This window comes from Staphylococcus condimenti, from assembly GCF_001618885.1.
GTDB lineage: Bacteria > Bacillota > Bacilli > Staphylococcales > Staphylococcaceae > Staphylococcus > Staphylococcus condimenti.
In genome coordinates this window covers 2,593,926-2,651,596 of the sequence record NZ_CP015114.1, presented here as the reverse complement: position 1 = coordinate 2,651,596, position 57,671 = coordinate 2,593,926, and the positions used below count along the sequence as shown (strand labels likewise).

Sequence of the window (57,671 nt, the reverse complement as noted above, 5' to 3'; positions counted from 1 at the left end):
TATGGTAAAAATTTAATAGATAAAGGATAATCGATTGTGACATTTTCAAATGCACAATCGATTTTTATAGAAAGTCATATATTGACATATTTTGATATTCAGTTGTTTCCAAATTACCAACTGTTACACCAATAAGTCGAATAGGTACGTCTGGATCTTTCAATTCATTGTAAAGTGAATAAGCAGTATTATAAATATCAATATCACTTCTGATTGGATCTCTCAAACTGCGTTGTCTTGATAGTGTTTCAAATTGATAAGTTTTAATTTTGACCGTTACAGTTTTTCCTGATTTTTGAATCCGACTTAATCTTTCTGCAGTTTTCTCACTTAATTCTCTTACCTTCAAGAGAATTTCTTCATCATCATTAATATCAGTCGCAAATGTACGTTCGGTCCCTACTGACTTACGAATGCGAAAATTTTTAACTGGTTTATGATCAATACCTCGTGCTTTTTGATATAATCCATGGCCGCGTTTACCGAATATACGAATCAATTCTCTTTCATCTTTATTATATAAGTCTTGGCCATTATAAATGCTATTGGCATGCATTACTTCTTTAGTCGCTTTGCCTACACCAGGAAAATCACCAATATCTAAATTCATTAATATATCATTAACGTTATTATAATGAATAACAGTAATTCCGTTAGGTTTATTCATTCCACTAGCTAATTTTGCTAAAAACTTATTATATGAAATTCCTGCTGATGAAGTCAGTCCTGTTTTTTCACATATATCTCTACGAATAAATTGTGCAATTGCAGATGCTGATAAATCCGGACGTACCAAATGTGTAATATCTAAATATGCTTCATCAAGCGACATCGGTTCTACTATTTCTGTATAGCTTTTAAAGATGTCCATAATGATTTGAGAAGTTTCTTTATATACTTCAAAGCGAGGTTGAACATAATAACCGTCTGGGCATAACTTATGTGCTTGCGCCATCGGCATTGCTGAATGAACACCGAATTTACGCGCCTCATATGAAGCTGTGGATACGACGCCTCTCCCGCTAGCTTTCCCACCAACAATGACAGGTTTTCCTTTCAACTCTGGTTTGTCTCTCATTTCTACTTGTGCAAAAAAATAATCCATATCGATATGAATAATTCGCCGTTCACTCATTTTGTCCACCTCACTTTCTCTCTTATATTAATTATATTACATTTGGCAAGCACTTCAGAATATGTTGTTTATTCATCAATATAGTCGTTTATTTCCTCCCTACCAACACATTATTCAAAATTTAAAAAAGTTTATTTTTGATACTTTTTGTTTTTGTAAAGAATTACTGAATTATCGTTTATAGACATCAACTCGTGGTAAAACTTATTAGACTTAAGTCATTAGTTTGTTTTTAAGTCTATTACTCTAAAATTCTTAGGAGGTTTTGTAAATGTCTGAAAAAGATAACAAAATGAGTCATTCAGAAGCAGGTAAACTGGGCGGAGAAAAAACTTCAGAAGAATACAACAAAGATCATTATCAAGAAATTGGTCGTGAAGGCGGAGAAAAGACTGCAAGTGAAAAAGGCAAAGAATTTTATGAAGAAATAGGTAAAGAAGGCGGAGACAAAACGGCAAGCGAACATGACAAAGAGTATTATGAAAAAATCGGTAAAAAAGGCGGAGACGCAACATCCAAAGAAAAAGACAAAGAATTTTATGAAGATATTGGACGTAAAGGCGGAGAAGCCAACTCTAAATACGAGAAATAAGTAATAATTTGGAGGGTCGAACACTTAAAAAGTTCGCCCTCTTTATATTAGAAAAGCCGACAGTTTTATCTGTCAGCTTTTTCTTATTTTTGTTCAAATAAAGCTACGGTTTCAATATGTGTTGTTTGCGGGAACATATCAACCGGTGTAATTTCTTTTAACTGATACTGTTCTGTTAAAATACTAGCATCTCTTTGTTGAGTTGAAGGATTGCAAGAAATATAAACAATTCGTTTTGGGTTCAGTTCCAATAATGTTTTTAAAAATTGTTCATCACAACCTTTGCGCGGCGGATCGACCATCACTACATCAGGTTGAATACCTTCTGCTTTCCAACGCATAATGATATCTTCTGCTTTGCCGCAGACAAAAGTTGTATTATCATAACCATTTAACTTTGCGTTTTGTTTAGCATCTTCTATTGCCGCGGGTACAACTTCTACCCCATATACATGTTTTGCTTTTTCTGCCATATATAAACCAATTGTACCTATGCCGCAGTACGTATCTAACACTGTCTCATCACCATTAAGCTGTGCATATTCTAAAGCTTTATTATATAATTTGACAGTTTGTTGTGAATTGATTTGATAAAATGATTGATCACTAATTTTAAATTCAACAGAATCTAAATCATCTATAATTTTATCTTTGCCGTAAAGCGTTTTGGAATGACGTCCCATAATGACATTTGAATGTGATTCATTGATATTTTGAATTACGCTTTTAATATTAGGTACCGCTTCAACTAACTTTTCGATAATGGCAGGTGCTTGTTTGAATTTTTTACCATTTGTTACAAAAACAATCATCACTTCACGCGAAGTATAACCTACTCTGATAATGACGTGTCGTAACAAACCTTCTTTAGATCTTTCATTATAAACTGAAACTTTATATTTATTGAGGAGTTCTTTAATCATGACCATTAGTTGATTTTGAATGCTGTCTTGAATAATACATTCATCCATATCAATAATATCATGGCTGCGTTGTCTATAAAATCCCATAACTGTTTTGCCGTCTTTATTTTTACCGACTGGAATTTGAGACTTATTGCGGTATGACCACGGATTCATCATACCAATTGTTTCATTGATAACTGTATCAGTATACTTTCCTTTTCTATGAAATAGATTTATTACTTGATTACGTTTCATTTCAAGTTGGGCATCATAGGCAAGATGCTGCAGCTGGCATCCTCCGCATTTATAATAGTAGACACAGGGCGGTTCTACACGTTCTGGGCTTTCTTCAAAGATCTGCAGTAATTTTCCAATCGCAAAATTCTTATTTACTTTAATCAGCTTATATTCAATTTCTTCACCAGTGAGCGCTTGAGGTATAAACACAGGATATCTGTCAATTTTAACCACACCATGACCTTCATGTGTTAGATCAATGACACGCCCTGTTTTCACTTCATTCTTTTTTATTGCTTCCACTTTCTTACCTCCATAGAAAAAAGGTCAGGATTAAAATGATTATTCCTAACCTTTCGATTATCAATCTTGCTGAATTAATTCAGTGCTTTTTACAACTTTAGGTGTGTATACTTCAATATGCTGTTTCAAATTCAGGAAATTTGCAGGTAATTGACCGCCATATTCACCGTCAACATTGAGCGGCATTTGTTCAAACGAAGAAATATTCACAGATTTTGCTTTTTCATAAATTACTTTAGGATGTTTAATATGTTCTCCGCGAGATGCTAACGTCATGATATGTCCTAATTCTGCAAGATTAGCTTTTTTAACAATAATCAATGTGAAATAACCATCATCAAGACGCGCATCAGGAACTAATTTTTCAAAACCTGCCATTGAATTTGTTAAACCTAATAAGAATAATAAAATTTCGCCTTGGAATACTTTGCCGTCATATTCAATACGTACATCTACATTTGTCATTTGAGGCAGCATTTCCATCCCTTTAATATAATATGCAAAGGGTCCTACAAATGTTTTTAATTTACTTGAAGTCTCATAAGACACTTCGGTAATGCGACCGCCTGCTGCTAAATTGATAAAATAACGGCTGTTCATTTTACCAATATCTACTTTAACAGAATAGCCTTCTATAATAACATCTACAGCTTTTAAAATATCAGTAGGCAAATGCAATGCACGTCCGAAGTCGTTTACAGTTCCCATCGGTATAACACCAATCTTAGGACGTTTCGGATGCTCGGCGATACCGTTTACGACTTCATTTAATGTACCATCACCGCCTGCGACGATCAGCATTTCGTAATCTTCTTGCAAAGCACGTTTTGCTTCAATTGTAGCGTCCCCTGCTTTTTGTGTTGCATATGCACTTGTTTCGAATCCTGCTTTTTCCATTTTCACCAAAACTTCAGGAAGCATTCTTTTAAATAATTCTTTACCTGAAGTCGGATTATAAATAATTCTTGCACGTTTTCTCATAAATAATCCCTCATCATTTTTACTCATATTTAATTTTATATGATTTTCTCGAGAGTTAAAAGTATTAATGGTCAGATTTGAAAAATTAAACAATTGCAAACTATTTTGAGTATCCAAAATTTAAGCTATACCGTTTTCAAATCAATGTACTTTCGATTATTCGCCCATACACTAATTGATAAAAAAATCCTACCACCAAGCACTTTGATAGTACTCGATAGTAGGATAGTTTCAAAAGTCACAGTTTAAATTAGCGCTTGTCTAATTCTTGTTGCAACAATTTATTTACCATTTGTGGATTAGCTTGTCCTTTAGAAGCTTTCATGATTTGTCCAACTAAGAAGCCTTTTGCACGGCCTTTACCGTTTTTAAAGTCTTCAACAGATTGAGGGTTATTATCTAAAGCTTCGTTAACGAAGTTTAATAATACAGACTCATCTGAGATTTGAACTAAACCTTTATCTTCCATAATTTGTTTAGCATCGCCGCCATTTTCAGCTAATTCTGGGAAGACTTTTTTAGCAATTTTGCTACTCATTGTACCGTCTTCAATTAACTTAATCATACCAGCAAGATTTTCAGGTGTTAATTTAGTATCTTGAAGTTCAACTTGGTTTTTATTCAAGTACTCATTTACGCCGCCCATTAACCAGTTTGATGTCAATTTAACATCTGCACCTGCTTCTACAGCACCTTCAAAGAAATCAGACATTTCCTTAGTTAATGTTAAAACATGTGCATCATATGCAGGTAAGCCATATTCATTCACGTATTTTTCTTTACGTGCATCTGGTAATTCAGGGATTGTTTGACGTACGCGTTCTTTCCATGCTTCATCAACGTACAATGGTACGATATCTGGTTCTGGGAAGTAACGGTAATCATCTGATCCTTCTTTAACACGCATTAAAATAGTTTTACCAGTTGATTCATCAAAACGACGTGTTTCTTGCAATACTTCTCCGCCATTCAATAATTCTTCTTCTTGGCGTTTTTCTTCATATTCAAGACCTTTACGAACATAGTTGAATGAGTTCAAGTTTTTCAATTCAGCTTTCGTACCGAATTCTTCTTGACCATAAGGACGTAATGAAATGTTCGCATCACAACGTAATGAACCTTCTTCCATTTTACAGTCAGAAACACCTGTATATTGGATAATTGAACGTAATTTTTCTAAATAAGCATACGCTTCTTGAGGAGAACGGATATCTGGTTCTGAAACAATTTCAATTAATGGTGTACCTTGACGGTTTAAGTCAACTAATGAATAGCCATCTTTATGTGTTGATTTCCCTGCATCTTCTTCCATATGAAGACGTGTAATACCGATACGTTTTGTTTCACCGTCTACTTCGATATCGATATAGCCATGTTCTCCGATTGGTTGATCAAATTGAGAAATTTGGTAAGCTTTCGGATTATCTGGATAGAAATAGTTTTTGCGGTCGAATTTTGATTCTGTTGCAATTTCCATATTTAAAGCCATTGATGCACGCATTGCCCAGTCTACAGCACGTCTGTTTACAACTGGCAATACACCTGGGTATGCTAGGTCGATTACATTTGTATTTGAGTTTGGTTCTGCTCCGAAATGTGCAGGTGATGGAGAGAACATTTTAGAGTCTGTTTTCAACTCAACATGGACTTCAAGTCCAATCACTGTTTCAAAATGCATGATTATTTAACACTCCTTATAAATTTTGATATTGATCATGTAAGTTATATTGTTGTTCGAATTGATAAGCAACACGATAAAGTGTTTTTTCATCGAATGGTTTGCCGATAAACTGCAATCCGATTGGTCTGTCATTTGTTTGGCCGCAAGGTACTGAAATACCAGGTAAGCCAGCAAGATTGACTGGAGTAGTTAATAAATCGTTTGCATACATAGTTAACGGATCATTGATTTCCTCACCTAAATTAAAGGCAGGTGTTGGCGTTGTTGGTCCTACAACTACATCATAATCTTCGAATACACGTTCAAAGTCTTGACGAATCAATGTTCTTACTTTTTGAGATTTTTTGTAGTAAGCATCATAGTAACCTGAACTTAAAGCAAAAGTACCTAATAAGATACGACGTTTAACTTCTTTACCGAATCCTTCACTACGTGATAATTTATATAATTCATCCAAAGTGTTCGCTTCTTTAGAGTGGAAACCATAACGAATTCCATCAAAGCGTGACAAGTTAGACGATGCTTCTGATGATGCAATAACATAGTATGAAGGAATACCGTACCCTGTATTTGGAAGTGATACTTCTTCTACAATAGCACCTTCGCCTTCTAATATTTCAACAGCGTTGCGTACTGCTTCTTTTACTTCATCATTTACACCTTCACCTAAATATTCTTTAGGTAATGCAATTTTCATGCCTCTGATATCTTTGCCGATGTCTGAAGTGAAATCATTATCTTCAACAGGTGCACTTGTTGAATCGTGTTTATCTTCACCTACAATTGTTTCTAAAACAATTGCATTATCTTTAACATTACGTGTTAAGGGTCCGATTTGGTCTAATGAAGATGCGAAAGCAACTAAACCAAAACGAGAAACACGGCCATATGTCGGTTTCATTCCTACAATACCGCAATATGCTGCTGGTTGACGAATAGATCCACCAGTATCAGAACCTAAGCTGAATGGTACTAAACCAGCTGCTACTGCTGCTGCAGAACCGCCTGAAGAACCACCTGGTACTGCTGAATGGTCAAATGGATTCACTGTCTTTTTATAATAAGAAGTTTCTGTTGAACCGCCCATTGCGAATTCATCCATGTTAAGTTTACCGATTAACACAGCATTTTCATTATGCAACTTATTCATTACAGTAGACTCATAAATAGGAACGAATCCTTCCAACATTTTGCTGGCACAAGTAGTTTCAAGACCTTCTGTAATAATGTTATCTTTGATTCCCATAGGAATACCGAACAACTTACCTTCCATTTGATCTTTTGCTTGCAATTCATCTAATTCTTCTGCTTTTTTAATTGCATTTTCTTTATCTAAGGCTAAAAATGATTTAATTGTAGGATCAGTTTCTTCAATAGCATCATAGATATCTTTGACAACTTCTGAAGGTTTGATTTCTTTGTTTTTAATCATTTCGCTTAATTTTTCAACTGATTCATAACGAATAGACATTACGCATCCTCCCCGCTGATGATTGATGGTACTTTAAATTGTCCATCTTCTGTTTCTTTTGCATTTTTAAGTGCAAGTGATTGAGGAATGCCTGGAATTGCTTTGTCCTCTCTTAAAACGTTTTGTAAATCTAATACATGATAAGTCGGTTCAACCGAACTTGTATCTGCTGTATCGATTTGTTGGGCAAAGTTTAAAATTGTTTCTAATGTGTCTTGCATTTCAGTAGTTTCTTCTGGTGAAATATGAAGTTTAGATAAATTTGCAATATGTTCAACTTCTTCACGTGATACTCTAGCCATTAATGAATTGCCTCCTTAATAATACTTCATCACTAAATTGTATCAAAAAACTGGTTGAAAATCTAAAGATTTTCGCTTTCAAAACCAATCTACCAGTAACTTTGTCCCTTTTAACTTAATCATAATCATTCTCAAATGCAAGCTTTTCTATATCATGAAAGCAAAGAGATAATATGACTTTATAATTTTATACATTCACCATTATAAAAATACCTATAATAACGATTGGTTTTTACCACTTTCAGCATTTTATGTAAGCGCTTCATATACCGTCATAGTGCTATTAAAAATTTTCACAACATTTAAATTTTTTATACCCCATTTTTCAGAATTATTGTATAATAATGCGTATACATTGAAATTTCAATGGGAAAAGGGGGAAAACACGATGTTTATCTTAGGGACTTCAGTAAGTAGTCAAATTGATGCAGACTGGCAAACGTACATTATGATTGGCGTTTATTTTTTAATACTTGTAATCATCGGGATTTATGGTTATAAGCAGTCAACAGGCAATCTTAGCGAGTATATGTTGGGAGGACGTAACATCGGACCGTACATCACTGCCCTATCTGCAGGTGCATCTGATATGAGTGGTTGGATGATTATGGGATTGCCGGGGTCTGTATATTCTACTGGTTTATCAGCAATTTGGATTACTATCGGATTAAGTTTAGGAGCTTATTTAAACTATTTCATAGTGGCACCAAGATTACGTGTTTATACTGAACTTGCAGGAGATGCGATTACACTGCCAGATTTCTTCAAAAATAGATTGGATGACCATTCTAATATTATTAAAATTATATCTGGTTCTATTATCGTGATTTTCTTTACATTGTATACTCACTCAGGTTTTGTTTCAGGCGGAAAGCTATTTGAAACAGCATTTGGTCTAAATTATCGTTATGGATTAATCATGGTTGCTGTTATCGTTATTTTCTATACATTCTTAGGGGGATATCTTGCTGTATCTATTACAGATTTCTTCCAAGGTGTCATCATGTTAATCGCAATGGTAATAGTACCTATTGTTGCACTTTTAAAATTAAATGGTTTAGATACATTTCACCAAGTTGCAGATATGAAACCTACAAACTTAGATTTATTCAGAGGAACTACTGTGCTAGGCATTATTTCATTGTTCTCTTGGGGATTAGGTTACTTTGGACAGCCGCACATTATCGTTCGTTTCATGTCTATTAAATCTTTTAAACTATTACCAAAAGCACGACGCGTCGGTATTATTTGGATGGTCATCGGACTTGCAGGTGCATGTTTAGTCGGACTTACAGGAATTGCGTTCGTTCCTGAATATCATATTACACTTAAAGATCCTGAGACTTTATTCATCATTATGGGACAAGTACTCTTCCACCCTCTTGTTGGCGGATTCTTGCTTGCAGCAATTTTAGCTGCTATCATGAGTACAATTTCTTCTCAATTACTTGTAACTTCTAGTTCTTTAACAGAAGATTTTTATAAATTGATTCGCGGTAAAAAGGCAGATACTAAAAAACACGAAAAAGAATTCGTACTTGTCGGTCGTATATCTGTAATAGTTGTAGCAATTGTAGCTATTTGGATTGCTTGGACTCCAAATGATACAATTTTAAATCTTGTGGGTAATGCATGGGCAGGATTTGGAGCATCGTTCAGTCCACTCGTTCTTTTCTCATTGTATTGGAAGGGATTAACTCGAGCTGGTGCTATCAGCGGTATGATTGCTGGTGCAGTAACAGTTATTGTCTGGATTGTCTTCATTAAACCAATGGCTGATATCAATGAAATCTTTGGTATGTATGAAATTATTCCAGGCTTTATTATCAGTGTGATTGTAACTTATGTAGTAAGTAAATTAACTCAAAAACCAAGTGAACGTACAATTGGGGAATTAGATGAAGTAAAACAAATACTTCATACTAAATAAACAAAAACAAAGCATCATCGCTACAAAGTGTGACGATGATGCTTTTATTTATATCTTCAATAATTATTTTTTATCATTCTTTGCATATGATTTGCTTGTGATTTGTCCACCATTTACAATCACATCTTTTTCTGGGAATGGTTTCTCTTCAAAGAAATCAGTTAACAAGTTCTTAACGCCTTCTTCAATACGATATTGTGCTTCAATCACCATACCTGAATAATGAATCGTCATCGCATTACGCGGCATTTTTCTCCAAGGATGGTCAGCCGGTGCTGGTTGCGGATACCATACATCACCACCATATCCTTGTATATGATTTTCATTAACCATTTGTACAACTTCGTCTTTATTAACAATTTTACCTCTAGCGCAGTTAACAATATAACTGCCGTCTTTCATTCGGCTAATAGTATCATAATCAAATAAATTGTCTGTCTCAGGCGTTAATGGTGAAGTGATAATCACCACATCACTTGTTTCAACAAGTTGATCAAAATTAACGTATTTAGAGAAGTCTGTATCTTCTTGACTTGAACGTCTATAATGTTGAATGTTCACATCAAATGGTTTTAGGCGCTCTCCTACTAAACGGCCAATACGACCTAAACCAAAAATTCCGATAGTTTTATTTTGTAATTCATAGGCATGATTTGTCACTTTAGTTAGATTCCAAGTACCATCTTCAGATTGATGATGTCCCTCTTCATAATTACGAACTAAAATTAAAGTCGTCATTACAATATGTTCTGCTACACTGACAGTATTAGAATCTGTTACTTCTACAACAGATATACCATGTTTACTTGCCGCTTCCAAATCAACATGATCAGAACCTACCCCTGCTGTAATTGCAATTTTTAAATTTGGTGCTTTTTCGATACGTTCAGCAGTCATATATGCTGGATAGAAAGGTGCACTGATAACCACATCCATATCTTTAAGATGTTTATCTAAATCCTCTTCTCCATTTTTCAAAACTACAAGTTCATGTCCTTTTTCTTCTAAGAAAGGACGTAAATTCAATGCAGTTTGGTCATCTAATATATTATTTTCAGTTTCTCCTTCAGTTGCTTGAGGAAATAATGCCACAATTTTCATTTATAATCACCTTTTTCATATATTTTGCGATTTAAAAAGTTAGTCACATTAATTTTAAAATTCCCTTAACACTTTCGTTTAAACAAATGGAGTGAGTATTTTCAAATTTTTGTCATAAGAATTAAAAAAGATACCTGAAAAGGTATCTTTTAAGTTACAACCATACACATTAATTTTTATAAATATGTACTTGCGGTTTTTTATCATCTTTTGTTTTAGTAATTAATGCTCGAGCATTGTTACCATCTTTAATATGAATTTCATATTCATCTATATTACTGAAATATTTATCTGCTTGTTCTGTTACATATTGTGTAATACCTGTTAATTCCGCTTTACCATAGTAGTCAATCGGCAAGTCAATTGATACTTGTTTTGGCTTTTTATTAACAAATTTTGCTTTACCTACTGCTTGGGTAAAGTTTGTGAAATAAGACTGCAGATTATCATTAAACTGCTTGAAGTTATTATTTAAACCTTCGTCTAAATCTCCTGCTTCTTGAGAAGGCAATAATACTGTTTTCTCATCAATTGATTTCCAGTTATTAATGCGAGTTTGTCCGTCATCAGCTGTTGCTCCTGCTACAAATTCTCCAGGAATAATTTCATCTTCCCCTGATTGAATGTAAATTGCAAAATGAATCGGAATATCTTTTAAAGCTTTGTTTTCACGTAAGCGGGATAAAATTTCATCTGACATACGTTTACCTTCTTTTTCCACTTTAGCTCTATCTAATTTCTTGCTGAAAGTTTCGCCGTCTTTTTCTTTTTGGTAATAGTACACACTATTCATTGCAAGACCAATTGTCATACCTTTGATTTTCTTGCCTTCAGTATCTCTGTTACTATAAAAATCTTGCTCAAGAATATTAGATAAATAAGCAGGTGATTTCTCTGCAATTTTCTTTTCATCTTTTTCGCCGTTATGAGATGGATTCAAGCCTAAATTCTCATTTGCATTTTTCTCTTCTTTTTCATCACCTGACATTTTATCAATTTCAGACTTCGTATATTTAGGATCTAAGTAAGAATTAATCGTATCTTTATCTAAATATTGTCCGTCTTGGTAAAGATATTTATCTGTTGGGAAAACTTCTTTGCTTTGTTTGAGTAAGCCGTCTTCGAAATCTTCACCATTATAACCACTAGCCATATTTTGTTGCAAGAGACCTCTTGCTTGGCTTTCTTTAAACGGTAGAATCATACGATAATCATCGCCTTGAACATCTTTATCCGTTGCAATTTGTTTTACGTTATTCGAATCTGTTTTGTTACTGCTTTCATTTTTATCTGATTTATCTTGCTCATCCTTATTGCCACACGCTGTGAGAATCAATAAGAGAGAGATGAGTAATACAAATGTCCGCTTCATGCCCCAATCTCCTCTATTGTTTATTTATTTTCAACTTCTTTTTGTTTTTGAATAAATTCATCTTCAGACCAGACTTCTGTTCCAAGTTTTTCAGCTTTAGTCAACTTAGAACCGGCATCTTCACCTGCGATAACAAGGTCAGTATTTTTTGTCACACTGCTTGTTGTTTTAGCCCCTTGTGCTTCAAGCCATTTTGAAGCTTCTGTTCGTGTCATGTTATGCAACTTGCCAGTTAAGACGACTGTTTTACCATTAAATTCAGAATCAGTCTGAATTTCTGAAGTTTTTATACCTTCATATGTCATATTAACATTTTTTCTGCGAAGTTTTTCAATTAAAGCGATAATATCTTTATTATTTAAATAAGTAATAAGAGAAGTTGCTAATTTATCGCCGATATCATGAATTTCTAATAATTCTTCTTCAGTTACTTTAAACAATCTATCCATTGTTTCAAAGCGCTCAGCAATCACTTGGCTCGCTTTCACACCAAGGTGTCTGATACCTAATCCAAATAATAAATGCTCAAGTGAATTTTTCTTAGAAGCTTCAATTGCATTAAGCAGATTATCTGCTTTCTTTTCACCCATTCTTTCAAGCGGTAATAAATCATCTTTAGTTAAGTAATAAAGGTCGCCGACATCTTTAATAATTTCATTTTCATAAAGCTGCATAATAATTTTAGTACCTAACCCGTCAATATTCATCGCTTGTCTGGATACAAAATGAATCATGCCTTCTACTAACTGAGCTGGGCATTTCGGATTTATACAACGTAACGCGACTTCACCATCTAAGCGAACTAACTCATGTCCGCAGCTTGGACAGTGTGTCGGCATATGATATGGTTCTGTGCCTTCAGGACGTCGATCTGGAAGACTGCGAATTACTTCCGGAATGATGTCTCCCGCTTTTTTAATCACTACACTATCGCCGATACGGATGTCTTTTTCATGAATCAAATCTTCATTATGCAACGAAGCACGCGAAACGGTCGTACCCGCAACTCGAACCGGCTCTAATACAGCAGTTGGTGTAACAACACCCGTTCTGCCGATGCTTAATTCAATATCTAATAATTTCGTGACCACTTCTTCAGCTGGGAACTTATAAGCAATCGCCCATCTTGGAGATTTTTGAGTATAACCAAGTTCTTCTTGTTCTTCCAAGTCATTAACTTTTATCACAATACCATCTATATCATAGGGCAATTCTTCCCGATGTGCTGTCCAGTATTTGATGTACTCTAATACACCATCAATATCTGAAACGCGTTTACGATTTTGATTGGTTTTAAAACCAAGTTCATCCAATTCATCTAATGCTTCGCTTTGAGATTCAGCATGGAAATTTGTAAAGTCATTGACACTATATAAAAAGATACTGAGTCTGCGTTTAGCAGCAAGTTTGGAATCTAACTGACGCAGTGAACCTGCTGCAGCATTTCTTGGGTTAGCAAAAGCTTGTTCTCCTGCTTCTTCTTTTTGTTGATTCAAATGCTCAAAAGATTTCTTCGGCATATATGCTTCACCACGCACTTCAAACGTCAGCGGTTTATTGATGCGTAAAGGTATCGCACGAATGGTACGTAAATTGGCTGTAATATCCTCACCAATTGTACCGTCACCACGTGTAAGTCCTTGAACAAAACGGCCATTTTCATATTTTAATGAAACTGCTAATCCATCAATTTTCAACTCGCACATATACTCAACTTTGCCTGCTTTTTCACGTACACGTGCATCAAAGCGTCGTAATTCTTCTTCATTAAATGCATTACCTAAACTTAACATCGGCGTGTCATGACGTACTTTATTAAAAGTCGCTTGTGCTTCTCCACCTACTCTGACTGTCGGTGAATCTTCTGTTTTATATTCAGGATGGGCATTTTCAATATCAATTAATTCACGCAGTAATTTATCATACTCACTATCTGGTACTGACGGATTGTCTTGAACGTAATATTCATGACTATATTTATTCAAAAGATGATGTAATTCTTGAACGCGTGTTGCAAGTTCGGCCATTTATTAATCCTCCTTCTTCTCAATCGGAGCAAAATTCGCTAACAATCGTTTAGGTCCTTGGGATTTAAAAATAATATCTAATTCTACTGAACCATTTTTTTCATTCACATTGCTGACCATACCTTCGCCCCATGATTTATGCATGACTTTATCTCCTACTTTCCAATCGCTTGAAGATACTGCTGCATTTCTAGAAACACGACGGCTTGGTCCACGTTTAGCTGGTTTTTTACCACCGAATGAACTGCCGATTTTACTCTCTTTTTTCATACCCTTATTCAATAAATCTTCAGGTATTTCTTTTAAAAATCTTGATTCAGCATTTGATTGAATACGGCCGAATAAAGTTCTAGACGTTGCATGTGTCAGATAAAGTTCTTCTTCTGCACGCGTAATTGCTACATAACAGATACGACGTTCTTCTTCCATTTCGTGCTCATCATCACTTTTAATTGAACGGATGTGCGGGAAGATAGATTCTTCCATACCCATGATAAATACAATTGGGAACTCCAATCCTTTTGCTGAGTGCATCGTCATTAATGTTACACCGTTTTCAATATCTGCTTCATCAATATCAGCAACAAGTGATAAATCTGTTAAGAAGTTGATTAATGACTGCTCTTCTAATGGTATATTTTTTTCATAATCCATTGGTACAGACATGAACTCTTCGATATTTTCTAAACGACTGCGTGATTCTAGTGATTGATCACGTTCTAACATTTCTTTATAACCAGATTTTTCTAAGATTTCTTCAACAATTTCAGTGATTTCCAAGAATTCTTGTTCTTTAATCAAATTAGAAATTAAATTGTAAAATACTAATGCTTCTTTTACTACCTTTTTAGATAATCCGATAAAATCTGCTTCTGCTAATGCATCAAACATACTAATATCATTTTGTTGCGCATAATTTTGGATTTTTTCTACAGATGTAGGACCAATTCCGCGTTTTGGTACGTTAATAATACGTTGTAAACTGATATCATCATTACTGTTGGCAACTAAACGTAAATAACTTAATAAATCTTTGATTTCTTTACGGTCATAGAACTTATGTCCTCCAACCATTGTGTATGGAATATTGGCTTTCATAAATGTTTCTTCAAGTACACGAGATTGTGCATTCGTACGATATAAAATTGCCATATCATTAAAGCTTTTATTATTTTCGCGTTGTTGACGCATGATTTCCTTCACAACATATTGTGCTTCATCTTTTTCAGTGACCGCTTCATAATAATTGATTTTCTTACCTTCATTATTTGCTGTCCACAATCCTTTAGGTTTACGCTCTGTATTGTTTTTAATCACTTCATTAGCTGCATTTAAAATTACTTTTGTTGAACGATAATTTTGTTCTAAGAAGATAGTTTTTGCATTAGGATAATCTTCTTCAAAAGATAAAATGTTTTGAATATCAGCACCGCGCCAACCGTAAATTGATTGGTCAGAGTCCCCTACAACACACAAGTTTTTAAATTTCTTTGCGAGTAATTGAACTAATGTATATTGCGCGCGGTTTGTATCTTGGTATTCGTCCACATGAATATATTGGAATTTATTTTGATAATATTCTAATACGTCTGGTACACGTTCAAATAACGTAATTGTTGTCATAATCAAATCATCAAAGTCTAATGCTGCGTTTCGTGACAACTGGCGTTGATAGCCCTCATATACACGCGCTACCATATCAGACATGAAGTCGGTTGCTTCTGCTACCGCGTCTTCTGGTGTTTTCAATTCATTTTTCAAATTGCTGATTGCACCGATAAACATTCTTGGCTCATAACGTTTAGGATCAATATTTTCTCGTTTCAATACATCTTTAATGACTGATTTTTGGTCTGTCGGATCAATGATTGTAAAGTTGCGTTCAATTCCGATGCGATCTGCATCTCTACGCAAAATACGAACGCACATCGAGTGAAAAGTAGACATCCAAATTGCTTGCGCTTCTTCTCCTACAAGTTTTTCAACACGTTCTTTCATTTCACGTGCTGCTTTATTCGTGAATGTAATGGCCAATACATTATAAGGAGAAACTCCTTTTTCATCTAACAAGTAAGCAATTCGATGCGTTAATACTCTCGTTTTACCTGAACCTGCTCCGGCCATGATTAAAAGCGGGCCTTCTGTTGTACGCACCGCTTCACTCTGTTCCGTATTCATATTGTCTAATAACGCATTCATTTACAATTTCCCCTTTATTTTCACAGTTTTTAACGCTTGTTTGATATCGTTATATACTAAATTACCGACCACAATGGTATCTGCCACGTCAGCAGCTGCTTTTGCATCGCTTATTGATGAAATACCGCCGCCATAAAAAATATGCGCTTCTTCTAAGTTATCCTTTGCAGCACGCACTTTTTCCATATCTCCAAAAGTTCCGCTGTATTCTATGTACATTATCGGAAAGCGGTAAACTTTATCTGTCATTAAGGCATATGCTTCAATATCTTGTGTATCTATGTCAGTGTTCGCTTGTGTTTTTTCAGCCACTTTAGAATCAGGATTCAATACTACGTAACCTTGGAAAATCACTTCGTCAAAATCCATCATATGTCCATATTCTTTTAAAGCTTCTAATAAGATTCCATTATGATATGTAACATCTCGGCTGTTCAATACCATTGGGACAAAATAAAAATCAAAACCAGGCATTGTACTTTCCAAATTTGAAATTTCAAGTACCAATGGAAGCGGATATCGGCGGACACGACTCATCAACTGAATGACATTATCTTCGGTTACATTATCAGTTCCACCAATAATAATAGCATCCGTCTCTGACATGCAGATTTTATCCAAATCCTCATCACTAATCGTTTTCGCAGGATCTAATTTAAATACATGTTTCCACTTTTTAATGTCGTACATTTCACCGGTCTCCTTCTCATAACATACATATGATTATATCATTTTTAAGGTCTATATTCTAAGTGGATGTATATGAAAATCATTAAAGCTTTGTAAAATGAAACATCTATCAAAACATGACTTTATTCATTTTCAACATCCTTATTTTCAAACACAAGAGTACATATAAAACCCATTCGCACTAAAAATAATGGAATGGGTTTCGGTATATCAAAATTATTCGTTTGTTTCAATATTCATTCTGTCTAAAACGACAGTATAGGCATCATTGCCCCATTGTAATGAGCGTTTCACTCTGGAAATAGTCGCTGTTGATGCGCCAGTTTCTTTTTCAATTGTTGCGTAAGTATAACCTTGCTTAATCATTTTTGCGACTTGGAGTCTTTGAGATAACGATTGAATTTCGTTGACTGTACATAAATCATCGAAAAATTCGTAACATTCTTCTCTATTTTCAAGCGTTAAAATTGCATCAAATAACTCATCTAATGCCTTGCCGCGTAATTTTTCAATTTGCATATCAAACAACTCCTGTTCTATATATTCATACCTATTTTAACGTACTAATACGTTAAAGTGTAGTAATCCAATACGAAGAGGAGTTGTTTTTGTAAATTTATTCAATTATAACATAGAAAATTAGTCAGCTAATCCTGCACGTTCAAAAATTGTGTCCACTTGATTCAAGTGATGTTTAGGATCAAATGCTTTGTCTAAATCTTCTTTACTTAATACATCAGTAATTTGTGAATCTTGTTCAAGCAATTCACGGAATGGTGTTTTAGTTTCCCATGATTCCATCGCTTTTGGTTGTACTAAATCATATGCTTGTTCACGAACCATTCCTTTATTAATAAGTGTCAATAACACACGTTGTGAATAAATTAAGCCGAAAGTTTTGTTGATGTTTTCCATCATATTGTCTTCAAAGACAGTTAAACGATCAATAATGTTTGTGAAGCGATTCATCGCGTAATCTAATGCGATTGTAACATCAGGCAACATAATACGTTCTGCAGATGAATGTGAAATATCACGTTCATGCCATAATGGCACATCTTCATATGCAGTTGTAATATAACCGCGGATAACACGAGAAATACCTGTAATGTTTTCAGAACCGATCGGGTTACGTTTATGCGGCATAGCTGAAGAACCTTTTTGACCTTTAGCAAATGCTTCTTCTACTTCACGTGTTTCAGTTTTTTGCAATCCACGTACCTCAACTGCAAATTTTTCCATAGAAGTTGCAATTAATGCAAGTGTCGCAATATAGTATGCATGACGGTCACGTTGCAATGTTTGTGTAGAAACTGGTGCTGCCCCAAGTCCTAAATGTTCAGTTACATATGCTTCAATTTCAGGAGGGATATTAGCAAAAGTACCAACTGCCCCACTCATTTTACCAACTTCAATTTCTTCTCTCACTGCTTTGAAACGTTTCATGTTACGCAACATTTCTTGATACCATAATGCCATTTTCACACCGAAAGTAGTAGGTTCAGCGTGTACACCATGTGTACGGCCCATCATTAAAGTATATTTATATTTTTTTGCTTTAGCAGCTAATACTTCGATAAAACGTTCAATGTCTTTTTCTAAAATATCGTTTGCTTGTTTAATTTGATAGCTTAATGCAGTATCTACTACATCAGTAGAAGTTAAACCATAGTGTACCCATTTACGTTCTTCACCTAAAGTTTCAGATACTTGGCGTGTAAAAGCTACAACATCGTGACGAGTTTCTAATTCAATTTCTTTTGCACGATCAACATCTACACGTGCATTTTCACGAATTTTTTTAACGTCTTCCTCTGGGATGAAACCTAATTTACTCCAAGCTTCGCATGCTAAAATTTCTACCTCTAACCATGCTTCATAACGATTTTGGTCTGTCCAAATTTGAGACATTTCTTCTCGAGAATAACGTTCAATCATTTCATAAACTCCTATCTTAAAGTTTGATTTTTAAATTTATCGTCCGCTTTATATGTACATTATCGTATTTTTTAATCAAAACGTTCGACTTTTTATTCTTATACTCTCTATTTTAACAGAATATTTTCTAAAAGTATAAGGATTTCAAGAACTTTTTCAACAAAACGCCCAATCAGCTATGTTATTTCCATCTCTGATTGGGCATTTTAATTATTCTTCTATTTTCTTACCGACAAATTGAATAAATTGGCGTTCGACTTCTATACTGCCATCTTTATTTTCGCGATAGACAGGTTTTTCGAAACGCTTTACCGGCATGTATCCCGCTTCACGCATACGCTGCAAACAATCTTGAATTGTTTCATCTTCTCTGACTTCAAATTTCATCTGTATCATACGCTTTCAATTTTTTACTTCGAACACCTTTAACCCAGAAGCCACCATGCAATGTACGTGCTTCGTATGCAATGACAAAAGCTTTTTCGTCAATTTGCTTAATTGTGTCCATTAACTTCAATTCGAAACGTCTAGGTGTAAGGATTTGCATCACTAAACGTTCTCCATCTCTTCCGTATGCTGGGAAATGGGTAACACCATAACCTAGATTTCTTAACTGTGTAGGCAAATCTAATTCATAATTAGCGGTTGTCACATTGACCACTGAATATCCCAAAGCAAGCTTTTCTTCAATTTTCATGCCGACAATAATACCGACAGAGAAACCTAAAGCATAAGCAATAATGTTTTGGAATTTATCTAAGTTCGCCATAACAAGTCCTAAACCGATAATATAGATTAATACTTCTATAAAACTTACAGCAGCAGCTACATAACGATAGCCTTTTAATGTAAGAATCGTACGGACTGTTAAGCATGTGACGTATGCCACGTTAATGACAAAGATTGCAAGCAACATCAGCCAAGGGTTTGCTGATATGACTGACAATATAACATACCTCTTTTCAATTTTTGATTCACACTATTTTATCAGTCACAAAAATTTTTGTCACTCTTTTTCTTTATCAGATTCAGTTTTCGGCCAAGTATAACGTGTATAAGCAAGCTCTCTTTTATGCGCATTGCGTAAATAATGTTTTTCTATCACTTTTTGATCCGCTTCAGAAACAGGACGTCCTTCTAAATAATCATCAATAGCTTGATAAGTCACACCTAATGCATCTTCATCAGGCAACTGAGGTTTGTCATCTTCTAAATCTGCAGTCGGTACTTTTTCATATAAATGTTTCGGTGCACCAAGATATTCTAATAATTGTCTGCCTTGACGTTTATCTAAACCAAATAACGGTGCAATATCTGCTGCACCATCCCCATATTTTGTAAAGAAGCCTGTAATGTTTTCAGCTGAATGATCTGTGCCGATAACAATTCCGCTAGTATTCGCAGCAATTGCAAATTGAACTTTCATGCGTTCTCGCGCCTTTTCATTGCCTCTTTGAAAATCCGTTAAATGAAATCCTGCTTCTTCCAATGCTTTAACACCTTGGTCGACAGCGGGTTTGATATTAACTGTGACAGTCTGGTCAGGTTCAATAAAGTTCAATGCATCTTCTACTTCATTTGCATCTTTTTGAATACCATAAGGCAGTTTAACTGCGATGAAATGACACTCTCTGCCTTCTGAACGCAGTTCACGTACTGCAATTTCTGCCAAACGTCCTGCCAATGTAGAATCTTGTCCTCCTGAAATACCTAAAACAAGCGATTTAATAAAGCCATGTGATTGTACATATTCTTTGATAAATCGAATAATACTGCGAGCCTCTGTTTCACTATCGATTTCAGGTTTTACCTTCATTTCATTTACAATGATATCGCGCAATTCACTCATGTCGTTCCTCCATTTCTTTGACGTTTTCTGCAACCTCAAAAATTTTCTGCTGTTTATTATCCCAGCAAGCTTGGCTTAAATCGACTGGATATTCTTGCGGATTTAAGAAACGTTTATTCTCTTCCCAAAGATGACTTAAATTACTTTCCAAGAATTTTTGTGCTGTCTTTTCATCAGGAAGGTCGTAAACCAATTTACCATCTTTATAAATATCTTTGTGTAAATCAATTGCATCAAATGATTTAACAGTCTTACTTTTATAAGTATGAACCGGATGGAATAGTTTTAATGGTTTTTCATCATCTGGATTTTCATATGCTAAAGTAATGTAATCCCCTTCAGCTTTGCCTGTTTTCTTATTAATAATACGATATACATTTTTCTTACCAGGCGTTGTTACCTTTTCAGCATTGTTTGATAATTTGATGCGGTCTTGATACTCACCATTTTCATCTTCAACGGCCACTAATTTATATACTGCGCCTAATGCAGGCTGGTCATTTCCTGTAATTAATTTCGTACCGATGCCCCATGAATCCACTTTAGCACCTTGAGCTTTCAAGCTCATGATTGTTTGTTCGTCCAAGTCATTAGAAGCAATAATTTTGGCATCTGTAAATCCAGCGTCATCAAGCATTTGACGTGCTTTTTTAGAAAGATAAGCAATATCGCCAGAGTCTAAGCGAATGCCGATAAAATTAATTTTATCTCCAAGTTCTTTCGCTACTTGAATTGCTGAAGGCACGCCTGATTTTAATGTATGGAAAGTATCCACTAAAAAGACGCAATCTTTATGACGCTCTGCGTATTTTTTAAATGCAATATATTCATCGCCATAAGTTTGAACAAAAGCATGAGCATGTGTACCTGAAACAGGAATACCGAACAACTTGCCTGCACGTACATTACTTGTTGAGTCAAAGCCACCGATAATAGCCGCTCTGGCACCCCAAAGTGCCGCATCTTCTTCTTGGGCACGGCGTGTTCCGAATTCCATTAATGTATCGTTAGGTGCAACTTGTTTAATACGGCTTGCTTTCGTTGAAATTAAAGTATGGAAGTTCACCACGTTTAAGAGAATTGTTTCAATTAATTGTGCTTGAATAAGCGGTGCTTCTACTCTTAGAAGCGGTTCATTATTGAAGCAGACCTCTCCTTCTTCCATCGCTCTGATACTGCCCGTAAAGCGCAAATCTTTTAAATAATCTAAAAAATCTTCTTTATATCCAATTGATCTTAAATATTCAATATCTGATTCTGTAAAATGAAATTTTTCAATGAATTGAATCACTCTGCGCAATCCATTAAATACAGCATACCCACTATCAAAAGGCATTTTACGGAAATATAAATCAAAGACTGCCTTTCTTTCGTGAACATTATCATACCAATAACTTTCAGCCATGTTTATTTGGTATAAATCATTATGAAGCATTAAGCTATCATCTTTGTATTGATACATAACTCTCTCCCCAATCAACCGTTTTGTGTTTAGTTTATCACATTCCTATTTTGTTTTATACGTTCTGGTTACCTTTATAGACTTTTATTGTGTATAAAACAAAAACCATGTGAAAGATAGTTTGTAAATAGTATGTGCAGCAATGTAAAAATTTTGTTGAAATTATGGAAATTACATTCATAATTCATATAGTTTTATTAGGGCTTTATGTTGAAAAAATCTATAATAGTTTATGAGGTGAATGCGGAATGTTATTAGAAAAAGCGACAGAATTTATTAACACGATGTATGACGAATTAGACTATTCTCAAGAAGAAAAAACGAAGCGATTAAACGAAATTGAAAATGAAATAAACGAAAGCGGGACATATCGACATACGACAGAGGAATTAACGTATGGTGCACGCATGGCGTGGCGAAATTCTAACAGATGTATTGGAAGATTATTCTGGGAAACACTTATCGTTCAAGATGCAAGGGATGTTGAATCAAATGAAGCATTTATCGATGCTATCAACACTCATTTAAAAGAAGCTACAAATGGCGGAAAAATTAAATCTTATATTACTGTGTTTTCTCAAGACAATCCGCCTACTATCTATAATAACCAATTAATCCGCTATGCAGGATATGAAGATAAAGGCGATCCTGCTGAAAAAGAAATTACACAGCTCGCTGAGCATTTAGGATGGCAAGGAGAAGGAACAGACTTCGATGTACTTCCGCTCATCTACAAACTGCCTTATGAAAATCAAATGCGTATGTATGAACTACCTTCAGAATTAGTACTTGAGGTCCCTATTGAACATCGCAACTATCCTAGATTAAAAGAATTAGGAATTAAGTGGTATGCAGTTCCTATTATTTCTAATATGGACCTTAAAATCGGAGGTATCACTTATGGTACCGTTCCTTTTAACGGCTGGTACATGGTTAATGAAATCGCTGTGCGTAATTTTACTGATAGTTATCGCTATAATTTAATAGAAAAGGTTGCAGATGCGTTCGAATTTGATACACTTAAAAATACTTCATTTAATAAAGATCGTATCGTCGTTGAATTGAACGATGCTGTATATCATTCATTTAAAAAGAACGGCGTTTCAATAGTTGATCATTTAACCGCTGCTAAGCAGTTTGAACACTTTGAACGCAATGAAGAACATGCACATCGAAAAGTGACAGGAAAATGGTCATGGTTAGTCCCATCACTTTCGCCTACTTTGGTTCCGAATTATCACCATGGATATTCAAATGAAATGAGAGAACCAAACTTTTTCTATAAAAAGAAAGCTGAAAAACAAGGGTGCCCTTTTCACTGATCAGTGACGTATACCGCCAAAGGGGAATTGCAGATGAATTTATATTACTTAGGTCCAAGAGGTACATTTTCATACCTTGCTTCACAAAAATATTTAGGTGATGAAACAGCAGATTATATACCCAAAACCAACCTGTACGAAGTGGTGCAATCTGTTCAAGATCATCCAGGCAGTATTGGTATAGTCCCTATCGAAAATTCAATCGAAGGCACTATTAATATCATCGCCGATGGACTTGCCAATCAAAACATTTATGCCTTAGATGAAATCCATTTAAATATTCAGTTTGCACTATATGGATTAAAAGATACAGATTTAAGCCAATTAGATACCGTCTATTCAATCGCACCAGCAATCAGCCAAACAAGCCAATTTATAAAAACGCATCAATTTAAAATCGGCTATGCAGACAGTACTGTACAAAGCTTAGATCATATTGATGAACACACAGGTGCTATTGCACCATTAGGTATGACCGAAAGCGACAACCATACCTACATGCCTTTAGCAGAAAATATCGAAGATTTTCCGCATAATGTCACACGCTTTTTAGTAATTGGAAGCCAATTAGAACTGTCAGAAACAGCGACAGATACTATGTTATTGATTACACCTAAAGAAGATCGTGCAGGTTTATTAGCAACTATCTTAAATACCTTTGCTATTTTCAATATTAATTTATCTTGGATTGAATCACGACCATTAAAAACACAGCTTGGCATGTATCACTTTTTCGTACAAGCAGACACATCCTTAAATGATGAGTTGAATAAAGTGATAAAAATCTTAGAAACCCTTGATTATCAAGTTAAACTTATTGGTTCTTTCAATAAAAAAGCATAAATCATCTAACTTCCTTCCAAATCGAACATTTTTGAAAGGAAGTTTTTTCATATACATAGCAAATTAAATTCAAGGGTATGAATTTCAATAAGGAGTGAATGATATGGTTAAAACGGATACAATACGCGTACATGGCGCAAGACAAAACAATTTAAAGGATGTCTCACTCGATATTCCTAAACATGAAATCACAGTATTTACAGGACGTTCCGGTTCTGGTAAATCTTCTTTAGTTTTCAGCACTTTAGCAGCAGAGTCCGAACGTTTATTAAATGAGACGTACTCTACATATATTCAAAATCAACTTACACAATATGAAAAACCTGATGTAGATTTAATTGAAAATCTTCCTGTAGCGATGATTATCAATCAAAAGCGCTTAGGCGGCAACTCGCGCTCTACAGTCGGAACAATATCTGATATTTATGCTTCTGTTCGTTTATTATGGTCTAGAATCGGAACACCTTTTGTCGGCTATTCTGATATTTTTTCTTTTAATAATCCGAAAGGCATGTGCGAAACTTGTTCTGGTTTAGGTTATGTTGAAGATATCGATTTAAATGAATTGCTTGATTATGATAAATCATTAAATGAAGATGCAATTAAATTCCCTTCTTTTAGACCAGATAGCTGGCGTGGTAAACGCTATTTATATTCAGGATTATTTGATAATGATAAAAAATTAAAAGATTACACAGAGGAAGAAATGAATACATTTTTATATACTGAACCGACTAAATTAAAAAATCCACCTAGCAATTGGCCACGCACTGCTAAATTCGAAGGGTTAATTCATCGATTCAGACGCTCTTTCTTACTAAATGATAATTTTGAGAAAAATAAATTCCGTAGTGATATTGATCGTGTAGTAACTTCTAAAGTGTGTCCTACTTGTCATGGCAAACGATTAAACCAAAAGGTATTGAGCTGTAAAATTAATGGTTTAGATATTGCTGATTTTACTAACTTGCCTATCGACGAAGCAATTGCATTTTTAGATCAGATTGATTCAACGAAAGCAAAATATATAATTGAACCTTTACTGCAGCAATTAAAGTCTTTGAGTTATATCGGTTTAAATTATTTATCACTTTCAAGAGAAACGCCTACTTTATCAGGCGGTGAATCCCAAAGAATTAAATTAATTCGACACCTTAACAGCCCACTCAGTGATTTAGTTTATATTATCGACGAACCAAGTGTCGGTTTGCACCCAGAGGATATTCAACGCATTAACGAAATTATTATTTCTTTAAAAGAAAAAGGAAATACCGTACTCGTTGTCGAACACGATCCAGATGTCATTAAAATAGCAGATCATGTTGTAGATTTAGGACCATTTGCTGGAAAAAACGGCGGCGAGATTACTTTCGAAGGTACTTATGAAGCATTACTTTCATCTGATACAAGTACTGGCAAAGCTTTAAGATGTAAACATCATCTGAAAAAGCACCCTATTCAAAATGAAGATAAAATTCATTTATCGCACATCTCTAGAAACAATATTCAAGATGTGTCAGTTGAACTCCCTAAAAATGCGATGACAGTAGTTACAGGTGTTGCCGGTTCAGGAAAAAGTTCATTAATAAGTGCTGGTTTCGAACACCAAGACAACGTAACATTTATCAATCAAAAACCAGTACATGCTTCTAGCCGTTCTAATCTATTGACCTATTTAAATATTTTTGATGATGTAAGAAGTTTCTTCAGCAAAGAGACAGGCATGAAAAAAAGTATGTTCAGCTATAATTCAGAAGGCGCTTGTCCTCAATGCCACGGCAAAGGTGTATTAAAAACTGAACTTGCCTTTATGCCAGACTTCACTCAAATATGTGATGTCTGCAACGGAACAAGATACCGTCCAGAAGTACTAGAAGCTAAAGTAGACGGTTATTCAATCGCTGACATCTTATCTCTTACAGTAGACGAAGCCATCGCATTCTTTAACAGCAATCCAAAAATTGCCGAACCGCTTCAAGCACTCAAAGCTACAGGCTTAGATTACATGACACTCGGACAATCCTTAGATACACTATCCGGCGGTGAAATCCAACGCGTTAAACTCAGCCGCTATCTAACAGAATCAGCTTCTGTGGAAAACCAAATCTTCATCTTTGATGAACCGACAACTGGCCTTCATGAAGATGACATTCCTATTTTATTAGATAGTTTTAACCATTTGATTGCCCAAAACAACACAGTCATACTCATCGAACATAATTTAACGATGATGACTGAAGCGGATTGGATTATTGACATCGGACCTTATGCAGGTTCCAAAGGTGGCAAATTATTATTTGAAGGTCTTCCTAATAAATTACTTGAAGTCGACCAATCTGTAACCGCGCAACATTTGCGTCGTTATCTCGCTGATTAAACAAAGAAAGTCCCTGTGCTGCACTATTTTGCGTGCTGCATAGGGACTTTCAATTATATTCATTTAAATAAATTTTTAACATAAGAGAATTTGCCTTTATAAGGAGGGAAAATCAAACCTGATTCTAAACGCGTTGTTTTATAAATATAAGATTTTTCATGTGTAAAAGTATAGAATGAGTATTTACCATGATATTTACCAAATCCTGAAGCACCTACACCGCCGAACGGCAAGTTCGGATTTGCTAATTGAAGCATTGTATCATTGATAGCACCACCGCCGAATGACAATTCATTCAACACGCGATCTGTACAATTTTCATCCTCGCTGAATAAATATAACGCCAATGGTTTAGGACGCTCTGCAATGAAATCAATGGCCGCATCTAATTCTGTATATGTCATCAACGGTAATATCGGACCAAAAATTTCCTCTTGCATCAACGGATCCTCTGTTTTAACATCTTTTACAATTGTCGGTGACACATAACGGCTTTCTGGATTAGTCTCTCCACCGATTACAACATCTCCAGTGCTATCTTGCAGTAAATGCTGCAAGCGCGCAAAATGTTTACGATTCACAATACGGCCAAAATCCGGACTGTTTTCTGGATTTCTGCCATAAAATTCTTCAATGGTTTTACTTAATGCCTGGATAAATTCATCTTGCACTGACTCTTGAATTAAAATGTAATCTGGTGCGACACATGTTTGACCCGCATTAGTAAATTTCCCCATCGCAATACGTTCGCTTGCTACTTTCAAGTTAGCTGTTTCATCAATAATAACAGGAGATTTGCCGCCTAACTCCAAAGTCACAGGTATCAATTGTTTGCTTGCCGCTTCATATACAATCTTTCCTACTTTTTCACTGCCTGTAAAGAATATATAATCAAATGGTTGTTCTAATAACGTCTGCGTTTCTTCTACGCCGCCTTCAACCGTTGTAATATATGCTTCTTCAAATGCATCCTCAATTATTTTAGAAATAACATTAGCTACATTCGGGGTTAATTCAGAAGGTTTTACAATAGCTGTATTCCCTGCTGCAATCGCTCCGATCAGCGGCTCAAAAACAAGTTGTACAGGATAATTAAACGGCCCGATTATCAATACTGTCCCAAGCGGTTCTTTTTTAATATAGCTTTTTGCCGGGAAGAGATATAAAGGTGTATTGACTTGTTTCGTTTTAGTCCATTTATGTATTTCTTTTCGAGCATTGCTGATGCTTTTCAATACCATACCTATTTCAGTAGCATATGCTTCTACTTTGTTTTTTCCTAAATCTAAATGCAACGCTGCTAGTAATTGCTTTTCATGTTGATTGATTGCTTTTTTCAAGTTTTTTAATTGTTTTCTGCGATATTTAATATCTTTTGTAATTTGGGTTTTATAATAACCTTGGCAGTCATTAAATCGTTCTTGAATCGTTTTCAATGATTATAATACTCCCTTCATTTTCCATTCATCATGAGTTTAATATCTCTTTACCCTTTACAACTCTTCTTTATATCTTAATATAGTTCAGATTTTATGGTTTTAAGAAATAAAAAACCAGAATAAGTCAGTGCGTCGAATGGAAATGCTTCATTCTTATCATCTTAACTTATTCCGGTTTATAAATCTATTAATATTCCGCTACAGAGTTTCTGCTATAAATTAAATATCTCTATTTAAAATTATGATAATGCAGCTGTGATTGGTGGTACAATTTGTTTTTTACGTGATACAACACCTGGTAAGAATGCAGTGTTGTTATCTAATTCAACATCAAATGTTTTTGCAATTTTATCTTTGTCTTTACCAAGTACAAGAATTGTTGAATCACTATTCAAGATATCAGTTGCAACCAATACGAAGATGTCATATTCTGCACCGCTTAATGTTTCAGTAATCGCTTGTTCTAATTCAGCTTGACGTGCAAGAATTTCATTTACATCTACAGTGTTGACTTGACCGATTCTTACAGAATAGTCTCCCATATTAAATGTTTTTGCATCTGCATTGATAATTTCAACAGGTGATTTATCTACTGTTGAAGCACCTGCTTTCAACATTTCTAAACCATATTCTTGTGCATCCACACCTGCAATATTTTCTAAAGCTTGTGCTGCTGCTTTATCTTGTTCAGTGCAAGTTGGTGATTTGAATAATAAACTATCAGAAATAATTGCTGATAACATTAAACCTGCAATTTGCGGTTTAATTTCAAATCCTTGTTCTTTAAACATTTTATAAAGAATTGTTGCTGTACATCCAAGCGGTTCAGCACGATAGTATAAAGGTGCTGCAGTATGGAAGTTAGCAATTCTGTGATGATCCACAACGTGGCGAATCTTCGCGCTTTCAATTGTATCTGCGCTTTGTTGGAATTCATTGTGATCGACTAAGATAACATCTTTATCTGTTAAATCTTCAGTCAATAATTCTGGTGCTTCTGCTTTAAAATAATCTAAAGCATATTGTGTTTCAGGGTTCACTTCCCCTAAACGATACGCTTTCGCAGAATCATTACCATTTAATTTTTCAAATTCAGCCATGATAATCGCTGAGTTAATTGCATCAGTATCTGGACTTTTATGCCCGAAAATGTAAGTACTTTCCATGTCCTGAGACACTCCTTGTCATTAAATTTTGTAATTCATACTTCATTACTACTATTTTATCACGAGTCGAAATAGTTATTCTACCTTTGCACCTAGTACATTTTTAAAATGTTCCAAGGCAAAATCGTGACCTGCTGGATTAAATGATGCTACACCACTTTCAGGTATAGTAACATCATACCCTTTATTATATGCTGAAACAGCTGTATGCAGTACACAAATATCTGTACATACTCCTACTATTTCAATTTCTTTAATATCACGTTCACGCAGCAAGCTGTCTAATGGCGTGCCAAAGAAAGAATCATAGCGGCGTTTATCTAAGAAATGTACATTATTATGATTTTTAATTTTGTCATAAACATCTTTAACTTTGCCATATAATTCTCTGCCTGGTGTGCCTTCAATATTGTGCGGCGGGAATAACTTACTTTCAGGATGGTTTTCGTCATTCTCATAATGTAAATCCATCATGATAAAAATCTCATCCCCTTTTGCATCAAATGTTTCCATGCGTTCTGCAATAAAATCATCGATAGCTTGTCCAGGTTCGCCGCAAGTCAATTTACCATCCGGCGCTACAAAATCATATGAATAATCCACAACAATTAAAGCATGCTTTGTCATTATGCACGACCCCCATTTTTGTTTATACTAATACTATCTTGTTTATAATTAGAATAACTTACTTTACACAAATTATCGAGCTTACATATCTTACTAATTTTAAAAATGAAATCTTTGGAAAGCGGGTGGAAGCAAATGATTATCAACCCTATTCATTTTGGGCTCACTGGAAGACATAAACATAAAGACACAAAAGCCTTGCAACGTGCTTTAAATTTAGCTAAAAAACACCCTGGCAGTATTATTTATATCCCTGCTGGCACATTTTATATAAAACGTGCTTTGACGATTTTTGAAGGAACGACTTTATTTTTAAATGAAAATGCAGTCTTACAGCGTCACGGCAAAGACACTTTATTGAAAAACGGATGGCGTTATGGACAATACCATGATTACCAGGCTAACAGTCATATCCGTATTATCGGCGGCACTTTTGATATGAACGGTTCACGTATCCCAGATAATAACACTGCGATGTGTATCGGCCATGCAGAAGATATCTTGTTATATAATGTCACTATCAAAGATGTCGTAGGGGGCCATGGTATCGATGCTTGCGGTGTTGATGGATTAGTGATTACACGCTGCAATTTTGAAGGTTTTTTAGATGTGAATGGCGATCGCAGTTTTTCTGAAGCAATTCAATTGGATATTCAAGTACCTGGTGCTTTTCCGAAGTTTGGCACACGCGATGGTACAATCACCCGAAATGTATCGATTTCTGAATGTTATTTCGGCCCATCAGATACACCTGGTTTTAATAGTTGGAATCGTGCTGTCGGGTCACATGCTTCTCGCAATAATAAATACTATACAAATATTTTTATTTCTAAAAACACTTTTCATCAAACAAGTGATTATGCGTTAACACCACTTAAATATAAAGACACTTATATTATGGATAATCATTTTATTGATTGTAATGGAGGTATTCGCTTTCTTGGTACTAAAGATGATAAGAATACTGCCGACGTTCTATCAGGAATTGTTACTGGTCCTCAAGGCGGCGCTGATCTTAATATTATTAATAACCGCTTTGAAGGTAGCATGAAAAAAGATGCTATACACATTCGTAACTATCAAAACGTTCAACATCAAGATGTACTGATTGCTGATAATTATTTTGGAAATTCACAACATTTGATTCATTTGGAAGATATTAATCATCTCATTGTGAACCAACCTGAATTGTCTATAAATCAAATTGAATTAAAAAATATTTCTAATGAGGCGATGATTTTAAAATGAAAACAAGCGTCTGTGACTTGATTCGTCACAGGCGCTTGCTAATTTATTTCACTAATTTTAATGGTTCGCTAATATCAACACCTAATGCATACGGCATTAAGAAGTAAACTACTAATATAATTAAGATGGCACTGATCATATTGACCCAGAATCCGACACTGGCCATTTTCTTGATTGAAATCAAGCCTGTACCAAACACAATGGCATTTGGCGGTGTTCCGACAGGCATCATGTAAGCACAGTTGGAAGCCATAGCTGCAGGTACCATCAATAATAGTGGATGTACGCCGATAGCAACTGAGAGTGTGGCTAAAATCGGCAGAATCATCGTTGCTGTTGCAGTATTAGATGTAACTTCAGTTAAGAATAAAACGAACATCGTGATGACGATAACGATGAGAAGCGGACTCACACCATTCAATGCAACGAGTTGTTCGCCAAGCCACTTTGCTAATCCACTTTCTGAAATCCCTTTTGCAAGCGCTAGACCGCCTCCAAATAAGATTAAGACGCCCCAAGGCAATTCTTTCGCAACTTCCCAATCAATAATACGTTTATGCTCTTTTGTATTTTTAGCTGGGATAATAAAGAGTAGAATTGATACAAACATCGCAATGGTTCCATCTTGAACTAAAGAAGTCGGCCCCCATTGTTTTAATACAAACTCTCGAATAATCCATAGGATACTGGCCATTGTAAATACTGTAAATACGACTTTTTCTTCATAAGTGATTTTGCCTAATTCTTTTAATTTAGTTTTTATTAAAGCATCTCCACCCGGAAGATATTTCAATTCTTGTTTAAATGCGATAAAACGCAAATATAACCATGTTAAGAACAATAAGATAATAACTGTCGGTATACCGATAATCATCCATTTTGCAAAACTAATTTCATGTCCAAAAGCAGCGTGGTATTGACCCTTTAAAATGATTAATGGCGGTGTTCCAATGAGTGTACCCATACCACCAATTGTTCCTGCATACCCAATAGCAAGTACTAAAGACTGTTCAAATTTTGATAAACTTGTCTGATGAGCTTCTTTTTCATTTAATGCTTTTGCTTCTGCTATGATTGCTAACCCTATCGGAATCATAATCATAACTGCTGCAGTATTTGAAACAAACATGGATAAACCACCTGTTGCTAACATAAATCCAAGTAATATTTTCCCTGTACTTGTTCCAATACTGTTAATAATAATTAAAGCTACCCGTGTATGTAAGTTCCATCTTTCCATTGCAATTGCTAAGATAAATCCACCTAAAAATAAGAAGATAATATCATTACCGTATTCCGAAGTAACTTGTGCTGGATCCATAACATGTCCAATCGGCATCAAAACTAACGGCATTAAGCTGGTTGCTGGGATAGGTATGGCTTCTGTAATCCACCAAACTGCAATCCAAGCTGTACTTGCCATTACAAATACCCCTTTGTAACCCAAGCCTTCAGGATGCACAAATAATAAAATCAACGCAAATAAAACAGGACCGAGGATAAGCCCTATCAACTGTCCTAAATTATAAGGCTTATTTTTCTTTTTATTAGAAAAGAATGTCAGACTGCCTGTCATGAAAAAATTACTGTTATGTTGTTTCAGCATAACAATCCCCCCTTTAATTCAATAGCTGTCTACGTTTTTAGATAAGATAAAATAAATATATCTATTGCATAAACATGTTATTGTTTTATTAAGTTTATCATAATTTTCTGGATATTTAACTACTTTTTTGTAAACGTATACATAACTTTTGGTTATCATTTTAATAACCATTAGTTATTGATTTGCATAAAAAAATATCGATGCCGATTTAAGCACCGATATTTTATCTAATTTATAATTAATCAAAGATTACACAAACACCTTCTGCGGCATGATGTTGACCATCTGTTAAACTTAACTTGCCACTTTCATGATGACGTTCAAAGACTGTCACTTTGTAATCTCCTTCTTGGTGTGCACAAACTAAATAATTATCATCTTCTGTAATGTTAAAGTCACGTGGAAATTCATCGCCGCTTGGAACAATTTCTACAAACTCTAATTCATCACCTTTATCATTTACAGCAAACACAGCAATGCTATCATGCCCTCTGTTGCTGATATATAGGAAACGTTGGTCGTGTGATAAATGTACACCTGCTAGTTTACTTTCACCTTCGAAGTCCTTAGGTACTGTTGAATAACTAGCAATCTCTTCAAAATGACCATTTACATATTTTGTTACGCTGACTTTATTGGCTAATTCATGCACTACGTAGGCATATTTCCCATTATTATTAAATTCAATATGGCGAGGGCCAAAGCCTGCTTTAAACTCAGAAACTGCTGCTACATCGTATCCATTTTCATTAAATGAATAACTAACAATCCGATCTGTTCCCAAGTCGCAAGCAGCTACAAATTTTTTATCAGGTGTTTGATGCGCATAATGTACATGAGGATGATCCTGTCTTTCGTTTGGTCCGGTTTTATAGTTATGCTTCAATTCCTCAATCAATCTCACTACTTCTCCAGTTGATGAATCTAATTCATATAAGCGGATGATTCCTGCACCATATACCGCTTCAAACAAATAAGCTCCATCGTCCGATACTGAAATATAGCACCCTGTGCCTTCAACAGAATCTAAACATTTATTCAACAAAACTAATTGTCCATCATTTTCTACACGGAAGCTAGCTATGCCACAACGTTCTCCCTCTTTTGTTATCGCATATAAAAATTGATTTTTTCTTGCTAGATAAGTTGATGCTTCAATTTCAAATCCTGTTTCTACTTTTTCAATTGCAGCTTTCGCTTCGTCCAATACGAAACGATAAATACCCTTTCCTTCTTTTTTTGTATAAGATCCAATATAACCTGCTTTTGTCATAATTTAAGCCCTCCTCTTTTACTAATTATTTATTAACCATTGTAAGATATTCTTGTACAAAAAGATAATAGTTAGATATTGGCTGTTCAACTTTATATTCAAAATACGCACAGACGCACTTGCAAATACGAACAAGTGTTCGTATAATAAAATTATCAACTTGAACAATGAGCAGGTGATAACTTTGAAATACTCACATTCAGAAACAGATTATCGAAAAATTCCACGCAGCCAATTAGAAACGAATATTCCGCAAGGAAGAGGAATGGTAAAATGGGCACCGTTTGCCACCTTACCAGAACAGTTTGAACGTTTACATCAATATGTAACAGATCAAACAAAAGTAGAACGTCCTGTATTATCTGAAGACCAAATTCATGACCTTAATCAAAAAATTGATATTGCTTTCAACAAAGGATGCCCTATCCAGGTACGCTATTTTAAAGAAGGAAGAATTCTCATAATGAATATGCTGCCTAAAAAAATTGATTATTTAGAGCAATTTTTAATTGGAAACGAGTTAAAAACAAAGCGAAATGTAAAACTTTCTTTATTAGACATTACTCAAATCTCTTTAATTCGTCTTTAATACAGAAAAAGCACTTGCTGAATCAACCAGCAAGTGCTACCTCTCAATTATTCATTTCCAGATTCAATATCTGAAACGATTTCTTTTGTTCTTCTTTCAATGTCTTCAAAATCTTTCTTAAAGACATAAGCAAATACTGCTACACCTACGCCAACAACTAATGACACGATAAGTGCTAAGCCGAAGAAAAACTTGAAAAAGCCTTTAATAAAGTCTAACATTTTACTTTCACCTCTATAAAAATAATAGCCTGCATATTGTAATAATAGCACACTTAAATTCATCATTAAAACATATACCCCAATATGTTTTAATTCAAGCACTTCGGTTACTAAAAATTTAAGTAAAATATATAATTTGATTATGTAAAAAACGAAATAATTACTTACCTAACGGAAAGTCAATTATTTCGTTGATTGTAAGATTACTGACTAAACGCCTCTCCACCATCTATATACAGCAGAGTATGCTTTGTTATAATAATCTTGAAACATAACTATCACCCCTGAACGTTTACTCCGCGTTTCAAGTGACATTGACATTGTTTACACTGTTTCTTTACTAATTATATTGTAATACACAATTATTTCCGAAGTCTATTAATAAAAAATTACATTACTATGACAATTGTAAAAACGAAAAATTAAGGAGATATTTCAATGCAGAAAGTTCAATCGGATATCATGACATTTCGAGGATCGCATTTTGATTTAGGTGTGGAAACTGGAAAATGGATGAAACAAACACGTTTACTTCAAAATAGAGAAAAAGAATGGAAAAAGCGGCTGCCTCGCTTTGATATTGACGTTAATGAAACGTATTCAATATTTCAAACCTATGCGCCGCAAATTTGGGAAGAATTAATAGGTATGCGTGAAGTACTTGAATTGCCAATTCGCCAAATTGTATTCAACTTTGCCCATTATCGCTTTACGCCTATTAAAAAAGACAGCGGATGTACTGTTTTTTTAGGAAATGATTATCTTGTAAGAAACTATGATTATCACCCAGCGACTTATGATGGACGTTATCTGCTTTATCAACCTAATGACGGAGGCTATGCACAAATCGGTCCTACTTCTAGAGTTACAGGTAGAATGGATGGTTTAAACGGAGCGGGACTAGCCATGGGTTATAATTTTATGCACCGCAAAAAACCTGCTAATGGATTTGTGTGCTACATGATTGGGAGATTGATTCTGGAACTATGTAAAAATACAGAAGAAGCTATTCAACTATTATCAGAAATTCCACACCGCAGTTCATTCAGTTATATTATGATGGATAGAAATTTAAATCATGCTATTGTTGAAGTTTCTCCAAGAGATATCAATGTAAGATACGATCGTACATGTACCAATCATTTTAAATTACTTACACATGAAAATAGAAATTACACTAAAGAATCAAAAGAACGTCTTGCGCGAACTTTGAAACAGACTGATATTCATATGGATAAAGGAAAAGCATTCGAATTATTTAATAATCCCGAATATGAAATTTACAGTAAATTATTCAGTAGCTGGTCTGGAACAATTCATACAAGTTTGTATAATCCAGAAACAATGGAGGCATGGATTGCATTAGGAGAAAACGGTACACCGATTCAAATTGATTTTAATAAATGGTTAGCCGGCAATGAACTAGATATACAATCGTTTGACGGCTATATTGATACCAAAATACAATTCGCTTCTAAATAATATTTAAGCACGTACGAAAAAAATCGTACGTGCTTCTTCTTTTCTAGTTTATTTCGATATCACCGTGATTGGTGTAAAATTCAAGAATATTTTTACCATCACCCGTTTTTTCATCTTCAAAATTAGGGTTATTCACAATTTTTTTACCATCAGATGGATTTAATTTCAATAACGTATCCTCAGGTTTATCTTTATAAGCAAAATTAATACTGCCATTTTTTGCAAATGCTTTTAAATCGCATGCTTTTTTCATGTTTTTCAAATTAATATTTCCTCTTCCGATGATAAACACACTATCTCTGATGATAGAATTATTTCCTTTTATTGAACCATTATCAATTTTAATATTACCATTGTCGAAACTGGTTTGATTAAAGCTCAATCGAGAAGATTCAGATTTAATCTCTACACTATCAACTTTACTTTTAGTGAAATTAACATCAGAAATATTGTTCCAAATCGTCGCTGTCTTAGCATGGACTCCATCGAAATGAATATCACCTACATCTGTTGAAACATTAATATCATTTAACTTCTTCTTCGGAACTTCAATTGTCATGTTCTGCTTATTTTTTTTAAATGGATTAATAGACGGTGCAATATCATTTTTTTGTTTTTCTGATATTTTTAAAATACCATTATGAATTGAATAATTAATCGGCTTCTCACCATTGTAATTTAATTTTAACTGATTGCCTTGGACAACTTTAATATTCGATTTTTTTCCGCTCACTGTAATATCTTGAACATTTTCATCTGAAAATGTTTTATGTACTTCTTCATTAGGCAAGATACTTTTATCATGCACAAACCAAACAAGTGATCCAAGTGAAAAGAAAGCAACAAACATGACTATTCCAATTATCAGTAATTTTTTCATCCTTGTATGCTCCCCTTTATTATATTTAAATTCCATCGTAAATATTTCAAGATTAATTTATACAGAATTTCAGCAAGTTTAAAAATTAAAACAATCAAAATGATACCGAGTCCTGTATAACTGATTGAGAAAAGAAAGTCGCTGAATAAGAAGTGCGAAAAACCATCCAATATATTAGCAAGTGCCATAATAATCGGTGCTAGTATTAAAACTAATGACGTAAGCAGCATTGCTAGCATAATAATAACCACAAATATTAATGGAATCAGTATAATAATCAATGTCATTAAACCTATTCCGATTGTGGCTAATACAGCTTTCGTTACATTTTGGGCATTCGGAGCACTTTCTGCATTATCTATTGCATGCTGTGCATAAATTTCTTTTGCAATTTTTTTAGGAGGTTCCATACTTTCTAATATTTCTGTTTCAGAGCGGCCTTGGCGCTCCCCTTCATAGAATATATCTTCATATTTAAACATGATTCTATCTTGTTCTTTTCTGGGCAACCATCTTAACTCGCTCTCTAAATCATTTAAGAATGTTATTTTATTCACTCGGCTCACCTCCCAGATTTTCTTAAATTATACTTTAAATCTAAATAATATTAAAATATTTAATCCTTATATAAATGCAAAAACTATTAAGTCAGTACATATTCAAAAAATAAAATCTCCACTAAAAAAGATGACGCTTTAAAATATTGAAATGCGCCACCTTCAAAAACATGTTTACCATTTAAAGAATTCAATACGGCGAATCTCATCATCTTGATAGAGTATTTTTAAACTAAGATGGTCACCTTTATCTGAATAAGTTAAGGTTTTATAGCCATTTTTCCCTTTACTCAATTGATAGCTACTCCCCAGCGCTTGAATAGCATCATCAATTGAGTCACCAACTGTGAAATTTTTATTAGTTCCTATTTTACTGTCTTTGATTAACATAATCCCTTTGATTCGATGAGATTTTTTATCTATCTTAACCATTAAATTGGGATGTTTTTCATTGTAATAGAATCGATAACGATCGATTTGAATCTCATGATTTATTTTAAAACCTTTTTCATTAAATTTTTCGTTAACCTTCATATTATTAATTTTCAGTTCTGATAAATCGACTGACTTAGTATTATTGATATACCCTGATATCACTAAAACTACTACACTCATTATTGTGAAAACAATAATTGCAACCAGTCTATTTCTCATAGAATTCACCGCTTTCTTCATTATGTATTGTTGTCGTGTCATTTTTCATATCTATCATACTACTTTTCGATGTCTTGCACGTCATATTCCCTATAAATAAGTATTTTTTCAATAAATAATCACTTGTTTGTGAATAAAATACAGATATTTGAATTTTCTAAACTTTTTCTTTTTAATCTCTTTCAAAAATTGCTATAATATTTACAATATACAAAGGGGGTTATGTGCATGGCAAACTTAGAAACATATTATAAGAATAGCCAAGATTTGAATACGTACATTGATCAAATGAGTGAAAACAAAGAAGGGTTACTTAATATTTATAATGACTTCACTGTACCTCAAAATGATGAACGTATAAATAAAATTAAACAAAAAGATTATAGCAAAGTACTTGTAATTTCAGAAGATTGGTGTGGGGATGCCATGATGAACATTGCTATTCTGAAACATATCAGTGAACTTTTAAATTTAGAAGTTCACGTTTTCCATCGAGATCAAGACACTGATTTGATTGACCAATATTTAACAAATGGTAAAGCGCGATCTATACCTATCTTTGTTTTTCTTAATGATAAATTTGAACAGGAAAACGTATGGGGACCACGTGCAAAATCTGCCCAAAAGTTCGTGGAAAAAACACGTTCTGATTATTTACCTGACAAAGATGATCCATCATATGATGAAAAAGCACAACAAGTACACAAAGTTATCTCTAATCGCTTCAAAACAGATTCTAATCTTTGGAAAGATGTTTATGATTCAATTGTAGATAAATTACTTAATCCCTAAACAACAATATTTAAAATTTAAAGCCGGAATTTTGGTTGCTAAACCATCATTCCGGCTTTTGTATTAAATATCTTTACGTGTAATATAAAGCGCGTTTGCTATAAATAGTACAACGATTGAAGCTGAAGATATGAACCATTGCCAGTTTGAAAATGTATAACTACCCGATGTTGTCTTACTTGTTAAATAACTAAATGGAATATATTTTAATGATTTATGAATATCATCTCCAATTTTAGGAATCATTGGTAAGAATGGTTCTGCAAATGGCACAATAAGTATTAAGAAAATGCCTAATGCATATATCAATGCAGGCTTAGGTGCGATTAGTGCAATTAAAAATAATAGCAGACCAAAGAATAAGAAGAAAATCAAATAGAACCATAAGATTTGAATATACTTTTCATCTTTCAGTGCCGGCCCTTTTGTTGCACTCTGTACAATAAATACAAATAAATCTAAAATACCAGTCATTAAAAGTGTGATAAAAATAATAGAAATTACTTTCGCAATAAAGTATTTAATTCGATTGCTGACTTTATTTAAATATAGTTGAATCGTTCCTTGACCAATATCTCTTGTAATTGTTTTAATCACAAAAAGTAAACCCACTATGGAAAAGAACCAACTGCCTGCTGACATAATTGTATTAGCATCTACTTTATGCATTTGCTGATTAATTAAAGCAGTTACGCCAATAAGTGGTATGAAAGTTAATATAAGTGCTAAATATGTTAATGGACTTTTTACAATGCTGATGATGTCATGTTTTACAAGTTGGAAGATATTCACTTATGCTCACCTCTTTGATTAATATTAAAGTAAGTATCACGTAAAGAAGTTTTACGTGTTTCGATATATTCAGGAAATACTTCTAAACCTGCTAAGCCTTTGAGTAAAGGTTTGTAATCTCTAATTGCTTTAAGAGAAATTTCTCCTGACTCTTTATGACTTTGCAAAATTTTATAATGTACTGTCAGATAGTCTAACACCTGTTTAAATTGCTCGTCTGTTAGATCCTTGCCTAACATTAAAACAGTTGTATCTTGAGGTGTCCCTTTCGACATATCTACATCTTGAACAAAGTGTGCATCACTTAAGAAGACAGCTCTATCACAAATCAATTCGATATCTTCTAATTTATGACTGGATATTAAAATATGCATATCCAAATCATTAACTAATTTTTGAATTGTTTCTAAGACGTCGATTGAACCATCTGGGTCCATACCATTTGTAGGCTCATCTAAAATTAAATACTTAGGTTTATTCATTAATGAAACTGCTATTGCTAATTTTTGTTTCATACCCATAGAGTATTTTTTAACTTTCTTTTTAATGTAAGGCGCCATTCCAAAAGCATCAATAATTTTTTGCGCATACGCCTTATCAAAGCCGTTCCCTAAAACTTGCGCAAAAATTTTCAGGTTATATAAACCTGTTTTATTGTCATATAATTTAGGATGCTCAATTAAATAACCGATTCGTTCTTCAGGTTTTATATCAACTTTACCTTTATAGTTAATAATATTGCCGTTCATTATTTTCATCAAAGTCGTTTTACCTACACCATTTTTACCAATCAATCCGACAATACGGCTTTGATCAAAATCAAAATCGATATTATCTAAAACTTTATTATCACCATATTGTTTCGTAATATGTTCAAGTTTCATTAAAAAATACCTCCTTTAATACTTTTGTTCTGCTTCATTGATTTTTTTCAGTTGTTTAAAGTATGTCAAACCAAACAACGCAACACTCAACACAAAGAAAATTACTCCAATTATATTGACATACTGATCAACCATATTATCAGTAACATTTTCAAATCCATAAAAAAGAAAAGCTATAACAAACAGTAGTACGACAAGAATAATTGGGAGAATAAAATTCATAAAAATTATGAAAGCCCAATATGGAATATAGTCTTTTCTCACTTCAGAATACTTCGGAAAAGCGAGCGCATGACCGATGAAGTTTACCGCTATAAAAAATAGAGGTGTAGCAAGTTCAATTCCATTTATTTGAGCATTGGACGGCACATTATAATATGCTATTAATACAAATGTTCCTGCTATAGACATGATAATTGTAGTTAAATAATGCGCATTCAATTGTTCTTTAGCGGAAAAAGGTAAACTATGGTTGAAGTAATAAGCTTTATTTCCACCTAATTTAAATTGCAATCTGAATGCATTTCCACAATCAAATAACGTAATAAACATTATCAACATAGAAAAGATAGCAAAGAAAAAGCCGCCCCACACATCGTTTTTATCGACATATAGGTGAAAAAAAGGTGCAGTAACAAGCAATATTGCATAATAGATTAAAGATGTTTTCCGCAGCTTCAAATTTCTAATTATTAATTGCTTCATAGTGCATCACCTAACTTATCTGAGCTTAAAAGGCCTTGTTCAATATTGACCATCAACTCTTCAATACTAGGTTGGGTAATGACAACGCGATCACCAAATAGTTCTTTAAAAGCATTCGCTTCTTTAGTCAATCCTTCAAAACCAGTTTGTTTTATTTTAAAGTTAATAATATAACTCTTCAGTTCCTCATCTAAATCAGCCGTATTGCCTCGAATCATTTGATACTCTTTCAACAAAATATGCTTTTGTTCATCGAAAATAATTTGTCCATCTTTCAAATAAACAAGATGATCAGCAATTTTTTCAATATCTGAAATAATATGTGTTGAAAAGAAAACAGATTTATTTTCATCAATCAATTCTTGTTGAATAATTTCCAGAACCTCATTTCGTGCTACAGGGTCTAATCCTGAGGTTGGTTCATCTAAGATGTATAGCTCTGCATGATGACTGAATGCAATGGCAAAAGATAACTTCATTTTCATGCCTGTTGAAAAAGTTTTGATTTTTTTATTCAATGGCAAACCAAACTTTTGGATGTAGTGATTAAATAACGACTTATCCCACTCTTCATACATGGGACTAATATATTGCTCGCATTTTTTAATTGTCCATTTATCATTGAGATATAATTCCGAGTATATAAATCCAATTTTCTCTTTGATTTCACCTTCAAAATTCGGCATTCCAAATCCCAACATTTCTATGTGGCCTGAATCAGGTTGGATTAAATTCATTATCAAGCGAATGAGTGTAGTTTTCCCGGCACCATTTGAACCGATAAATCCAGTAACATAACCTTTCGGAACGTGAAATGTAATATCATTGAGTTCAAAGTTGTTGGTTTTATAATTAAGTTGTTTAACACCAATGGCATTTTGATTCATTCACTTTCCTCCTCATAGATTAATGTTACGATTTCGGTCAGCTCCTCAAGAGACATTCCAATAGTTTTTGCTTCTTTCACAATCGATTTTGTTAAGTCTTCAATAACTATAAATTGTTTTTCTTTCAAAATTGCATTATCTTGTTCCTTAACAAAAGTACCTCTTCCTCTGACTGTGGTAACAAATCCATCCTTTTCTAAGTCTTCGTAAGCACGTTTAGTTGTGATCAAGCTGACACGTAAATCTTTTGCAAGTTCTCTCATAGATGGCAGATGTTCCCCGGGAGAAATATACCCTTTGAGGATATTTTCTTTAATTTGCTGCTTGATTTGTTCATAAATCGGATATTCACTATTATTTTTAAGCAGTATTTTCATTTAATTTCCTCCCTAACTGTATATACACAGTATACACACATATATATACTATGTCTAGATATTTTAGACGATTTTTGCGATTTCCTCATTAAAAAATATCTTAAGTGTATATATTGTGTATATACATAGACATTAAAAAACTGCACTTATTGTCATAAATGCAGTTACTTCTTTTTATTTTGTATATCTCTTTCTTTTTTTCGCCGATCATTATTTCGGCTTATAAAAGCACATATCATAAACATAATTGCAGCTAACATTAGTTTTATGCCCGAACTTTCTTGATGAGTGGTTTGGAAATAAACACTTACTAAAAAAGAAAGTATGGCAATTACCACAAATATTTTTGTTAAATGTTTCATTATTTTCACCTCAAACAAATTGATTATAACAAACATCATGAATTTATTCATAATCCTTATGAGATATGAAAGCTTTTTCATTTCTTTTTTTGTGAAAAAATCTGTCAATTTGGTAGAAAATTCTATAACTATGCTTTATATTTCAACGTATTCAAGATAAGATAGTAATAAATGAAGACTTAAAAAAGTGAGGCTGAATTAATTATGAACCCATTAGCGCTAGATTTAAACGAGCAATTAACTCAATCAAATCCTGTCATATTGGATATGCTTTCTGATTTAGGTAAACACATGTTTTATCCAAAAGGAATCTTATCCCAATCAGCAGAAGCCAAATCAACTAAGTATAACGCAACTATCGGTATGGCCACTGATGACAGTGGAAAATTATATTCACAAACAACCTTTGATCTATACCAACATCTTGACCCTGAAGAAATTTTCCCATATGCTCCGCCTCAAGGTATTGAAGAGTTACGTGGACTTTGGGAAGAAAAAATTCTCCAAGAAAATACTGATTTAACTCAAAAACAGATTTCTCGCCCTATCGTAACAAATGCGTTAACACACGGCTTATCATTGTTAGCAGACTTATTTGTTAATTCTGGAGATACTGTTTTACTTCCAAAACAAAATTGGGGTAACTACAAACTAATTTTTAACACTCGTCATGGTGCAGAATTACAAACATATTCAATCTTTGATGAAGATAATCATTATACAACTGATGGGTTCGTAAGTGCACTTGAAAATTATAATAAAGATAAAGTGATATTATTATTGAATTATCCAAATAACCCCACTGGTTATACACCAACAGCAAGTGAAGTAGAGTCAATTTCAAAAGCAATTAAGGACCTTGCAGATCGAGGAACAAAAGTAATTGCGATTATTGATGATGCATACTTCGGTCTGTTCTATGAAGATGTTTATACACAATCTATTTTCTCAGCTTTAACACAAATAGATTCACCAAATATCTTACCTGTAAGACTCGATGGTGCGACTAAAGAATTCTTTGCATGGGGCTTACGTGTTGGATTTATCACTTTTGGTATTCAAGATGAAATGACAAAAGCAGTACTTGAAGCTAAAGTTAAAGGATTGATTCGTAGTAATATTTCTAGCGGTCCAATGCCTTCTCAAAGTGCTGTAAAATATGTATTGCAACCTGAACATCGTGAACAATTTGAAAAAGATGTCCAAAGACACATTGATACATTAAAAGAACGTTACGAGGTAACAAAATCTGTTGTCTATGACGAAAAATATAAAAATGACTGGAAAACATACGATTTCAATTCTGGTTATTTCATGGCAATCCAAGTAAACGGTGTAAATGCTGAAACATTGCGCAAGCATTTAATTGAAAAATATTCGATTGGTACGATTGCATTAAACGATACAGATATTCGCATAGCATTCAGTTGTATTGAAAAAGATGATATTCCTCATGTATTTGATTCAATTGCTAAAGGTATTGAAGATTTAAAAGCTTAATTTCTCAAAAAGGTACTGGGCCGCTATAATGTGGGCCAGTACTTTTTTTATTAATAATAATTAATATTCTGTTAATAGGTTTATCATCAAAATCATTATAAAATTATTATAGTACAAGATATCTATTAAACAGAGAGAAGGAATAAAATTGAATAAGAAACAGCACAGAATCAGTTTAATTAAAATAGGAATTGCAAGCGCTACTTTAGCCGCCCTACTTGCATGTGGAAATGCAGCACAAGCTGCCGAAAAAAATGATAATGCAGATCAAGCATTCGATAAAGATTACACTCTTGTTAACCCAGAAACAGGCGTTACTGGTCAACAACAAGCGTTTTATGAATTATTAAAAATGGATAATCTTACAGAACAACGTAAAAACGATTATATCGAAACTATCAAAGTAAACCCGCAAGCAAGCCAAGAAGCATTTGCTTCAGCAATTAAAGAAAACCGTAACAGTACTGAAGTACATGACGGTCAACAAAATGCATTTGTAAATATTTATCATAATGAGCATTTAACAAATGAACAAAAAGATGTATTAATCGAAGAATTAAAAGAACATCCAGAGCGTGCTCAAAATATTTTCACAAAATCATTGAAACAACAAAATCTAAATAATATTGCTAAACCTGAATTACCAAAAGAAGAAAAAAATGAACAGTCACCTAAATTAGATACTGAAAACGTACCTGAACCACCTATGATCACAGTTCCTTTATTTGACAACCCTGGCATTGAAGATACTGTTGGTGATGATTCAGAAGATTCAACTCAAAAAACAGAAAAACCTGATGTTTCTAAAAAAGACTCTAATACAAAAGAAGAATTAGCAAACTCTACAAAAAAAGAAGAATCAACAGACACTGCTAAAAAAGAAGAATCAACAGACACTGCTAAAAAAGAAGAAAATGTGAAACCACCTAAAGTAGATACTGAAAATGTTCCTGCACCGCCAATGACAACAGTACCTCTATTCGAAAATCCTGGTATTGAAGATACTGTTGGAGGAAAAGAAGTTCCTGAAGCTCTTCCAGAAACAAAAAATACTCAACCAAATACATGGGAAAGAATTTCTCAATGCTTTACAACAACAACAACTCAATACTATAACTCAGTTAAAAACTACTATAATAGCGCTTATAATTCAGTTTCAGGATTCTATAATAGTTTAGTGAACAAATATACAACAGCTAAAAGTTTCTATACTTTATATTCTAATAATCAAAATATTATTGATAAAGTTGTTAATACATTAATCGGTACTCAGAATTTAAAATCTACGAATCAAGCATTAGCTACTTATCCTACATTGACTGATAAATCAACTACTTACGATTATATTAAGTATCCGTTTACTTATTTAAGTGTCGGAACTGCGAATGCTTTCACAACAATCCAAAATACTTATAACAGTTATTACAATACGTATCAAACAGCATCATCTTTATACCAATTCTACAAAGAAAATCCTAAAAAAGTTGAAGTCGCTGTTCAAACAGCAAAAGTTGCAAATAATATTATCTCTTCTATCTCATCATTCTTTGGTTTTTCAAAGTAAATTATAAAAGCAACTCGATTTTCATGTGAATTAGACCATGAGAATCGAGTTGCTTTTTCGGTTATTTTTTCCACTCTTTCGGAACAATGAACCCTTTATATTTATCTTGTTTTTCATACCAATTTTGGAATTCTTTTGAATAATACGCACTTTTTAATGCTTTTGCCCAGTCAGTATCTTTATTATTTTCATTAATTGTTAAAACTACTTTATGTTGCTGTGGTGTTTTTTCAACAAGCAATCCATCTGCAATAACACGATTTGAATCAGCGATATAATTTCCATTTACAACTCCATAATCAACATCATCTAAAGAACGTAATATCTGTGCCGGATGCAGTTCTTTGAATTTCAAATCATACTTACCTGGTTTCACACTATTTTGATTGAAATTAACAGTACCAGCGTTTTTATCAATTTTAACCCAACCCTCTTTCTCAAAAATTCGGAAAGCACGTTCTTGGTTAACTGGGTCATTAGGAACAGCGATAGTTTGTCCATTTTTAATATCTTTTAAAGATTTATGCTTCTCAGACCATAATGATTGAGGTGCAGTTGGTACATCGTTATTAACAATCATATGACCATTCATTTTATCATTGATGCTTTCCATATAAGCTCTACTTTGGAAAACTGAAGCATCTACATCTCCTTTAATCATAGCCGGATCAATTTGATCATTTTGTGAAAAAGTTTTAATCTTTACATCATAACCTTCTTTTTTCAGTATCGGTAAAATACCTTTTCTAAATTGTTCTTCATATGTACCTACCCCAAATGCAATCGTGAATTTCTTTTGCTTTGGCTTTTCTGTCTCTTGTTTTCCACATCCTACAAGAACAATAGCCAAAATAATTGATAATAATACTAAAAGTTTTCTCATGTTGCAATCTCCCTTTATTTTTCTTATTAAAACACTATGTTTAATATACTATCATGTTTACAACATTTAATATAGCGCAATTTTCCGGGGTTCAATCATTCTGCTTTATTCAAAAAAACTTGATGTAAATAATTTTCTGAATATTGACAAAAATTACGAGTAATCTCCCCTCTTTTTCTGTTAAAATATATATCATTAAAAACTAATTCTCTAAAAATGGAGGACAAGAAAATGATATCATTTGAAAACGACTACCTAGAAGGCGCTCATGAAAAGGTTTTAGAAAAAATTGTTGAAACTAATTATATACAAGAACCAGGTTATGGTAATGATGAATTCACTAAAGAAGCAATCGAAAAAATAAAACAGGCAATAGATCAACCAAATGCATCTGTCTATTTTTTAGGTGGAGGCACTCAAACAAATCAAGTAGTTATCGATGCTGTCCTTAAAAAGTATGAAGGTGTAATCGGAGCTGACACCAGTCACATTAACGTGCATGAAGCAGGTGCAATTGAGTTTTCAGGCCACAAAGTAATTACGCTCCCATCTGAAAACGGGAAAATCACAGCAGCTCAAGTAAAAAAATATATTAACGACTTGTATGAAGACTCTAACTATACACATATGGTCACACCAGGAATGGTTTATATTACTTATCCAACGGAATATGGGACCCTATATACAAAATCAGAACTTGAGGAGCTATCAAACATATGTAAAGCCTTCAGCATTCCTCTTTATATAGATGGTGCTCGTTTAGGTTATGGATTGGTAAGTGCAGAAGCTGATTTAAATATTAAAGATATTGCTAAATTAGCAGATATATTTTACATAGGTGGCACAAAAATCGGTGCGTTATGTGGAGAAGCTATTGTATTTACAGAAGATTATAACCCTAGCCGTTTTGTCTCTATCATCAAACAACACGGAGCGTTATTAGCTAAAAGCAGACTAGTAGGCGTTCAATTTTCCGCATTATTTTCAGATGATTTATATTTAAACATCAGTATGCATGCTGTAGAAATGGCAATGAAAATAAAAAAAGCTTTTGTAAGTAAGGGATACCAACTCTATATTGATTCTCCAACAAACCAACAATTTTTCTTAGTTAATAATAAAAAAATCGAAGAGCTTGGAAAGAAAGTAAAATTTACATGTTGGGAAAAATATGATGATAATCATAAAATTGTTCGATTCGCTACTAGTTGGGCAACACGTGAAAAAGATGTGGATTTTTTAATAGAACAGATTTGAATCATTTCCTTAATAAATTATCATCCTTTGAATCAATAAAAACCACTTGTGTAAACAGGTGGTTTATTCAGTATATATAAGTTTTGTTTGTACTAAGCTTCTTATACCTTTATTAACGGAAATGACTGTACTTGTCTTGTTATAATCTAAGTAAAGAGAGATTATTGTAACATACAGTAGTGATTCTGAATTGTATATATATCATAGTTTCCGAAATCCATTAATAACCACAAATTTTTAAGCAAAGATATTTCAGTATTTTTATTTACCAGCATCAGTTCCGAACCTAAAATACAAACTAATTGCTATTATTGGTAGTAAGCAGAGTTCTTTGAATATCTTGTAACTAAAAAACAACATGAAAATCACTAGTACAAGCGAAAAAAATAGTGTACTTATTAATGTTATAAATTGATTTCCATCCTCTGATCTTGAAATACCAATTAAAAAAACAAATCTCCCAATATACTTAATTAATATTACAAACACATTTTTAAAAATATAAAAAGTACAACATATTGTTAAAATAGCTGCGAGTAATTCCAAACTTTCTATCCCCTTTATATTTATTTTTCTAAAATTATACCTTACTTTATAGGTTCAATAATGGTAATAATATGAAATTAGACAAAAAAAGACGTTTCCTAGAGATTTATTAATCTCAAGGAAACGTCTTAAAAAACTGATTTAACTAACTAATTCACTATTACATCATGCCTGGCATTCCGCCCATTGACGGACCGCCTGCATCATTATTTTCTTCAGGTAATTTGGCAACTACTGCTTCTGTAGTTAAGAACATTGCTGCTACACTTGCTGCATTTTGTAAAGCTGAACGTGTTACTTTAGTAGGATCCACAATACCTGCATCTAACATGTTTACCCATTCATCAGTAGCAGCATTATAACCGATTCCTGGTTCAGCATGTTTAAGTTTTTCAACAATGATTGAACCTTCTAATCCAGCGTTTTCAGCAATTTGACGTACTGGTGCTTCTAGCGCTTTCAAGACAATATTGATACCTGTTTCAACATCGCCTTCTGCTTCAATTTCTGCAACTTGTTTATATACATTCACTAAAGCAGTACCGCCACCAGCTACTATACCTTCTTCAACAGCTGCACGTGTTGAGTTTAGTGCATCTTCAATACGTAATTTACGTTCTTTCAATTCAGTCTCACTTGCTGCACCAACTTTAATTACTGCAACGCCACCTGTTAATTTAGCTAAGCGTTCTTGTAATTTTTCACGGTCGAAATCTGAATTTGTTTCTTCAATTTGTGATTTCAATTGTGTAACACGTGCATCAATTGAATTTTTATCTCCGTCACCATTAACGATTGTAGTATTGTCTTTAGTAACTTCTACTTTGTTGGCAGTACCTAACATATCTACTGTCGCATCTTTTAAATCGTAACCTAAATCATCAGTGATGAATTGTGCACCTGTTAAAATTGCAATATCTTCTAACATTGATTTGCGGCGATCTCCGAAGCCAGGCGCTTTAACAGCTACAGCAGTAAATGTACCGCGCATACGGTTTAAGACAATATTAGTTAATGCGTCACCTTCTACTTCGTCTGCAATGATTAAGATTGGACGGTTAGATTGAACAATTTGTTCTAATAACGGAAGAATATCTTGGAATGAACTGATTTTTTTATCAGTCACTAAAATATATGGACGTTCTAAGTCTGCTTCCATTTTTTCTGAATCTGTCACCATATATGGAGATTGATATCCACGATCAAATTGCATACCTTCTACTACTTCTAACTCAGTATTGAAACCATTAGATTCTTCGATACTGATAACTCCATCATTACCTACTTTATCCATTGCTTCAGAAATATATTGACCAATTTCTTCATCAGCAGCTGAAATGGCACCAACTTGTGCAATTTCATTTTTATTTTCTACTTTTTGAGATTGTTCATGAAGTGATTTAACCGCTTCAGTTACCGCTTTATCGATACCTTTACGTAATCCCACTGGATTAGCACCGCTTGTTACGTTTTTTAAGCCTTCTTGAATCATAGCTTGCGCTAAAACTGTTGCAGTTGTTGTACCGTCACCAGCAATCTCATTTGTTTTATTTGCAACTTCTTGAACAAGTTTAGCACCCATATTTTCATATGGATCTTCGAGTTCGATTTCTTTTGCAATTGTAACACCGTCATTTGTAATTAAAGGTGCACCATACTCTTTATCTAATACAACATTACGACCTTTTGGTCCAATTGTAACTTTAACTGCATTCGCAAGTTGATCTACTCCGCGGAGCATAGATTGACGCGCATCTTCAGAAAATTTGATTTCTTTAGCCATTAAATATAGCCTCCTGTATTTATATTATTAGTTTTGATTTATTATTGCACAATCGCAAGAACTTCTTCTTCGCTGATTACAAGATATTTATCTTCTCCTACTTGCACTTCACTGCCAGCATATTGTTCAAAAACAACAGTGTCTCCTTCTTTAACTTCTGGAGTCACACGCTCACCATTATCTAGTAATCTACCTGGCCCTACTGCGATAACTTTTCCTTCATTAGACTTTTCTTTAGCCTTTTCAGTTAACACAATACCACTCTTAGTTGTTTGTTCACTTTCGACTCTTTCAATAATCACGCGATTTCCTAATGGTTTTAGCATGGATATTTCCTCCTCTGATAAGTTGCTTATTAATTTCAAATTCATCATTTTATTTTTAAATAACAAGGCAGTATTAGCACTCTTAATTCTCGAGTGCTAATTCACATTCTATATTAATCAAAATTGGTCAATACATCAAGCATTAAGAATTATATTTTCGTAAGACTCGTTTTTAGTATAGAATAGAGATAATTATTAAAAATGGAGGATTGAAACATATGTCACGTTTATGGTTTTCAATACTTACTTTAATCGTTTATGCTTGCGCACTTTTTGGCGTACAAGGTCTATATAGCGCAGGCGTATACGATGGACTACAAGGCAAATCATTAATGCTTGCAACATCTTATGCACAAGTTGGATTAATGATTGTGGCTGCAGTCCTTGTGTTATGGATGAATGCCCGTGTTAAAAACCCAACCTACTTAGACCAAGCACCAGATAAAATCAAAAGACGTTATATTATACCTTGGGCTATTGTAGGATTGATAATTGTATTAATCTATCAGGTCGTAGCATCTTTGATTAATCAATTCGTCTTCAAAGTAGATCAACCAAGCCCTAACACAACAGGGATTATGAGAATGATTCAAGATGCACCGATTTTCATTATCTTAGTGACAATTGCTGGTCCTCTTTTAGAAGAATTCGTATTCCGTAAAGTGATATTTGGTAATATATATGAAAAATTAAGAGGAAACAAAACAATTCGTTTCATAATTGCAGCAACAGTCAGTTCAGCCCTATTTGCTACTGCGCATAATGATCCTTCCTTTATTATCATCTATTTCGGAATGGGCTTTATATTATCTGGATTTTATGTCTATACAAAACGCATAGCAGTACCAATATGTATTCATATCCTGATGAACAGCTATGTCGTTATCATACAACTTCTATTTGCTGATAAAATCAAAGATATGCAAGAATCTATGCAAACAATCATACATTTCTTTCTTATGTAACACATATCACCTGACATTCAATTCAAACGTATGTCAGGTGTTTTTATATAAAAATATCGTCAAAGTTAAAACTCTGACGATATCTGCAAAATTATTCTTCTTCATCTTGTTTTTTTCTTTTTTTCATTACCATTAAAACTATGAACCAAATAAATGCTGCGCCAAAAGCAGCTAACAGTGTACCGATTAATCGTGGGTGACTTTTGTTGTTTTCGTCGCTTTCTGTTTCAGTGTTTTTAGATTTTTCATCTTTTTCATCTATTTTTTCTGTATAATTTTTTGCATGATTTGTGGAGCCTACTTCAAAGTCTGCACTTTTTTTCGTCTGTTTTAAATCCGGCATTGAACCGATATCACCAGTAATTAGTCCTAAAACTTGTATATCTAAATTATCATAATATTGTTGTGCATATAGCGGGCTAAAGTATTGGTATTTAAAATAACCTGTACTTTCTTGCAGATTATTTAAATCTCGATTGCTCGCAAAGTTACTACGTTCCAAAACTTTATTCACATCTTGTTCAGAAGCTGTATCATCTTCACTCATTAGACTTATTTGATTAATAACAAATGGATTATATTTAAAAGAACCTTGAATAAGGTGTCCGAAACGCTCTCCAGCTAGATTCATCGTTGTAAAAGGAACAAGATACTGACTTGGCTTATTCGTTTTCTCTTCAGAAGTTTCAACTCCAGATTTTGATTGTGTCAAATCATTATAAATATTGCCTTTCCAAGAAGATGCTGTATTAGCACTCTTGTTATCATTTCCTGATTTCATGCCGCTTGTGTTTGAAACATAATGAGCATTCCTCTTATAAATTGATTGGGTTTCAGTCCCTTTATTGTTGTTATCATTTTGTTCTTTATTATCATTTCTATTAATATTTTGCTGAGATGTATTTCCAGGGTACTGTGATTTCTGGCCTGGATTATTTTGTGTGCTATCTTCTGATTTAGGACTGCCACCAGGCGAATTAGGCGATCCTTTATTTGAATTTGAATCTTCTTTTGTATCATTTTTGTTAGAATCTTTGCCATTATTTGGTTTTGTTGAATGTTTGTTAGTGTCTTTGTCTGATGATGTATTTTGTTCTTTTGAATCTTCACTTTTTGAGGTATCTTTGCCTATTTGCGGTATAGCATTTCCTGAGCTCTGGTCATTTTTATTATCCGAAGGGTTAGTATTATCTCCGTCATTTTGAGAATCGCTTGGATTGGATTCAGAACTATTTGTATCGTTATTGTCTTGACTGTTATCAGGGTTTTTATTAGGCGTTGAATTTTGGTCAATTGAATTTTCTTGAGCGTCACTATTACTTTCTGAATCATTTTGTTCTCCAGAACTATTAGTTTGATTATCTGTATTTTGTGAAGTGCCTTCTTTATTAGGACTAGACTCTCCAGTATTAGTTCCAGAATTATTTTGCTCATTTGCGTCTGGGTTTGAGGAACTATTATCATTGCTGTCTGTACCGTTATCTGAGTTATTTGATGAATCTGTACTATCTGAACTATTTGTTGAATTTTGGCTCGTGCTATTTGTAGAACTAGATTCACCGCTTGTTTGATTTTCTGGATTATCAGAGTTTCTGTTAGTTGGTTTATTGCTATTATCTGAAGTTGTATTATCGTTGGTAGGATTGTCTATTTTATTCTGCGTTCCAGAATTCTGATTACTTTCATTATTATTTGTATTTTCTTCTGACTGACTCTCATCTACTTGAGGTTGATTAATAGTGTTTTGATTTTGTACATCATTTGTATCTTGATTAGTAGTTTGTTGAGTTTGATCCGCATTTTCAACTTGCTGCGCACTCGTTTGATTATTCTGTTCTACATTTTTTGATTCTGCAGCTGAAACATTTAATGAAATACAAGGAAAAAGAAATCCTGCAGCCACTACTGAATATGTCGTATTTTTAAATATACGATTAATTTCCATAACAGTCCCCCCTTTCTAACTTAAAATATAGTATTCAATTTAAGTATATAAGAAGATGTTCATAAATTCTATACGTTAGATCGATTGAAATGAACTATTAATATTATTAATAGTTTGTAATATTAAAGTTATCAGCTTTAAATTATTAGAATATTTCCAACATTGGAATTTTAGTGCGTAATTTAGTAAAGTAGAAATAAACGAAAGGGAGATGACGCAAAATATGAAAATCCAACTTTTCCAATTCAATTTACAACCTGCTGATACAAAAGCTAATCAAAATAAGATTGAATCATTGTTTTCAAACCAACTAGACTCAGATACAGAAATCGCAGTCATACCCGAAATGTGGAATAACAGTTACGCGTTGGAAGAATTACACAACCTTGCAGATGAAGATTTAAAAGTGAGCTTGCCTTTTATCCAGAAGCTGAGTCGAAAATATCATGTAGCGATAGTAGCTGGTTCAGTATCTAATAGTAGAGATAACCAAGTTTATAATACAGCATTTACTGTTGATAAAAACGGAGAACTTCTTTATCAGTATGATAAAATTCATCTTGTTCCAATGTTGGATGAGCATCTTTTCTTAAATGGAGGAGATAAGGTTCCTTATGCTTTCCAATTAACTCCTGAAGTGAAAGCTTCTCAAATTATTTGTTATGACTTGAGATTCCCTGAAATTGCGAGACATCCTGCTGTCAATGGTGCTAATATTCTCTTTTATGTTGCTGAATGGCCGAAAGCACGATTAAATCATTGGAGAACATTACTGCAAAGCAGAGCTATTGAAAACGATATTTTCGTAGTAGCATGTAATAGCTGTGGTTTTGAAAAAGAAGATGGTACAGAATATGCAGGTCATTCTATGGTAATCAACCCAAACGGTGAAATTATTGCTGAAGCTGGTGAAAAAGAAGAAGTAATTACTGTAGATATTGATTTGTCAGAAGTTGAAACACAACGAAAAAATATTCCGGTTTTTGATAATCGCAAACCTTCTTTATATCAATATGATAACTAATTAAACAAAACAATGCCCGTGAGTTTGGGAGGAACTCACGGGCTATTAAACTTATTATTAAGGGAATGTTTACAGTTATTTTTCTATCTATTTTTGGGGATGTTATTAATTATGAAAAATTTTAGTGAATTTACCGATATTTGATAAATTTATAAATTTAATGATGCTCACGATAATTTTTAGTTCTGTTATGTATACCAAATTTTCTATCCGGTATACAAATAATTAGGACCAGAAGGAAATGCAAGGACAAACATTTCCTCCTGAAAAGGATTAAACAATTTAGTGCTTATACTCAAAGGACAATAAAATAAAGGGATTATTTTTTAGTAAATTTGTTTACAGTTTCGATGATTAATTTAACGAAGTCACCGATTGTACCTACGATATCGCCTGCCATGTTACATACCTCCTTTACGTGATAATGGATGATCAGTCAGTTTAATGCATTATTTTTTACGAAGAATATCAACAATGCATACATAAAACTGTGTTGCTTTGCAGTAAATAATTTGGTTACGCATTATTATTTAGCGTATTTTTTTACAGTGTCTAGAATCAAGTTAACAAAGCTTTTAACTGTGTCTACAATGTTGCCTGTCATCTCGACGCCTCCTCTCGATCTTGAGGTTAAGACATAATTAAATATGTCTGTAAGTAAAAAATCTTGCTTAATTTTTATCACATCTCTGTGATACATCTTTATTAAAACACCTCTTTTAAATCTTTTGTTAAAAATTCCCTAAACAATTGTTTTTTCTACAAAACTGTATATGAAATTATGTTAAAATATCAATATTAGCAAGTATGAAACAGTTAGGAATTATAAATGAACAGTTGGGCAATAAATGAATATTGCATGCGTTTAGATTGTATAATGTAATCAAGGAGAGTGAGGCTATGCAAAAGGCTTTAGAGAGAAAAATTGATGCTTGGGCACAAGCCTTACAAAAAAGAAACAACCTGGATCGAATTGCTTATTTAAAAATCAAGTTGGGTCTAGAAGTTTTCTTCAATAATTTGTTTAAAACAATTGTTGTTTATGGACTTGCTCTTCTATTCCATGTTTTCTTATACACTTTAACTGTTCATTTAAGCTATTTCGCTATTAGACACTACGCGCATGGCGCGCATGCAAAATCTACTTTTGCATGTTATATAGAAAGTATTATCTTATTTGTGATTTTGCCGTGGATATTAATTACTATTGATATACCACAAATTTTTATGATTGTTTTGGCAGCGGTTGCATTTATTTTAATATGTTTATACTCCCCTGCCATTACACGTAAACAGCCTATACCAAATCATATGAGAAAAAAGAAAAAAATTACGGCTATTATTGTAGCAGGTATTTTACTCATTATTTCAGTTTTTATAAAACAACCTTTTAATGAGTTAGTACAATTAGGCATCGTTTTAATCGGTGCTGCGCAATTGCCTATATTTTTTCCAAAACAAACGAAAGAAGGATGAATTTTAATATGGACATTTTAAATGGAATTTTTAAATTTTTCGCTTTTATCTTTGAACAACTCGGTAACATTGCTAAATATAACCCTTGTGCTGGCTACTTTGATGAACCGGAAGTTCCAAAAGAACTTTTAGAAGAAAATAAATAATTCATAATTTCTAATTTTATAGAAAGTGTGTAGAAACATGGAATTAATAAATGGTGTATTTATCGCTACCTATCAAGGTATGTTATTGTTTTTTATCGCTAAAATTATTTTGAACTTAAAGTACTCTTTTAAAGAGTTACTTTGGATTTTATTAATAAATATATGTGGAAGTCTTTCATTTCTTATCATAGATAAATATGCTTTGTTTATTGTGATAGGATTAACAACAGTTTATTTATATCGAAAAGTTAAACTATATGCATTACTGACAATGGTGGGAAGCGTGCTGATACTATACATAGGCAACCTTTCTGCCATGTCTTCTTTTATATTGTTAAACACAAGTACATTTCAAAGTGTTTTGACATTCTCTTTATACATTTTTTTATTTACAATAGTGTCGATTTTACTTGCTTACTTAGTAAGACTACTAGTACAAAAATTAAAAAAATCATATCTATCGGCAAACAAGTTATATATAATGCTAGTTTCCGTTTTCTTAGCAGGAACATTTATATTACTTTATTTCTTTATGCCTTCAAGCATAGATGACACTCAAACTTTCAAGTTTATCATCATCGTTTATGTTTCATTTATTCTTGCAGTGATTATACTTATTATCGTTATTTCTTTCACTGTACTCCGAGAAATGCGCTATAAACGTCAAATGCAGGAAATTGACCATTATTATAAATACACAGTACGTATAGAAAAAATTAATAATGATATGCGTAAATTCAGACATGACTATATTAACATTCTATTATCTATGTCTGAGTATATTCGTGACGATGATATGCCTGGTTTAAAGTCTTATTTTGATAACAATATTGTTCCTCTAAAAGACAGTATTCAAACCAATTCATTTAAAATAAATGGTATAGAGCATCTGAAAATACGTGAACTTAAAGGCTTGTTAACAACTAAGATTATTCAAGCTCAAGAAAACAAGATTCGTGTAAGCGTAGAAGTGCCTGATGAAATAGATCATATTTCTA

At 33.6% G+C, this 57,671-nt stretch carries 55 protein-coding genes (2 of these 55 cut by a window edge); 18 read left to right on the top strand and 37 right to left on the bottom strand.

Translation table 11 applies throughout. The features are described from left to right. Nucleotides 1-30, top strand: the 3' portion of a protein-coding gene (locus tag A4G25_RS12725) for a 3'-5' exonuclease (RefSeq protein WP_046100408.1). 528 nt of this gene lie to the left of the window's left edge; the window shows 30 of its 558 coding nt (coding positions 529-558); its start codon lies beyond the left edge, outside the window; its stop codon occupies nucleotides 28-30. A gap of 34 nt (nucleotides 31-64) precedes the next feature. Here A4G25_RS12725 and dinB read toward each other — a convergent pair whose 3' ends face one another. Continuing rightward, nucleotides 65-1,135: a DNA polymerase IV gene (gene dinB, locus A4G25_RS12720; RefSeq protein ID WP_047132840.1), complete on the bottom strand. Its 1,071-nt coding sequence runs from the start codon at nucleotides 1,133-1,135 to the stop codon at nucleotides 65-67. Between the two features lie 271 nt (nucleotides 1,136-1,406). Here dinB and A4G25_RS12715 point away from each other — a divergent pair, with 271 nt between their 5' ends. Continuing rightward, nucleotides 1,407-1,727: a KGG domain-containing protein gene (locus tag A4G25_RS12715; RefSeq protein WP_047132839.1), complete on the top strand. Its 321-nt coding sequence runs from the start codon at nucleotides 1,407-1,409 to the stop codon at nucleotides 1,725-1,727. An 83-nt stretch (nucleotides 1,728-1,810) separates the two neighbouring features. On the opposite strand, the gene rlmD is transcribed toward A4G25_RS12715, so the two are convergent. The 5 genes from rlmD to gatC form a co-directional block, all read right to left on the bottom strand. Next, on the bottom strand, nucleotides 1,811-3,172 hold the full coding sequence (rlmD, locus tag A4G25_RS12710) for a 23S rRNA (uracil(1939)-C(5))-methyltransferase RlmD (protein ID WP_047132838.1): 1,362 nt from the start codon (nucleotides 3,170-3,172) through the stop codon (nucleotides 1,811-1,813). Nucleotides 3,173-3,232: 60 nt separating this feature from the next. Then, complete coding sequence (locus A4G25_RS12705) at nucleotides 3,233-4,153, bottom strand: diacylglycerol kinase (protein WP_047132837.1); 921 nt, start codon at nucleotides 4,151-4,153, stop codon at nucleotides 3,233-3,235. Nucleotides 4,154-4,403: 250 nt separating this feature from the next. Beyond that, complete coding sequence (gene gatB / locus A4G25_RS12700) at nucleotides 4,404-5,831, bottom strand: Asp-tRNA(Asn)/Glu-tRNA(Gln) amidotransferase subunit GatB (protein ID WP_015900716.1); 1,428 nt, start codon at nucleotides 5,829-5,831, stop codon at nucleotides 4,404-4,406. A gap of 16 nt (nucleotides 5,832-5,847) precedes the next feature. Beyond that, nucleotides 5,848-7,305, bottom strand: coding sequence for an Asp-tRNA(Asn)/Glu-tRNA(Gln) amidotransferase subunit GatA (gatA, locus tag A4G25_RS12695; protein ID WP_047132836.1), 1,458 nt, complete (start codon nucleotides 7,303-7,305; stop codon nucleotides 5,848-5,850). Then, nucleotides 7,305-7,607, bottom strand: a complete 303-nt coding sequence (gatC, locus tag A4G25_RS12690; protein WP_015900718.1) for an Asp-tRNA(Asn)/Glu-tRNA(Gln) amidotransferase subunit GatC — start codon at nucleotides 7,605-7,607, stop codon at nucleotides 7,305-7,307. Before gatC ends, gatA begins: the two co-directional genes overlap by 1 nt. Before the next feature lie 388 nt (nucleotides 7,608-7,995). On the opposite strand from gatC, the gene putP reads away from it, so the two are divergent. Then, nucleotides 7,996-9,537 carry a sodium/proline symporter PutP gene (gene putP, locus A4G25_RS12685; RefSeq protein ID WP_047132835.1) on the top strand — a complete coding sequence of 514 codons (1,542 nt, stop codon included), beginning with the start codon at nucleotides 7,996-7,998 and terminating at the stop codon, nucleotides 9,535-9,537. A 63-nt stretch (nucleotides 9,538-9,600) separates the two neighbouring features. On the opposite strand, the gene A4G25_RS12680 is transcribed toward putP, so the two are convergent. The 11 genes from A4G25_RS12680 to A4G25_RS12635 form a co-directional block, all read right to left on the bottom strand. Then, nucleotides 9,601-10,638 (bottom strand): NAD-dependent formate dehydrogenase, encoded by a 1,038-nt coding sequence (locus A4G25_RS12680; protein WP_047132834.1) that lies wholly within the window; start codon nucleotides 10,636-10,638, stop codon nucleotides 9,601-9,603. A gap of 169 nt (nucleotides 10,639-10,807) precedes the next feature. Next, the gene (locus tag A4G25_RS12675; RefSeq protein ID WP_015900721.1) at nucleotides 10,808-12,010 is read right to left on the bottom strand and encodes a CamS family sex pheromone protein; all 1,203 of its coding nucleotides are present in this window, start codon (nucleotides 12,008-12,010) and stop codon (nucleotides 10,808-10,810) included. 20 nt (nucleotides 12,011-12,030) lie between these two features. Further along, the gene (ligA, locus tag A4G25_RS12670; protein ID WP_015900722.1) at nucleotides 12,031-14,037 is read right to left on the bottom strand and encodes an NAD-dependent DNA ligase LigA; all 2,007 of its coding nucleotides are present in this window, start codon (nucleotides 14,035-14,037) and stop codon (nucleotides 12,031-12,033) included. A gap of 3 nt (nucleotides 14,038-14,040) precedes the next feature. Further along, complete coding sequence (gene pcrA, locus A4G25_RS12665; RefSeq protein ID WP_015900723.1) at nucleotides 14,041-16,236, bottom strand: DNA helicase PcrA; 2,196 nt, start codon at nucleotides 16,234-16,236, stop codon at nucleotides 14,041-14,043. Then, nucleotides 16,237-16,926, bottom strand: a complete 690-nt coding sequence (gene pcrB / locus A4G25_RS12660; RefSeq protein ID WP_047132833.1) for a heptaprenylglyceryl phosphate synthase — start codon at nucleotides 16,924-16,926, stop codon at nucleotides 16,237-16,239. Nucleotides 16,927-17,142: 216 nt separating this feature from the next. Further along, nucleotides 17,143-17,445 (bottom strand): YerC/YecD family TrpR-related protein, encoded by a 303-nt coding sequence (locus A4G25_RS12655; RefSeq protein WP_015900726.1) that lies wholly within the window; start codon nucleotides 17,443-17,445, stop codon nucleotides 17,143-17,145. Between the two features lie 120 nt (nucleotides 17,446-17,565). Continuing rightward, entirely contained in the window at nucleotides 17,566-18,864 is a 1,299-nt protein-coding gene (gene purB, locus A4G25_RS12650) for an adenylosuccinate lyase (RefSeq protein WP_047132832.1), read from the bottom strand. Nucleotides 18,865-19,074: 210 nt separating this feature from the next. After that, nucleotides 19,075-19,251, bottom strand: a complete 177-nt coding sequence (locus A4G25_RS12900) for an NETI motif-containing protein (RefSeq protein WP_015900728.1) — start codon at nucleotides 19,249-19,251, stop codon at nucleotides 19,075-19,077. Continuing rightward, nucleotides 19,241-19,810, bottom strand: a complete 570-nt coding sequence (locus tag A4G25_RS12645; protein WP_015900729.1) for a DUF2179 domain-containing protein — start codon at nucleotides 19,808-19,810, stop codon at nucleotides 19,241-19,243. Before A4G25_RS12645 ends, A4G25_RS12900 begins: the two co-directional genes overlap by 11 nt. Nucleotides 19,811-19,870: 60 nt before the next feature. Beyond that, nucleotides 19,871-20,713 carry an ammonia-dependent NAD(+) synthetase gene (nadE, locus tag A4G25_RS12640; RefSeq protein WP_047132831.1) on the bottom strand — a complete coding sequence of 281 codons (843 nt, stop codon included), beginning with the start codon at nucleotides 20,711-20,713 and terminating at the stop codon, nucleotides 19,871-19,873. Then, the gene (locus tag A4G25_RS12635) at nucleotides 20,706-22,175 is read right to left on the bottom strand and encodes a nicotinate phosphoribosyltransferase (RefSeq protein WP_015900731.1); all 1,470 of its coding nucleotides are present in this window, start codon (nucleotides 22,173-22,175) and stop codon (nucleotides 20,706-20,708) included. Before A4G25_RS12635 ends, nadE begins: the two co-directional genes overlap by 8 nt. Nucleotides 22,176-22,423: 248 nt before the next feature. Here A4G25_RS12635 and A4G25_RS12630 point away from each other — a divergent pair, with 248 nt between their 5' ends. From A4G25_RS12630 to A4G25_RS12620, 3 genes are all read left to right on the top strand, one after another. Further along, nucleotides 22,424-23,497 carry a nitric oxide synthase oxygenase gene (locus A4G25_RS12630; protein WP_047132830.1) on the top strand — a complete coding sequence of 358 codons (1,074 nt, stop codon included), beginning with the start codon at nucleotides 22,424-22,426 and terminating at the stop codon, nucleotides 23,495-23,497. Nucleotides 23,498-23,530: 33 nt separating this feature from the next. Further along, on the top strand, nucleotides 23,531-24,340 hold the full coding sequence (locus tag A4G25_RS12625; RefSeq protein ID WP_047132829.1) for a prephenate dehydratase: 810 nt from the start codon (nucleotides 23,531-23,533) through the stop codon (nucleotides 24,338-24,340). A gap of 103 nt (nucleotides 24,341-24,443) precedes the next feature. Next, a complete protein-coding gene (locus A4G25_RS12620; protein ID WP_047132828.1) occupies nucleotides 24,444-26,717 on the top strand; it encodes an ATP-binding cassette domain-containing protein in 2,274 nt (757 codons plus the stop codon). Nucleotides 26,718-26,776: 59 nt separating this feature from the next. On the opposite strand, the gene A4G25_RS12615 is transcribed toward A4G25_RS12620, so the two are convergent. The 3 genes from A4G25_RS12615 to A4G25_RS12605 all read right to left on the bottom strand — a co-directional run bounded on the left by A4G25_RS12615 (nucleotide 26,777) and on the right by A4G25_RS12605 (nucleotide 29,949). Continuing rightward, on the bottom strand, nucleotides 26,777-28,153 hold the full coding sequence (locus A4G25_RS12615; RefSeq protein WP_047132827.1) for an aldehyde dehydrogenase: 1,377 nt from the start codon (nucleotides 28,151-28,153) through the stop codon (nucleotides 26,777-26,779). Between the two features lie 242 nt (nucleotides 28,154-28,395). Next, nucleotides 28,396-29,322: a manganese-dependent inorganic pyrophosphatase gene (locus A4G25_RS12610; RefSeq protein ID WP_047132826.1), complete on the bottom strand. Its 927-nt coding sequence runs from the start codon at nucleotides 29,320-29,322 to the stop codon at nucleotides 28,396-28,398. A 75-nt stretch (nucleotides 29,323-29,397) separates the two neighbouring features. Continuing rightward, nucleotides 29,398-29,949, bottom strand: coding sequence for a cysteine hydrolase family protein (locus A4G25_RS12605; protein WP_047132825.1), 552 nt, complete (start codon nucleotides 29,947-29,949; stop codon nucleotides 29,398-29,400). Nucleotides 29,950-30,084: 135 nt separating this feature from the next. Here A4G25_RS12605 and A4G25_RS12600 point away from each other — a divergent pair, with 135 nt between their 5' ends. Beyond that, nucleotides 30,085-31,197, top strand: coding sequence for a glycosyl hydrolase family 28-related protein (locus A4G25_RS12600; protein ID WP_047132824.1), 1,113 nt, complete (start codon nucleotides 30,085-30,087; stop codon nucleotides 31,195-31,197). A gap of 43 nt (nucleotides 31,198-31,240) precedes the next feature. Here A4G25_RS12600 and A4G25_RS12595 read toward each other — a convergent pair whose 3' ends face one another. After that, nucleotides 31,241-32,803: an SLC13 family permease gene (locus A4G25_RS12595; RefSeq protein ID WP_047132823.1), complete on the bottom strand. Its 1,563-nt coding sequence runs from the start codon at nucleotides 32,801-32,803 to the stop codon at nucleotides 31,241-31,243. 238 nt (nucleotides 32,804-33,041) lie between these two features. Then, complete coding sequence (pglS, locus tag A4G25_RS12590) at nucleotides 33,042-34,076, bottom strand: 6-phosphogluconolactonase (RefSeq protein ID WP_047132822.1); 1,035 nt, start codon at nucleotides 34,074-34,076, stop codon at nucleotides 33,042-33,044. A 184-nt stretch (nucleotides 34,077-34,260) separates the two neighbouring features. On the opposite strand from pglS, the gene A4G25_RS12585 reads away from it, so the two are divergent. Beyond that, the gene (locus tag A4G25_RS12585) at nucleotides 34,261-34,665 is read left to right on the top strand and encodes a YolD-like family protein (protein ID WP_082107880.1); all 405 of its coding nucleotides are present in this window, start codon (nucleotides 34,261-34,263) and stop codon (nucleotides 34,663-34,665) included. Nucleotides 34,666-34,712: 47 nt separating this feature from the next. Here the strand turns inward: A4G25_RS12585 and A4G25_RS12580 are convergent, their stop codons facing one another. Next, nucleotides 34,713-34,886, bottom strand: coding sequence for a hypothetical protein (locus A4G25_RS12580; protein ID WP_165380052.1), 174 nt, complete (start codon nucleotides 34,884-34,886; stop codon nucleotides 34,713-34,715). A gap of 438 nt (nucleotides 34,887-35,324) precedes the next feature. Here A4G25_RS12580 and A4G25_RS12575 point away from each other — a divergent pair, with 438 nt between their 5' ends. After that, a complete protein-coding gene (locus tag A4G25_RS12575; RefSeq protein ID WP_047132819.1) occupies nucleotides 35,325-36,368 on the top strand; it encodes a C45 family autoproteolytic acyltransferase/hydrolase in 1,044 nt (347 codons plus the stop codon). 43 nt (nucleotides 36,369-36,411) lie between these two features. Here the strand turns inward: A4G25_RS12575 and A4G25_RS12570 are convergent, their stop codons facing one another. From A4G25_RS12570 to A4G25_RS12560, 3 genes are all read right to left on the bottom strand, one after another. Beyond that, nucleotides 36,412-37,248, bottom strand: a complete 837-nt coding sequence (locus A4G25_RS12570) for a DUF4097 family beta strand repeat-containing protein (protein WP_047132818.1) — start codon at nucleotides 37,246-37,248, stop codon at nucleotides 36,412-36,414. Further along, nucleotides 37,245-37,805, bottom strand: a complete 561-nt coding sequence (locus tag A4G25_RS12565; RefSeq protein WP_047132817.1) for an HAAS signaling domain-containing protein — start codon at nucleotides 37,803-37,805, stop codon at nucleotides 37,245-37,247. Before A4G25_RS12565 ends, A4G25_RS12570 begins: the two co-directional genes overlap by 4 nt. A gap of 174 nt (nucleotides 37,806-37,979) precedes the next feature. After that, nucleotides 37,980-38,501: a hypothetical protein gene (locus A4G25_RS12560; protein ID WP_232011954.1), complete on the bottom strand. Its 522-nt coding sequence runs from the start codon at nucleotides 38,499-38,501 to the stop codon at nucleotides 37,980-37,982. Nucleotides 38,502-38,687: 186 nt separating this feature from the next. On the opposite strand from A4G25_RS12560, the gene A4G25_RS12555 reads away from it, so the two are divergent. Further along, the gene (locus A4G25_RS12555; RefSeq protein WP_047132815.1) at nucleotides 38,688-39,251 is read left to right on the top strand and encodes a thioredoxin family protein; all 564 of its coding nucleotides are present in this window, start codon (nucleotides 38,688-38,690) and stop codon (nucleotides 39,249-39,251) included. A gap of 63 nt (nucleotides 39,252-39,314) precedes the next feature. On the opposite strand, the gene pmtD is transcribed toward A4G25_RS12555, so the two are convergent. From pmtD to A4G25_RS12525, 6 genes are all read right to left on the bottom strand, one after another. Further along, a complete protein-coding gene (gene pmtD / locus A4G25_RS12550; RefSeq protein WP_047132814.1) occupies nucleotides 39,315-40,043 on the bottom strand; it encodes a phenol-soluble modulin export ABC transporter permease subunit PmtD in 729 nt (242 codons plus the stop codon). Continuing rightward, entirely contained in the window at nucleotides 40,040-40,927 is an 888-nt protein-coding gene (pmtC, locus tag A4G25_RS12545; protein ID WP_047132813.1) for a phenol-soluble modulin export ABC transporter ATP-binding protein PmtC, read from the bottom strand. Before pmtC ends, pmtD begins: the two co-directional genes overlap by 4 nt. 15 nt (nucleotides 40,928-40,942) lie before the next feature. Further along, on the bottom strand, nucleotides 40,943-41,632 hold the full coding sequence (gene pmtB / locus A4G25_RS12540) for a phenol-soluble modulin export ABC transporter permease subunit PmtB (protein ID WP_047132812.1): 690 nt from the start codon (nucleotides 41,630-41,632) through the stop codon (nucleotides 40,943-40,945). Next, complete coding sequence (pmtA, locus tag A4G25_RS12535) at nucleotides 41,629-42,519, bottom strand: phenol-soluble modulin export ABC transporter ATP-binding protein PmtA (protein ID WP_047132811.1); 891 nt, start codon at nucleotides 42,517-42,519, stop codon at nucleotides 41,629-41,631. The genes pmtB and pmtA overlap by 4 nt, the downstream gene beginning before the upstream one ends. Beyond that, complete coding sequence (pmtR, locus tag A4G25_RS12530) at nucleotides 42,516-42,896, bottom strand: PSM export ABC transporter transcriptional regulator PmtR (RefSeq protein ID WP_015900753.1); 381 nt, start codon at nucleotides 42,894-42,896, stop codon at nucleotides 42,516-42,518. The genes pmtA and pmtR overlap by 4 nt, the downstream gene beginning before the upstream one ends. 164 nt (nucleotides 42,897-43,060) lie before the next feature. After that, nucleotides 43,061-43,258 carry an SE1626 family protein gene (locus A4G25_RS12525; protein ID WP_047132810.1) on the bottom strand — a complete coding sequence of 66 codons (198 nt, stop codon included), beginning with the start codon at nucleotides 43,256-43,258 and terminating at the stop codon, nucleotides 43,061-43,063. A gap of 204 nt (nucleotides 43,259-43,462) precedes the next feature. Between A4G25_RS12525 and A4G25_RS12520 the strand changes: the two genes are divergently transcribed. Continuing rightward, nucleotides 43,463-44,758, top strand: coding sequence for an aminotransferase class I/II-fold pyridoxal phosphate-dependent enzyme (locus A4G25_RS12520; RefSeq protein WP_047132809.1), 1,296 nt, complete (start codon nucleotides 43,463-43,465; stop codon nucleotides 44,756-44,758). Between the two features lie 148 nt (nucleotides 44,759-44,906). After that, entirely contained in the window at nucleotides 44,907-46,322 is a 1,416-nt protein-coding gene (locus A4G25_RS12515; protein WP_047132808.1) for a B domain-containing protein, read from the top strand. Nucleotides 46,323-46,383: 61 nt separating this feature from the next. Here the strand turns inward: A4G25_RS12515 and A4G25_RS12510 are convergent, their stop codons facing one another. Next, nucleotides 46,384-47,205 (bottom strand): MetQ/NlpA family ABC transporter substrate-binding protein, encoded by an 822-nt coding sequence (locus tag A4G25_RS12510; protein WP_047132807.1) that lies wholly within the window; start codon nucleotides 47,203-47,205, stop codon nucleotides 46,384-46,386. 231 nt (nucleotides 47,206-47,436) lie between these two features. Between A4G25_RS12510 and A4G25_RS12505 the strand changes: the two genes are divergently transcribed. Next, nucleotides 47,437-48,462 (top strand): threonine aldolase family protein, encoded by a 1,026-nt coding sequence (locus tag A4G25_RS12505; protein ID WP_047132806.1) that lies wholly within the window; start codon nucleotides 47,437-47,439, stop codon nucleotides 48,460-48,462. Nucleotides 48,463-49,168: 706 nt separating this feature from the next. Here the strand turns inward: A4G25_RS12505 and groL are convergent. Both groL and groES read right to left on the bottom strand, forming a co-directional pair. Beyond that, entirely contained in the window at nucleotides 49,169-50,791 is a 1,623-nt protein-coding gene (gene groL, locus A4G25_RS12495) for a chaperonin GroEL (protein WP_047132804.1), read from the bottom strand. Nucleotides 50,792-50,832: 41 nt separating this feature from the next. Continuing rightward, nucleotides 50,833-51,117, bottom strand: a complete 285-nt coding sequence (groES, locus tag A4G25_RS12490) for a co-chaperone GroES (RefSeq protein WP_047132803.1) — start codon at nucleotides 51,115-51,117, stop codon at nucleotides 50,833-50,835. 218 nt (nucleotides 51,118-51,335) lie between these two features. On the opposite strand from groES, the gene mroQ reads away from it, so the two are divergent. Next, entirely contained in the window at nucleotides 51,336-52,082 is a 747-nt protein-coding gene (gene mroQ / locus A4G25_RS12485; protein WP_047132802.1) for an intramembrane glutamic endopeptidase MroQ, read from the top strand. A 91-nt stretch (nucleotides 52,083-52,173) separates the two neighbouring features. Here mroQ and A4G25_RS12480 read toward each other — a convergent pair whose 3' ends face one another. Continuing rightward, a complete protein-coding gene (locus tag A4G25_RS12480; protein ID WP_047132801.1) occupies nucleotides 52,174-54,027 on the bottom strand; it encodes an SdrH family protein in 1,854 nt (617 codons plus the stop codon). 223 nt (nucleotides 54,028-54,250) lie between these two features. Here A4G25_RS12480 and A4G25_RS12475 point away from each other — a divergent pair, with 223 nt between their 5' ends. Further along, entirely contained in the window at nucleotides 54,251-55,051 is an 801-nt protein-coding gene (locus tag A4G25_RS12475) for a carbon-nitrogen family hydrolase (protein WP_047132800.1), read from the top strand. 319 nt (nucleotides 55,052-55,370) lie between these two features. Here A4G25_RS12475 and A4G25_RS13405 read toward each other — a convergent pair whose 3' ends face one another. Then, nucleotides 55,371-55,451, bottom strand: a complete 81-nt coding sequence (locus tag A4G25_RS13405; RefSeq protein WP_047132799.1) for a delta-lysin family phenol-soluble modulin — start codon at nucleotides 55,449-55,451, stop codon at nucleotides 55,371-55,373. A 500-nt stretch (nucleotides 55,452-55,951) separates the two neighbouring features. Between A4G25_RS13405 and A4G25_RS12465 the strand changes: the two genes are divergently transcribed. The 3 genes in view from A4G25_RS12465 to agrC are tightly spaced (at most 37 nt apart) and all read left to right on the top strand, a layout consistent with a single transcriptional unit that may run on beyond the window. Further along, nucleotides 55,952-56,527, top strand: coding sequence for an accessory gene regulator AgrB (locus A4G25_RS12465; protein ID WP_047132798.1), 576 nt, complete (start codon nucleotides 55,952-55,954; stop codon nucleotides 56,525-56,527). A gap of 8 nt (nucleotides 56,528-56,535) precedes the next feature. Further along, nucleotides 56,536-56,673, top strand: a complete 138-nt coding sequence (gene agrD, locus A4G25_RS12460; protein ID WP_047132797.1) for a cyclic lactone autoinducer peptide AgrD — start codon at nucleotides 56,536-56,538, stop codon at nucleotides 56,671-56,673. Between the two features lie 37 nt (nucleotides 56,674-56,710). Beyond that, nucleotides 56,711-57,671: the 5' portion of a quorum-sensing sensor histidine kinase AgrC gene (agrC, locus tag A4G25_RS12455; RefSeq protein WP_047132796.1), read on the top strand. The gene runs 335 nt beyond the window's last position; only the first 961 of its 1,296 coding nucleotides appear in the window; it begins with the start codon at nucleotides 56,711-56,713; its stop codon lies off the right edge, out of view.

Coding starts and splice junctions, on each gene's coding strand:
- dinB (WP_047132840.1), bottom strand. CDS start 1,135: ATGAGTGAACGGCGAATTATTCATATCGATATGGATTATTTTTTTGCA.
- A4G25_RS12715 (WP_047132839.1), top strand. CDS start 1,407: ATGTCTGAAAAAGATAACAAAATGAGTCATTCAGAAGCAGGTAAACTG.
- A4G25_RS12705 (WP_047132837.1), bottom strand. CDS start 4,153: ATGAGAAAACGTGCAAGAATTATTTATAATCCGACTTCAGGTAAAGAA.
- gatB (WP_015900716.1), bottom strand. CDS start 5,831: ATGCATTTTGAAACAGTGATTGGACTTGAAGTCCATGTTGAGTTGAAA.
- gatA (WP_047132836.1), bottom strand. CDS start 7,305: ATGTCTATTCGTTATGAATCAGTTGAAAAATTAAGCGAAATGATTAAA.
- gatC (WP_015900718.1), bottom strand. CDS start 7,607: ATGGCTAGAGTATCACGTGAAGAAGTTGAACATATTGCAAATTTATCT.
- putP (WP_047132835.1), top strand. CDS start 7,996: ATGTTTATCTTAGGGACTTCAGTAAGTAGTCAAATTGATGCAGACTGG.
- A4G25_RS12680 (WP_047132834.1), bottom strand. CDS start 10,638: ATGAAAATTGTGGCATTATTTCCTCAAGCAACTGAAGGAGAAACTGAA.
- A4G25_RS12675 (WP_015900721.1), bottom strand. CDS start 12,010: ATGAAGCGGACATTTGTATTACTCATCTCTCTCTTATTGATTCTCACA.
- ligA (WP_015900722.1), bottom strand. CDS start 14,037: ATGGCCGAACTTGCAACACGCGTTCAAGAATTACATCATCTTTTGAAT.
- pcrA (WP_015900723.1), bottom strand. CDS start 16,236: ATGAATGCGTTATTAGACAATATGAATACGGAACAGAGTGAAGCGGTG.
- pcrB (WP_047132833.1), bottom strand. CDS start 16,926: ATGTACGACATTAAAAAGTGGAAACATGTATTTAAATTAGATCCTGCG.
- A4G25_RS12655 (WP_015900726.1), bottom strand. CDS start 17,445: ATGCAAATTGAAAAATTACGCGGCAAGGCATTAGATGAGTTATTTGAT.
- purB (WP_047132832.1), bottom strand. CDS start 18,864: ATGATTGAACGTTATTCTCGAGAAGAAATGTCTCAAATTTGGACAGAC.
- A4G25_RS12900 (WP_015900728.1), bottom strand. CDS start 19,251: ATGAAATTTGAAGTCAGAGAAGATGAAACAATTCAAGATTGTTTGCAG.
- nadE (WP_047132831.1), bottom strand. CDS start 20,713: ATGAGTGAATTGCGCGATATCATTGTAAATGAAATGAAGGTAAAACCT.
- A4G25_RS12635 (WP_015900731.1), bottom strand. CDS start 22,175: ATGTATCAATACAAAGATGATAGCTTAATGCTTCATAATGATTTATAC.
- A4G25_RS12630 (WP_047132830.1), top strand. CDS start 22,424: ATGTTATTAGAAAAAGCGACAGAATTTATTAACACGATGTATGACGAA.
- A4G25_RS12625 (WP_047132829.1), top strand. CDS start 23,531: ATGAATTTATATTACTTAGGTCCAAGAGGTACATTTTCATACCTTGCT.
- A4G25_RS12620 (WP_047132828.1), top strand. CDS start 24,444: ATGGTTAAAACGGATACAATACGCGTACATGGCGCAAGACAAAACAAT.
- A4G25_RS12610 (WP_047132826.1), bottom strand. CDS start 29,322: ATGGAAAGTACTTACATTTTCGGGCATAAAAGTCCAGATACTGATGCA.
- A4G25_RS12605 (WP_047132825.1), bottom strand. CDS start 29,949: ATGACAAAGCATGCTTTAATTGTTGTGGATTATTCATATGATTTTGTA.
- A4G25_RS12600 (WP_047132824.1), top strand. CDS start 30,085: ATGATTATCAACCCTATTCATTTTGGGCTCACTGGAAGACATAAACAT.
- A4G25_RS12595 (WP_047132823.1), bottom strand. CDS start 32,803: ATGCTGAAACAACATAACAGTAATTTTTTCATGACAGGCAGTCTGACA.
- pglS (WP_047132822.1), bottom strand. CDS start 34,076: ATGACAAAAGCAGGTTATATTGGATCTTATACAAAAAAAGAAGGAAAG.
- A4G25_RS12580 (WP_165380052.1), bottom strand. CDS start 34,886: ATGTTAGACTTTATTAAAGGCTTTTTCAAGTTTTTCTTCGGCTTAGCA.
- A4G25_RS12575 (WP_047132819.1), top strand. CDS start 35,325: ATGCAGAAAGTTCAATCGGATATCATGACATTTCGAGGATCGCATTTT.
- A4G25_RS12570 (WP_047132818.1), bottom strand. CDS start 37,248: ATGAAAAAATTACTGATAATTGGAATAGTCATGTTTGTTGCTTTCTTT.
- A4G25_RS12560 (WP_232011954.1), bottom strand. CDS start 38,501: ATGACACGACAACAATACATAATGAAGAAAGCGGTGAATTCTATGAGA.
- A4G25_RS12555 (WP_047132815.1), top strand. CDS start 38,688: ATGGCAAACTTAGAAACATATTATAAGAATAGCCAAGATTTGAATACG.
- pmtC (WP_047132813.1), bottom strand. CDS start 40,927: ATGAAACTTGAACATATTACGAAACAATATGGTGATAATAAAGTTTTA.
- pmtB (WP_047132812.1), bottom strand. CDS start 41,632: ATGAAGCAATTAATAATTAGAAATTTGAAGCTGCGGAAAACATCTTTA.
- pmtA (WP_047132811.1), bottom strand. CDS start 42,519: ATGAATCAAAATGCCATTGGTGTTAAACAACTTAATTATAAAACCAAC.
- pmtR (WP_015900753.1), bottom strand. CDS start 42,896: ATGAAAATACTGCTTAAAAATAATAGTGAATATCCGATTTATGAACAA.
- A4G25_RS12525 (WP_047132810.1), bottom strand. CDS start 43,258: ATGAAACATTTAACAAAAATATTTGTGGTAATTGCCATACTTTCTTTT.
- A4G25_RS12520 (WP_047132809.1), top strand. CDS start 43,463: ATGAACCCATTAGCGCTAGATTTAAACGAGCAATTAACTCAATCAAAT.
- A4G25_RS12510 (WP_047132807.1), bottom strand. CDS start 47,205: ATGAGAAAACTTTTAGTATTATTATCAATTATTTTGGCTATTGTTCTT.
- A4G25_RS12505 (WP_047132806.1), top strand. CDS start 47,437: ATGATATCATTTGAAAACGACTACCTAGAAGGCGCTCATGAAAAGGTT.
- groL (WP_047132804.1), bottom strand. CDS start 50,791: ATGGCTAAAGAAATCAAATTTTCTGAAGATGCGCGTCAATCTATGCTC.
- groES (WP_047132803.1), bottom strand. CDS start 51,117: ATGCTAAAACCATTAGGAAATCGCGTGATTATTGAAAGAGTCGAAAGT.
- mroQ (WP_047132802.1), top strand. CDS start 51,336: ATGTCACGTTTATGGTTTTCAATACTTACTTTAATCGTTTATGCTTGC.
- A4G25_RS12480 (WP_047132801.1), bottom strand. CDS start 54,027: ATGGAAATTAATCGTATATTTAAAAATACGACATATTCAGTAGTGGCT.
- A4G25_RS12475 (WP_047132800.1), top strand. CDS start 54,251: ATGAAAATCCAACTTTTCCAATTCAATTTACAACCTGCTGATACAAAA.
- A4G25_RS13405 (WP_047132799.1), bottom strand. CDS start 55,451: ATGGCAGGCGATATCGTAGGTACAATCGGTGACTTCGTTAAATTAATC.
- A4G25_RS12465 (WP_047132798.1), top strand. CDS start 55,952: ATGCAAAAGGCTTTAGAGAGAAAAATTGATGCTTGGGCACAAGCCTTA.
- agrD (WP_047132797.1), top strand. CDS start 56,536: ATGGACATTTTAAATGGAATTTTTAAATTTTTCGCTTTTATCTTTGAA.